The organism is Streptomyces crystallinus, assembly GCF_039521265.1.
Taxonomy (GTDB): Bacteria; Actinomycetota; Actinomycetes; order Streptomycetales; family Streptomycetaceae; genus Streptomyces; species Streptomyces crystallinus.
The window spans coordinates 1-57,095 of sequence record NZ_BAAACA010000037.1 but is presented as its reverse complement, the minus strand read 5'-3'; the positions used below and the strand labels follow the sequence as shown (position 1 = coordinate 57,095).

Here is a 57,095-nt window from a genome sequence, read left to right as displayed (position 1 = left end):
GCGCACCACCGGGTCGACCGCGCCGAACGGCTCGTCCATCAGGAGCACCGGCGGGTCCGCCGCCAGCGCCCGGGCCACGCCCACCCGCTGGCGCTGGCCGCCGGAGAGCTGCTCGGGGTAGCGCGCCCCGTGGACCTTGGGGTCCAGGCCCACCAGGTCGAGCAGCTCGGCCGCGCGCTCACGGGCCTTGGCGCGCTTGACGCCGAGCAGATGCGGGACGGTCGCGGTGTTCTCCAGGACCGTCTTGTGCGGGAAGAGCCCGACCTGCTGGATCACATAGCCGATACGGCGCCGCAGTTGGACCGGATCGACGGTGGATATGTCCTCGCCGTCCAGGAATATCCGGCCTTCACTAGGCTCGATCAGCCGGTTCACCATCTTCATGGTGGTGGTCTTGCCGCAGCCGGACGGCCCGACGAGCGTGACCAGTTCCCCCTCGGCCACCTCGAAGGAGAGGTCGTCGACGGCGGTGGTGCCGTCGGCGTACCGCTTGGTGACGTGCTCGAATCGGATCATGGTTCCCCATTGTGGCCGGTGGTGAGCGTGGCTGTGTGAACCCCATGTTGCCGCCCTGTGTTCGATGCGGGGATCCGCCCACCGGCCCTCGGTGATTGTCAGTGGCGGGGGTTAGGGTCGCCAGACAGACGTTCGGTCGGGGACTTCAAGGGGATCCGGCGGGGGAGGTGGGGACGGTGACCGCGCAGAACTGCCTGGTGCGCAACGACTGGATCTGCTGGGAGTACGTGCGCTCCCGCAGCCAGGAGCTGACCGACGCCACGGTCCAGCACGTCTGGATCACGGCGGTCTCGGTGCTGATCGGGCTGCTGGTCGCCTTCCCGCTCGCGCTGCTCGCGCGCGGCCGCCGGTCGGTGGCGGGCGCGGTCCTCACCCTGACGACCGTGCTCTACACGGTTCCGTCGCTGGCGATGTTCTCGCTGCTGCTGCCGGTGTTCGGGCTCTCCGCCTCACTGGTGGTCACCGGCCTGGTGCTCTATTCGCTGACGATCCTGGTGCGGAACATCCTGGCGGGCCTCGAAGCCGTGCCCGCCGAAGTGCGCGAGGCGGCCCGGGGGATGGGGTACGGACGGATCCGGCTGCTGTTCGAGGTGGAGCTGCCGCTGGCGCTGCCCGCGCTGCTGGCCGGGGTGCGCATCGCGACGGTCTCGACGGTGGCGCTGACCACGGTCGGCTCGGTGGTCGGCAAGGGTGGCCTGGGCAACCTCATAGGCGACGGCGTGCAGTCCACGTTCAAGGCGCAGGTGCTCACCGCCTCGGTGCTGTGCGTGCTGCTCGCGCTCGTGGCGGACCTGCTGCTGCTCGGTCTCCAGCGGCTGCTCACGCCCTGGACACGCATACGGACGACGGCGGGGGCGCGCTGATGGGGGTCATGGCGGACGCCTGGACCTGGCTGACGACGGGGTCCAACTGGTCGGGCGAGGACGGCGCCTGGCACCGGCTGGCCGAGCACGCCTATGTGAGCGGCGTCGCGCTCCTGGTGGCCTGCGCGATCGCGCTGCCGCTCGCGCTGTGGCTCGGCCACATCGGGCGGGGCGGGGCGCTCGCGGTCAACATCTCCAACGTGGGGCGCGCGGTGCCGGTGTTCGCGGTGCTCGCCCTCTTGATGCTCACCCCGCTGCGCAAGGCGGGGTACGCGCCGACGATCATCGCGCTGGTGCTCTTCGCGGTGCCGCCGCTGCTGACCAACGCGTATGTGGGCATGCGCGAGGTGGACCGGTCGGTGGTGGAGGCGGCGCGCGGGATGGGGATGTCGGGCGGCCAGCTGTTCGCCCGGGTGGAGCTGCCGCTCGCGTACCCGCTGATCATGATCGGGGTGCGGTCGGCCGCGGTGCAGGTGGTGGCGACCGCGACGATCGCCTCCATGGTGGGGCTCGGCGGCCTCGGCCGGATCATCACGGCCGGCTTCGCCACGTACGACACACCGCAGGTGGTCGCGGGGGCGATCCTCGCCGCGCTGCTCGCGTTGCTGGTCGAGGGCGTGCTGGTGCTGGCCGACCGGCTGTTCAGCCCGCTGCGCCACCGCCGCGCACTGGGCACGGCCCGGTGACTCCTTTTCGTAATCGCCTTCGTAATCGCCGACTCTCGGATGGTGGACGTTCATGAGCAAGATCCTGCGCACGGCCGGTGCGGTGCTGGGCACGCTGGCGCTGGCGGGCTCGCTGGCCGCGTGCGGCGGCGACAGCCTGGAGAAGGACAAGGACAAGGGCAGTAGTGGCGGGGCGAGCAGCGCCGGGGACGGCAAGAAGGGCTCGCTGACCGTCGGCGCCGCCGGCTTCACCGAGTCCGCCGTCCTCGCCGAGCTCTACTCCCAGATCCTGCGCGACGCCGGATACGGCACCTCGATCACCACGGTGAAGAACCGCGAGCTGTACGAACCCGCGCTGGAGAAGGGCGAGATCGACGTCGTTCCGGAATACGCGGCTACGCTTACCGAATTCCTCAACGCCAAGGTGAACGGCGAGAAGGCGAAGGACAAGCCGCTCGCCTCCAGCGACCCCGCGGCCACGGTCGCCGCGCTCACCGAGCTCGCCGGGCCGCGCGGTCTGAAGGTGCTCCCGGCGGGCGCGGCCGTCGACCAGAACGCGTTCGCGGTGACCAAGGAATTCGCCGCCGAGAACCACCTCAAGACGCTTTCCGATCTGGGGAAGTCGAAGGTCAAGGTCAAGATCGCGGCGGGCGACGAGTGCCGGGTCCGCCCCTTCTGCGCCCCGGGCCTGAAGTCCACGTACGGCATCGAGGTCGGCGGGATCGACCCCAAGGGCGTCGGCACCCCGCAGGCCAAGCAGGCGGTCAAGGACGGTGTGGACCAGCTGGTGCTGACCACCACGACCGACGCCACCCTGGAGCAGTACGGACTGGTGCTCCTGGAGGACGACAAGAAGCTCCAGAACGCGGACAACGTCCTTCCCGTGGTCAATGCGAAGGAAGCGGGCGGCCAGGAGATAGCCGACGCGCTCGCGAAGCTCACCAAGGCGCTGACGACGAGTGATCTCGTCGAACTGAACCGCAAGGTGGACGCGGAGCGGGCGAAGCCGGCCGACGTCGCGAAGGACTATCTCCGGTCGAAGGGACTGATCAAGAAGTAGCGAAAGCGGCGGCCCGCGGAAGGCGGTTGCGAGAAGATTCGGGAGATTGGCGGGCTGGGGCTCCATTGGGCGTCTACGCACGGTAAATTTCAGGCCATGCCACGTGGACGCCACCGCCATTCCCCTCCTCTGCACAGGCTCCTTTCGCCGTCGGCCGTCGCGGGCGCCGCGGTCTTCTGCGCCGGTGGCGCCTGGCTGTTCGACCAGCCCCTGGCCCTGCGCGGCCTTGCCGCCGCCGCGGCGGCGGCCGCCGTCACCGGCTCCGTGCTGATGCGCGGCTGGGACCGGGCCGCCGGGCGCCGGGTCGCCGAGCTGACCCGCTCGCGCGCCGCCGACCAGTGGCGCACCGAGGAGCGGATCGCCGAACTGGAGGCGGATCTGGAGGAGTCGCGCGAGCTGCGCGGCCGACTGGACGCCAAGCTGCGCGCCAAGCGCATGGAGCTGGCCGGGCTGCGCGGCGAACACGCGGCCCTGCTGCGGCGGTACGCGACGGCGGAGACCGAGCGGGCGAGCGCCCTGGAGGGCCGCCGCAAGCTCGCCCTGGAGGCGGGCGCCCCCAAGGCGCTGCCGGCCGCGGCCAGTACGCCGACGCCCGCGGCCTACGCGGCGGCCTCCAAGGCACTGGAGAACCTGCCGTACGCACGCCGCGCCCAGCAGGCGCGCAGCGCCGCGGCCGCGGTGGAACAGGCCCGCGAGGCGGCTCGCGCGGCGACCGCCCCCCAGCAGTCCGCCGAGACGAGGGCACCGGCTCCGCGCCCGGCCGAGGAGGCGCGCGAGCAGCAGGGGAAGCGCTCGGCGGCCGCCGGGAGCGGGGAGCACGTCCGCCCGTCGTCCGCCGCACTTCCCGCGCTTCCCGCCGCGCCGAAGCCGGTCGCGGCGGCGGTGGTTCCGCACGTCGCCCGTCCCGCCGCCCGCCCCGAGGGCAGCTTCGACTTCTTCGGCACCGCCGCGGAGAAGGAGGCCGCGATAGAGGCCGCCGCGGGGGAGGACCTGGCCGACGTGGTCGGCGAGGAGGTGCTGGCCGAGCGCCCGCAGACCGGCCCCGAGCGGGTGGTGGGCAAGGTCATCGACCTGACGGCGCACGACGAGACGGAGCAGCTGGACGTGGTGGTGCTGCGGACGGCGATCTCCTAGAGACCACGAAAAAGGGGCCCCGCGCACACCCGCGGGGCCCCTTTTTCGTACGTCCGGCGGTCCGCCCGCTACTTGTCGATGTCGCCGACGACGAAGAAGAGCGAGCCGAGGATGGCGACCATGTCGGCGACCAGGGTGCCGGGCAGCAGCTCGGTGAGGGCCTGGATGTTGTTGTACGAGGCCGAGCGGAGCTTGAGCCGGTACGGGGTCTTCTCGCCCTTGCTGACGAGGTAGTACCCGTTGATGCCCAGCGGGTTCTCGGTCCAGGCGTAGGTGTGGCCCTCGGGGGCCTTGAGGACCTTCGGCAGCCGCTGGTTGATCGGCCCGGGCGGCAGCTCGGCGAGCCGGTCCAGACAGGCGTCGGCGAGCTCCAGGGCGTTGTGGGTCTGTTCGAGCAGCACCTCGAAGCGGGCCAGGCAGTCGCCCTCGGTGCGGGTGACGACCCGCAGGGTGTCCTGGAGCTCGCCGTACGCGAGGTACGGCTCGTCGCGGCGCAGGTCGAAGTCGACGCCGGAGCCGCGGGCGATGGGGCCGCTGACGCCGTACGCGTGCACGGCCTCCTGGGACAGTACGCCGACGCCGCGGGTGCGGCCGCGGAAGATCTCGTTGCCGAGGACGAGCCGGTCGTACACGTCCATCCGCGAGTTGGCGGCGGCGACGGCCTCGCGGACGCGGCCGAGCCAGCCGAGCGGGAGGTCTTCCTTGAGGCCGCCGACGCGGTTGAACATGTAGTGCATCCGCCCGCCGGAGACCTCCTCCATCACATGCTGGAGCTCTTCGCGCTCGCGGAAGGCGTGGAAGATCGGGGTGATTCCGCCCAGTTCGAGGGGGTACGAGCCGAGGAACATCAGATGGTTGAGCGCGCGGTTCAGCTCGGCGAGGAGCGTACGGGTCCACACCGCGCGCTCGGGGACCTCCATGCCGAGCATGCGCTCCACGGCCATGACGACGCCGAGCTCGTTGGAGAACGCGGAGAGCCAGTCGTGGCGGTTGGCGAGCATGACGATCTGGCGGTAGTCGCGCGCCTCGAAGAGCTTCTCGGCGCCCCGGTGCATATAGCCGACGACCGGTTCGGCGTGCTGGATGCGTTCGCCGTCGAGGACGAGGCGCAGGCGGAGGACGCCGTGGGTGGAGGGGTGCTGGGGGCCGATGTTGAGCACCATGTCGGTGCTCTCCGCCGCGCCGCCGATGCCGACCGTGGTCTCCGTCATGGGCGACAGTATCCCCGGCCGGGGGAGGTTTTCCCCACCCCACCCCACCCCTTCCCGCTGTGACACTTGCGGCACCGCCGCGGGGCCTCCGGGGGGGGTGTGAGGGCGGCTTCACCCGGGGCTTCGCCCCCGGCCCCGCTTTTGCCTGTGCACCGGGCTGGGCTGGCCGCGCAGTTCCCCGCGCCCCTGGGTAGTCATTCGTCTGCGGGCCGTGGCCGCTTCTCGCGCAGTTCCCCGCGCCCCTGAAGGCCTGTGGCTGAGCTGGGTTCTCCGGCTGGGGCGGACTACCTAGGGGCGCGGGGAACTGCGCGAGCAACCACCCACTCACCCGCAGACGAGGACCGGGCATCACACCTGGCGCCGTACCCACCAGAAGTCCCCCAGCCCGCCCCGCCCCACCAGCTCCGCTGCCTCCCCCGCCCGGGCCAGTGCCCTGACGTAGGACGCCGGGTCCGTCGTCGCCAGGGACAGCGGCGGGCGCGCCCCCGAGACGCCGAGCTCGGCCAGGGCGTCCCGCTGGGAGACGACGGACGCGCCCGGACCCGCGCACGCGTCCACCGCCACATGCGAGGTGATGTCGCAGCTGCCGTCCGGTACGGGCGTCACCTCCCGCCCCGCCCGGAACCCCGTCAGCGTGCCGTAGGGGGGACGGTCGGACGCCGTGTGCCCATAGTCCACCGCCACCGCCAGCCCCGCCGACAGCGTCGCCACCGCCGCCGCCCACGCCGCGTCCCGGGGGCGCCCCACCTCCGCCCGCGCCCCCGGCTCGCGCAGCGGCCACCACCGCTCCAGCCAGGCCGCGTCCTCGCCGGAGACGGGCGCGCCCAGGCGCTCGGTGCCGTCGGGGCGGACCAGGACCTCGCGCGGCACGCCGTCCCCGTCGGCCTCGGCCACGTCCACCGGCACGTTGTCCAGCCACTCGTTGGCGAACAGCAGGCCCCGGACGCCGGAGGGCGGCTCCGCGAGCCACGTGACGCGCTCGTCGAGGCCGGGCGGACGCGCCGCGCGCTCCACGGCGTACGCCCGTACGGGGAATCCGGCGGGCAGCGCGGCCAGTACGCCCGTGACGAGCTCCCCGCGCCCCGCCGCCATGTCCACGAAGGCCACCTCGCCGCCCCCGAGCCCCCCGGCCACCTCCTCCAGGAGCCGCGCCGCGGCCCCGGCGAAGAGCGGCGAGGCGTGCACGGAGGTACGGAAGTGACCCGCGGGGCCCTCGGGGCGCAGATAGAAGCCCCCGGGGCCGTACAGGGCCCGCTCGGTGGCCGCCCGCCAGCCCGACCAGCCGCCCCGCGGACCCGTCGCCGAACCGCCGCCGCCCTCGTCGCCCACCTCGTGATTCACAGCAGAAGGCTAGGGCCTGTCCGATGGGTCCGGTCGGCCTCGGCCCCGAGGGCCTTTCGCCGCAGATGGGCGTGCCAGACCCCCGCGTGCCGACCGGACCCATCGGACAGGTCCTAGGCGCCCTCCACCTTGGGGAGTACGCCCCGGCGGCCCGGATCGACCCTCCGGTTGACCCTGGCACCGATCCGGCATCCCTACGCTGGGTTACGTGCAGCGCCTCTACGACTTCATCCGCAGACACCCGACCGCGGTCGACACCCTCTGGGCGGTCTTCCTCCTCGGGATCTCCGGCATGTCGCTCGTTTCCGGCGGCGTCAGCCACGGCTCGACGCCGATGGCCCTGCTGGTCGCCGTGGGCCTGAGCGCCGTCGTGGCGCTGCGCCGCCGCGCACCCGAGAAAATGGTGGTGCTCGCGGCCGGGCTGGGCCTGGCCCAGCTGGCGCTCGACGTCAGTCCGAACGTGTCGGACTTCGCCCTGCTGGTCGCCAGCTACACCGCCGCCGCCATCGGAGAGCGCTGGGCCTCGCGGTTCGCCCTGGTGGGCTCGCTGCTCGCGGCGGTGATCGCGATGGTGCGCTGGCCCGACTACAGCGACGCCGAGGGCAGCAGCCCCGGGCAGACGGTCTTCTTCGTCGTCGTCATGACGGTCCCGTTCCTCCTCGCCTGGGTCCTCGGCGACTCCATGCGCACCCGCCGGGCCTACTTCGCCCAGCTGGAGGAGCGCGCCGCCCGCCTGGAGAAGGAGCGCGAGGCGCAGGCCAAGGTCGCGGTCGCCGCCGAGCGCGCCCGGATCGCCCGCGAGCTGCACGACGTCGTCGCCCACAACGTCTCGGTGATGGTGGTGCAGGCGGACGGCGCCGCGTACGTCATGGAGAGCGCGCCCGACCAGGCGAAGATCGCCCTGGAGACCATCTCGATGACCGGGCGCCAGGCGCTCGCCGAGATGCGCCGCCTGCTGGGCGTCCTGCGCACGGGCGAGCACCGGGAGGCGGGGGAGTATGTGCCGCAGCCCGATGTCGAGCAGATCGAGGAGCTGGTCGAGCAGGTGCGCACGGCCGGGCTCACCGTGGACTTCAAGATCGAGGGAACCCCGCGCCCGCTCCCCAGCGGCGTCGAGCTCACCGCGTACCGGATCGTGCAGGAGGCGCTGACCAACACGCGCAAGCACGGCGGCCCGGAGGCGGGCGCCAGCGTCCGGCTGGTCTACTTCGACGACGGGCTCGGCCTGCTGGTCGAGGACGACGGGCGCGGGGCGGCGCACGAGATGTACGAGGACGGCGGCGCCGACGGCCAGGGGCACGGCCTGATCGGCATGCGCGAGCGCGTCGGCATGGTGGGAGGCACCCTGGACGCGGGGCCGCGGCCGGGCGGCGGCTTCCGCATCAGCGCCCTGCTGCCGCTGAAGCCCGCCCAGTAGGAGCCCGCCGCGTAGTTTCCGTACGCACCAGGTTTTCGCGTACGCCGAAGTCCTCGTACGCCGAGTTCTTGTCGCCGAAGTTCTTGTACGTCGTGATGGAGAGGGACCCGATGACGATCCGCGTGATGCTCGTCGACGACCAGGTGCTGCTGCGCACCGGCTTCCGGATGGTGCTCGCCGCCCAGCCGGACATGGAGGTCGTCGCCGAGGCGGGCGACGGCGCGGAGGCGATCGAGATCCTCCGCGCGACCGCCGTGGACGTGGTGCTGATGGACGTGCGCATGCCGCGGCTGGACGGGGTGGAGGCGACCCGGCGGATCTGCTCGGCCGAGACGCACCCCAAGGTGCTGATCCTGACCACCTTCGACCTGGACGAGTACGCGTTCTCCGGGCTCAAGGCGGGCGCCAGCGGCTTCATGCTCAAGGATGTGCCCCCGGCCGAACTGCTGGGCGCCATCCGCTCGGTGCACAGCGGCGACGCGGTCGTGGCCCCCTCCACCACCCGGCGCCTCCTCGACCGGTTCGCCCCGATGCTGCCGACCACCGGCAAGGACCAGGGCCCCGGCGGCGCCATGGACAAGCTGACCGAGCGCGAGCGCGAGGTCATGCTGCTGGTCGCGCAGGGCCTCTCGAATGGCGAGATCGCGGCGCGTCTGGTCCTCTCCGAGGCCACCGTGAAGACCCATGTCGGCCGGATCCTGACGAAGCTGGGGCTGCGCGACCGGGTCCAGGTGGTCGTCCTCGCGTACGAGTCGGGGCTGGTGCGGGCCGGCGGGCTCTGAGCCGCCGTCCGCCCCGCGCTTCCTCAGTCGCCGCGCAGGACGAGGTCGAGCAGCCCCGGGAAGCGCTCGTCGAACTCCGTGCGGCGCAGCCGGTTGATGCGCTTGGGCCCGTCGTCGCGCTGCTCGACCAGACCGGCCGCGCGCAGCACCGAGAAGTGGTGGCTCAGCGCCGCCTTGCGCACCGGCACGTCGAAGGAGCCGCAGCTGCGCGTCCACTCCTGCGAGGCGGCCAGCTCCCGTACGAGCTGGATGCGGACCGGGTCACCGAGCGCGTCCAGGGCCGTGATCAGCGAGACCTTGTCGGGGTGGGTGTGTTCGGGTGCCGCGCGATGGGTCATCGCTGTCCTTCCTCCTGGCCGGGCCGGCGGTGCGGCGCGTGCGCTCCCTTGTCGAGTGTTCGACGGGCGTCGTACACTTCCGAGTGTTCGACTTTCATTGAACACTTTAGGCGTCGAGGGGGCCCTACGTCATGCGTGCGATTCAGGTCAGCGAGCTGGGCGGTCCGGAAGTGCTGCGGCTGGTGGAGGCCGAGGCCCCCCGCCCCGGTCCCGGTGAGGTCTCCGTCGACGTCCACTACGCCGGGGTCAACTTCGCCGAGGTGAAGGCCCGTTCGGAGGGCTACCGGGTGCGGTCCCTGCCGTTCGTGCCGGGTCTGGAGGTCTCCGGGCGGGTACGGGAGCTGGGCGCGGGGGTCGAGGGGCTCGCGGTCGGGCAGGAGGTCGCCGCGATGGCCGAGGGCGGCGGGTACGCGGAGGTCGCCGTCGTCCCCGCCGCCACCGTCTTCCCGGTGCCCGAGGGCGTCGGCCTGCGCGCCGCCGCCACGCTCCCCACCGTCCTGCCGACCGCGCACGCGCTGGTCCACGAGGTGGGGCGGCTGCGGGCCGGGGAGAGCGTGCTGGTCCAGGGCGCGGCGGGCGGCGTCGGCACGGCCGTCGGCCAACTCGCCCGGCTCGCGGGCGCGGGCGCGGTCTACGGCGTGGTGTCCAGCGAGGCCAAGGCGGCGTACGCGCGCGAGCACGGTTACGACGACGTGTTCCTCACCGGCTCCTTCCCCGAGGACGTGCGCCGGGTGACCGGCGGCCGGGGCGTCGACCTCGTCCTCGACCCGGTCGGCGGCGAGACGCTGCGGCGGGGCCTGGACGTGCTGGCCCTGTTCGGGCGGCTCGTCTCGTACGGGAACGCGGGCGGTGAGGGGCCGTGGCAGGTGGGCCAGCCCGAGCTCTACCCGGGGGCGCGCTCGGTGGCGGGCTTCTCCATCCTGGGCCTGGCCGCCACGGCCCCGGCGGCGCTGCGTGAACTGTCGTCCCGAGCGGTCGCCTTGGCGGCGGGCGGAGCCGTGGAGCTGCCGGTGACGGCCGAGTTCCCCCTGGCCGCGGCCCCGGAGGCGCATCGCCTGATGGAGAGCCGCGAGTCTGTGGGGAAGCTGGTGCTGCGCGTCCGCTGAGGTGGTGCCCGGCCTTCGTCTGCGACCCGGTGACGGGTTGCCCGCGCGCCTGCTTGTGCCCGGCTTTTGTCCGCGGGCCGGTGGTGGGTTGCCCGCGCGCCTGCTTTGGCCCGGCTTTTGTCTGCGGCTCGGTGGCGGGTTGCCCGCGCGCCTGCTTGTGCCCGGCCTCTGTCTGCGGGCCGGTGGTGGGTTGCCCGCGCGCCTGCTTTGGCCCGGCCTTTGTCTGCGGCTCGGTGGTGGGTTGCTCGCGCAGTTCCCCGCGCCCCTAACCCCGTGTTCGTCTGCGGGCCGGTGGCCGCTTCTCGCGCAGTTCCCCGCGCCCCTGGAAACCCTCGTTCGTCTGCGGACCGTGGCCGCTTCTCGCGCAGTTCCCCGCGCCCCTGGAAACCCTCGTTCGTCTGCGGACCGTGGCCGCTTCTCGCGCAGTTCCCCGCGCCCCTGGAAACCCTCGTTCGTCTGCGGGTCGTGGCCGCTTCTCGCGCAGTTCCCCGCGCCCCTAAAAGCCCGGGGCTGAGCCGGTTGCTTCGGTTGGCCGCGCGCCTCTGAAGCCGACGGCGAGCTGCGTTCTTCGGCTGGCCGCGCGCCACCTCTGAAGCCCGTGGCTGGGCTGGGTTCTTCGGCTGACCTCGCGTTCCTGAGAGCTTGTGGCTGAGCAAAGTTTCCCGGCGACGGCGGACTACCCAGGGGCGCGGGGAACTGCGCGAGCAACCGGCCACGGTCCGCAGGCGAAGGGGGTTTTCAGGGGCGCGGGGAACTGCGCGAGAAGAGGCCACCGGCCCGCAGGCGAAGACCGGGCCCATAGAGGGGCGCGGGGAACTGCGCGAGTGGCCCACCACCGGGTCGCAGACAAAGGCCGGGCACCCTCAGCGGAGCACCCCCTCCAAGAAGTCGCTGCCCAGGCGGGCAACCACAGCCACATCCAGCTGATGCAACACATACCGGCCCCGCCGCTGCGTCGTCAGCAGGCCCGCCTTCTTCATCACCGCGAGATGACGGGACACCTCCGGCGCGGAGATCCCGTACGCGTCGGCGAGCTCACCCGTCGTGTACGCCCCCCGCGCCAGACTCCGGCACAACCGCATCCGCATGGGATGCGCCACCGCCTCCAGCCGCGCCTTCACCACGTCCACCGGCTCCGCCCCGCCCAACTCCCCCGTGGGGACCGGGTACTGGACCACCGGCTGCCACCCCGGCGCGTGCAGCGCGAACAGATGCGGCCAGCCGAACGCGGTCGGGATGAACGTCAGCCCGCTGCCCGCCGCGCTCGTACGCCCATGGGTCAGCTTGTCCACCACGACCCGGCAGCCCAGCCCGTCCTCCTCGAGGGCGACGGCGGGGGAGACGGCAGCGACCGCCTCCGCCAGGCCCTTGCGGCGCAGGAGCTCCGTCTTGTGCCGGGCGTCGGCCGCCAGTTGCACCCGTACGCGCTGCCAGGTCTCCCCGAAGAACGCGGCCTCGCAGTCTTCGAGGAGCCGCCGTATCCACGCGCGCGCCCCCGGCGGGTCGAGCAGCATCCGCTTCACGAAGGCGGCCTGGCGCGGCCCGCGCGCGGCGGCGAGGTCCAGGGCGCGCTCCCGCATCCGCGCGTCGACCAGCGGGGACGGCGCCCCCGCGTTGTAGAGGCTCGCGCAGGAGATCTCCAGCGCCGCCGCCACGTACTTCTCGTCGTCCATCCCGTCGAGGTCGTCCAGCTCCTCGGCCAGCGTCTCGCGGGGGCGCGGCGGCAGCAGGATGTCGGAGCGGGTGGCCCGCCACAGGAAGTCCGCCTCGTGCAGCCGGTCGGCCAGCTCCGGCTTGAGCGAGGCCGCCGTGGCGGTGGTCCAGCCGTGCAGCCGGGCGTGGTGCGCGGGCTCGGACAGCGCGTGCAGGGCGGCGCCCAGCTCGGCCAGGGGAGAGGGGCCGAAGACGATCCGCTCCGGCGGCAGGCCCGTGATGTCGATGCACACGCTCATGGGCCCATGGTGCACCTCGCCACTGACAGCGCCCCCGTCATTTGACGCCCCTGGTCAATCGGCGCGACGGACGGCCACGGGCGGCGCAGCCTGGATACATGGACGCCATCCAGCAGCAGATGCTCGACACCTACCGCGCCGCCCGCCTCCAGGAGGCGCCGCCCCCACTGCCGGGCACGTACGACGTACGCACCCTGCGCGAACTGCGGGACTACCGCCGCTTCGAAGCGGTCCTCTCCGGCCACCTGGCCCACGGCCGGCTGCGCGCCGCCCTCGCCCGCCTGCTGCCCTCACCCCGCCACCGCACCCCGGCCTGCCGCTGAGCGGCCACGCGCGGCTCCAGGACCCGCCTAGCCCAGCCTCCGTACGAACTCCGCCACCGCGTCCCGTACGTCCCGCGCCGACCACTCAAGGCCCGGCTCCGTCACCGTCAGCTCGGTGCAGGAGACTCCGGGCGGGCCGGCCGAGGCGGGGAACCAGCGCCGGAAGAGCGTCACGCTCGTCTCCTCCGACTGGCCGAGCCCGGCCTCGTCCAGGGCGTCCGCCCCGTACGGCAGCCACACCTGGAACTGGTGGGTGTGCGGCACCGGCGGGTTGATCCGGAACCACGGCACGCCCGCCTCGGTGAAGCCGTCCGCCAGGGCCTCGGCCACCACGCGCGCGTGGGCGACGTACGAGGGGAGCTTCGGCAGCACCCGGTCCAGGCCCACCAGCGCGGACAGGGCCGCCGGATACTGCTGGAAGAGCTGGCCCCCGTAGCGGTGGCGCCAGGTGCGCGCCTCGTCGACCAGCGACTCCGGCCCGACGAGGGCGGCTCCCGACAGGCCCTCCAAGGTCTTGTAGTACGACACGTAGACGCTGTCCGCGAGCCGTGCGATCTCCTCCAGCGGGCGGTCGAAGTGCACGGCGCACTCCCACAGCCGTGCGCCGTCGAAGTGCACCACCGCGTCCCGCTCGCGGGCCGCCTCGACCACGTCGGTCAGCTCCTGCCAGGTGGGCAGGACGAACCCGGCGTCCCGCAGCGGCAGTTCCAGCATCAGCGCGCCGAACGGCTCCTCGAAGTCCCGTACCTCCTCGGCCGTGGGCAGCCGGGGCGCGGTCGTCGGGTGGACCGTGCGCAGCCCGCTCACCGTGCCGAAGGCGCGCCGCTCGTGCACCTCGGGGTGGGCGAGCGGGTGCAGCGCCACCGTCGCGTTCCCGGTGCGCCCCGCCCAGGCCCGCAGCGCGGCCTGCTGGGCCATGGTGCCGGTCGGGAAGAAGGCCGCCGCCGGGAAGCCCAGCAGGGCGGCGGTGCGCCGCTCCAGCTCGGCGACCGGTCCGTCACCGTAGAAGTCCGGCATCTCGGTGGTGTCGTACACCGCGCGCGCGTCGGCGGCCAGCGTGGTCAGCCGCTCGCCCATGCCGAACTCGCCGGGCATCCGGCACAGCGTGCGCTCCGAGGCGCGCCACGCCGCGATCCTGCGCCGGCGCGCGTCCTGCCCGCCGCCCTCCCCGCCCGGACCGCCCTCCTCCGGACCGACCTCCTCCGGGCCGTTGCCGATCCCGTCCCGCTGGTCTTCCAGAACCTGCTGATCTTCCATGTCCCGATCATCGCCCACAGCCTGTGGACAACCACAGGGGTTTCGATACCTGGGCGTAGCATGACGGGGAAATCGTCCGGTACCCCTCGCGGACTGGAACGGAAGGCCCCGCCGCGTGAACGCACAACCAGAGACCCGCCCAGCCCGCCTCACCGTCGGAGTCGTCGGTGCGGGCCGGGTCGGCCCCGCCCTCGCCGCCTCGCTGAAGCTCGCCGGACACCGCCCGGTGGCCGTCTCCGGCGTCTCGGACGCCTCCGTGCGCCGGGCCGCCGCCCTGCTGCCGGACGTGCCCCTGGTGCCGCCCGCCGAGGTGCTGGCCGCCGCCGACCTGGTGCTGCTCACCGTCCCCGACGACGCCCTGCCGGGCCTGGTGGAGGGCCTCGCCGAGACCGGCGCCGTCCGCCCCGGCCAGCTCCTGGTGCACACCTCCGGGCGGTACGGGACGGACGTGCTCGCGCCCGCCACGCGCGCGGGGGCGCTGCCGCTGGCCCTGCACCCCGCGATGACGTTCACCGGGACCGCGGTCGACGTACAGCGCCTGGCCGGGTGCTCGTTCGGCGTCACCGCGCCCGAGGAGCTGCGGCTCGCCGCGGAGGCGCTGGTCATCGAGATGGGCGGCGAGCCGGAGTGGATCGAGGAGGAGAACCGCCCGCTCTACCACGCGGCCCTCGCCCTGGGCGCCAACCACCTCGTCACCCTGGTGGCCCAGTCCATGGAGCTGCTGCGCAAGGCCGGAGTCGGCTCCCCCGACCGCATGCTGGGCCCGCTCCTGGGGGCGGCGCTCGACAACGCGCTGCGCTCCGGCGACGCGGCCCTGACCGGGCCCGTCGCGCGCGGCGACGCGGGCACGGTCGCGGCGCACGTCGCCGAACTGCGCAAGCACGCCCCCGTCACGGTCGCCGGATACCTCGCCATGGCCCGTACGACCGCCGACCGGGCGCTCGCCCACGGCCTGCTGAAGCCCGAGCTCGCCGAGGACCTGCTGGGTGTGCTCGCGGACGGAGAGAACCGATGACCCTTCTGGTCCGCACCGCCGCCGAACTGGCCGCCCTGGAGCGCACCGGCCGCCGCGCCGTCGTCATGACCATGGGCGCCCTGCACGAGGGACACGCCACGCTGGTGCGCACCGCGCGCGAGAGCGTCGGCCCCGGCGGCCAGGTCGTCGTCACGGTCTTCGTGAACCCTCTGCAGTTCGGCGCGGGCGAAGACCTCGACCGCTATCCGCGCACCCTGGACGCCGACGTCGAACTGGCCGGACAGGCCGGCGCGGACGCGGTGTTCGCGCCCTCCGTGGACGAGGTCTACCCCGGCGGCGAGCCGCAGGTGCGCATCACCGCGGGCCCGATGGGCGAGCGCCTCGAAGGCGCCTCGCGGCCCGGCCACTTCGACGGCATGCTCACCGTCGTCGCCAAGCTCCTCCACCTCACCGCCCCCGACCTGGCGCTGTTCGGCCAGAAGGACGCCCAGCAGCTGGCGCTGATCCGGCGCATGGCCCGGGACCTCAACTTCCCCGTGGAGATCGTCGGCGTGCCCACGGTGCGCGAGGCGGACGGGCTCGCCCTCTCCAGCCGCAACCGCTACCTCTCGCCGCAGGAGCGCACCACCGCGCTCGCGCTGTCGCGCGCGCTGTTCGCGGCCCGCGACCGGCTGACGGCCGAGCACGCGCTCCACGCGCGCGCCGCGGCCACCCACGCCTCCTCCGGGCGCTCGCTGGCGCTCTCCCGGATCGGCGAGGCCCGCGCCGCCGCCGACGCGTACGCGGTGGAGGCGGCCGGGCCGTCCCCCGCGGTCGTGCGCGCCGCCGCCCAGGGCGTCCTGGACGAGGCCGCCAAGGCGGAGCCGCCGCTGGCCCTGGACTATCTGGCCCTCATCGACCCGGCGACGTTCGACGAGGCCGGCGACGGCTTCGCCGGGGAGGCGGTCCTCGCGGTCGCCGCGCGCGTCGGCACCACCCGCCTGATCGACAACATCCCGCTGAACTTCGGAGCCCCCGCATGACCAGGACGACCGACGGCCCGGCCCGGACCGGCATACGGCTGGACGCGCCCGCCCCGGGCTGGGCCATCGACGCGGACGTCGTGGTCGTCGGCTCCGGCGTCGCGGGTCTCACCGCGGCGCTGCGCTGCACCGCCGCCGGGCTCACCACCGTGGTGGTCACCAAGGCGCGGCTCGACGACGGCTCCACGCGCTGGGCGCAGGGCGGCATCGCGGCGGCTCTCGGTGAGGGGGACACTCCTCAGCAGCACCTGGACGACACGCTGGTGGCGGGCGCGGGCCTGTGCGACGAAAGCGCGGTGCGCGCCCTGGTCACCGAGGGGCCGGACGCGGTGCGGCGGTTGATCGCCACCGGTGCCCACTTCGACACCGACGACTCCGGCGCCATCTCGTTGACCCGCGAGGGCGGCCACCACCGCCGCCGCATCGCCCACGCGGGCGGCGACGCCACCGGCGCCGAGATCTCGCGCGCGCTGGTCGAGGCGGTCCGCGAACAGGCCGTACGGACCATCGAGAACGCGCTCGTCCTCGACCTCCTGCGGGACGAGGACGGCCGCACCGCGGGCATCACCCTGCACGTCATGGGCGAGGGCCAGCACGACGGCGTGGGAGCCGTCCACGCCCCCGCCGTGGTGCTCGCCACCGGCGGTATGGGCCAGGTCTTCTCGGCCACCACGAACCCGGCCGTCTCCACGGGCGACGGCGTCGCCCTGGCGCTGCGTGCCGGCGCCGAGATCTCCGACCTGGAGTTCGTCCAGTTCCACCCGACCGTGCTCTTCCTGGGCGCCGACTCCGAGGGCCAGCAGCCGCTGGTCTCCGAGGCGGTACGGGGCGAGGGCGCCCACCTGGTCGACGCCTCGGGCACCCGCTTCATGCTGGGGCAGCACGAGCTGGCCGAGCTCGCCCCCCGCGACATCGTCGCCAAGGCCATCACCCGCCAGATGCAGGCCCACGGCACCGAGCACATGTACCTGGACGCGCGGCACTTCGGCGCCGAGATGTGGGAGCAGCGCTTCCCCACCATCCTGGCCGCCTGCCGCAGTCACGGCATCGACCCGGTCACCGAGCCGATCCCGGTCGCCCCGGCCGCCCACTACGCCTCCGGAGGCGTACGCACCGACCTGCACGGCCGCACCACGGTGCCGGGCCTCTACGCGTGCGGCGAAGTCGCCTGCACCGGCGTCCACGGCGCCAACCGTCTCGCCTCCAACTCCCTGCTCGAAGGCCTGGTGTTCGCCGAACGCATCGCGGCCGACATCGCGACCGGCGGCCACGCGCGCGAGGGCGGCGCCCCCCGGGCGGCCGAGACCCCCGAGGACGCGCCCACCTGCCCGCTGCTCGTGCCCGAGGCCCGGATCCAGATCCAGCGGACCATGACCGGCGGCGCGGGCGTGCTGCGCTCCGCCGACAGCCTCGCCGCGGCCGCCGCCCGCCTGGAGGCGATCCGGGCCGACGCCGACGGACCCGACGAGCGCAAGGCCGCCGAGCCCGGCGTGGACGCGTGGGAGACCACCAACCTGCTGCTCGTCGCGCGCGTCCTGGTCGCCGCGGCCGCCGCCCGCGAGGAGACCCGCGGCTGCCACTGGCGCGAGGACCGGCCCGACCGTGACGACGCGGACTGGCGCCGCCACCTCGTCGTACGGGTGACACCGGACCGTACGCTCGACGTCCGCCGTACCGATTCCGCAGACTTCCCCCCGACAGTCGCCGACGCCCCCAGGGAGCCGTAACCGTGAGCACCCCCGACGAACACCGTCCCGAGCCGGTGGACGTACCGCTGATCCAGATCGGCGTCCCCGCGAGCGGAGGCGGCTGCGGCGACGACTGCGGCTGCGGCGACGAGGACGTGTACGAGTGCGGCCTCGACCCCTCGCTGGCCGCGCTGCTCGCCGAGTCGGGCCTGGACCCGGTCCAGGTCGAGGACATCGCGCACGTCGCCATCGAGGAGGACCTCGACGGCGGCGTGGACGTGACGACCGCGGCGACCGTCCCCGAGGACGCCGTCGCCACCGCCGACTTCACCGCGCGCGAGGCCGGTACGGTCGCGGGCCTGCGGGTCGCCGAGGCGATCCTGTCGATCGTGTGCACCGAGGAGTTCGAGGTCGAGCGACACGTCGCGGACGGCGACCGCGTCGAGGCCGGCCAGAAGCTGCTGAGCGTCACCACGCGCACCCGCGACCTGCTCACCGCCGAGCGCAGCGCGCTCAACATCCTGTGCCGTCTGTCCGGCATCGCGACCGCCACGCGCGCGTGGGCGGACGCCCTGGAGGGCACGCGCGCGAAGGTGCGCGACACCCGCAAGACGACGCCGGGGCTGCGCGCCCTGGAGAAGTACGCGGTGCGCTGCGGCGGCGGCGTCAACCACCGGATGTCGCTCTCCGACGCGGCGCTGGTCAAGGACAACCACGTGGTGGCCGCGGGCGGCGTCGCCGCGGCCTTCAAGGCCGTACGGGAGATGTTCCCGGAGGTGGCGATCGAGGTCGAGGTCGACACGCTCGACCAGGTCGGCGAGGTCCTGGAGGCGGGCGCCGACCTGATCCTGCTGGACAACTTCACCCCGGAGCAGACCGCCCGGGCCGTCGAACTCGTCGCCGGGCGCGCCTTCCTGGAGTCCTCGGGCCGCCTCACCCTGGAGAACGCGGCGGCGTACGCGGCGACCGGCGTCGACTACCTGGCGGTCGGCGCGCTCACGCACTCCTCCCCGATCCTCGACATCGGCCTCGATCTGCGCGAGGCGGCGTAACCGATGCTGCTGACGATCGACGTAGGCAACACGCACACGGTCCTCGGCCTCTTCGACGGCGAGGAGGTCGTCGAGCACTGGCGCATCTCCACCGACTCGCGGCGCACCGCCGACGAGATGGCGGTCCTGCTCAACGGGCTGATGGGCATGCACCCGCTGCTCGGCGCCGAGCTGGGCGACAACATCGAGGGCATTGCGATCTGTTCGACGGTGCCGTCGGTGCTGCACGAGCTGCGCGAGGTGACCCGCCGCTACTACGGCGACGTCCCGGCGGTCCTGGTCGAGCCCGGCATCAAGACCGGCGTCCCGATCCTCATGGACAACCCCAAGGAGGTCGGCGCCGACCGCATCATCAACGCGGTCGCGGCGGTCGAGCTGTACGGGGGCCCGGCGATCGTCGTCGACTTCGGCACGGCGACCACGTTCGACGCGGTGAGCGCGCGCGGGGAGTACGCGGGCGGGGTGATCGCCCCCGGCATCGAGATCTCCGTGGAGGCGCTCGGCGTCAAGGGCGCCCAGCTCCGCAAGATCGAACTGGCCCGGCCGCGGGCGGTGATCGGCAAGAACACGGTCGAGGCGATGCAGGCGGGGATCGTGTACGGGTTCGCCGGGCAGGTCGACGGGGTGGTGACCCGGATGGCCCGCGAGCTGGTCGGTCCCGGGGGCGACCCGTCCGACGTCACGGTGATCGCCACGGGTGGGCTGGCGCCGATGGTGCTGGGGGAGGCGCATGTGATCGACGAGCATGAGCCGTGGTTGACGTTGATCGGGCTGCGGTTGGTGTACGAGCGCAACATCTCCCGCATGTAGGAGGCCCCTCCCCGCCCCTTCCCTAAACCCTCCGGGGGTGGGGGCCTCCCAGGGGGCGAGGCCCCCGGCCCCCGAGCGGGGGCTGCGCCCCCTGCTGCCATTCCCGCTGCGCGCTCGGCTGCCAGCCGGTGGCCTCTTCCCGCGCAGTTCCCCGCGCCCCTTAGGTAGGAGGCCGCGGCCAGAATTCCCAGCTCGGCCACGAGCTTTTAGGGGCGCGGGGAACTGCGCGAGAAGCGGCCACCGGCCCGCAGCCAGCTAGCTGCCCAGGGGCGCGGGGAACTGCGCGATCAGCCCCCCCCACCGTCCGCGGACAAACAGCAGGCCGCCCGCCGGAGGGCTTTCGGGAAGGGGTGGGGTGGGGAAAAAACAACTCGCCCACCAACACCCCATTAAACGGATTTTGTCCCTTTCCGACGTATTGTCGGTTCATGCCCACGCCTTACGGATCCCGCGGCGGAATGGCGTTCGGCGCAGACGAGCTGCGTGTGCTCCGACGCGCCCTCGCCGTCGCCCTCCATCCCACCCCCCTCGCGGACGCGGACGTCCAGGACTGCCTCCGGCTGGCCGGCTCCGTGGACGAGGCCGTGCGCGAGGCGAACCGGCTGCGCGCCTTCCTGCTGGCCGATCTCGCCCGCTACCGCACCGCCCTCCCCGGCTCCGCCCCGGGCTATCTGGAGCTGCTCCAGGACGCCCTGGCGGCCGGCTACGACCCGACCCCGGACGACCTCGCCGCCCTGCGCGCCCTGCGGACGCTCCCGGTGGCGGCGCTGCTGCTGGAGCGGTGCAGACGCCTCGCCGAGCACTCCGTACGGGCCCGGCTCGCCGCCGTGACCCCGGGGCCGCGCACCCGGCTGCTCGCCCTGCCCGGCGGGCGCGCCTCGCAGGACCCGAAACCGGGGGCGAAGCCGCAGCCCAAGCCCACCTCCGAGCCCGCGCCCGCCCGGCCGCAGCCCAAGGCGCCGCGCCCGGACCGGCCCATCCCCACGCCCGGCGAGGTGTTCCCGCCGCGCCGCAAGCCCGTGCCCCCGCCCGCCGCCCGCGCCGCCGGGTAGCTACCCTGGTCGGCATGGACTACGTTTCCGCGCTCCTTCCCCCCGTGGTGATGGCCGTCTTCTTCATCGGGCTCATCGTGACGATCGTCAAGAGCCAGGGCGGCCCCAACAAGGGCAAGGAGGACGCGGCCGTGGACGCCGCGCTCGCCCGCGCCGAGGCCGCCCAGCAGCGGCCGACCACCGGCCAGGCCTGACCGCACGACGGGGCCGCAGACGGGCCCCATGGCAGGCCGCGCGACGGGACCGCGTGACCGGACCCCAGGCCCGGACCCCAGGCCCGGGCCACCAGCCCGGGCCCGCCCGGCCAGGCCCCCCCACGGCGCGTTTCACGCGTGAAGGGCGCGCGCCCCCATATCGGGGCGCGCGCCTTTTTGCTGTTCACCACCGTAAATAACCAGCCATTCAGGACATCTCCCACTATGGTGCAGATGTGCCTCGCCAATTGGGAGAGCTGGAAGACGCCGTCATGACGCGCGTCTGGCAGTGGAACCGTCCGGTGACCGTCCGGGAAGTCCTGGAAGACCTTCAGCAGGAACGGTCCATCGCGTACACGACCGTGATGACCGTAATGGACAATCTCCATCAGAAGGGCTGGGTCCGCCGGGAAGTCGACGGCCGCGCCTATCGATATACCGCGGTCTCCACCCGGGCCGCCTACGCGGCCGCACTGATGAACGAAGCGTGGTCGCAGAGCGACAACCCCGCGGCCGCCCTGGTCGCCTTCTTCGGCATGATGTCGCCCGAGCAGCGCGAGTCCCTGCGCGATGCCGTACGGATGGCCGGACAGCTGGAGGACAACCCGGATCGGGCCGATCACGCGGAGTCCCCGGAACAGGGCGCACAACGTGCCCCGCAAGAGGCGGCGCAAGCCGCAGAACCCGATGAGACCCAAGGCGGCGCGGGACGATAGCGTCCGCTCATGTCTTATGCCCCCGCAAATGCCGTCACCGTCCGCCGGGCCAGGACCAGCGATGTCCCGGCGGTCCGCCGCCTTCTCGACGCGTACGTCGGCGCGGGGATCCTGCTCGACAAAGCGACCGTGACGCTTTACGAGGACATCCAGGAGTTCTGGGTCGCGGAACGCGACTCGGATGCCCGGGTGGTCGGCTGCGGCGCGCTGCACGTGATGTGGGAAGACCTGGCCGAAGTGCGTACTCTCGCGGTGGACCGCGAGTTCAAGGGCGCCGGAGTGGGGCATCTGGTACTGGACAAGCTGCTCGGCACCGCCCGCTGGCTCGGTGTCCGCCGGGTTTTCTGTCTCACCTTCGAAGTGGACTTCTTCGCGAAGCACGGCTTCACCGAGATCGGGGAGACTCCGGTCGACACCGATGTCTACAGCGAGCTGTTGCGCTCGTATGACGAGGGTGTCGCCGAGTTCCTGGGTCTCGAACGAGTGAAGCCGAACACCTTGGGCAACAGCCGGATGCTTCTGCACCTGTGATCGCGGGAAGCCTGTGGAAGCCGGTAGAGCCCTATGTCCGAATCGCGTACGTTTCCCGCTGTGCAAGCTCCCTGAACCTCTGCCGGGGGTTTGTGTTTTCCAGGCAAAAGCGGTTTCCTTTCCGCGTACTGCATTTTCGATGAAAGGAAATCCGGTGGCACAGAAGGTTCAGGTCCTTCTTGTCGATGACCTCGACGGCGGCGAGGCGGACGAGACCGTGACGTTCGCTCTCGACGGCAAGACCTACGAGATCGACCTCACCACCGCCAACGCGGACAAGCTCCGGGGTCTGCTCGACCCGTACACCAAGAGCGGACGCCGTACCGGTGGCCGCGCGGCCGGCGGCCGGGGCAAGGCCCGCGGCGCCGCTCCGGCGGGTCAGGACACCGCCCAGATCCGCAAGTGGGCCAAGGAGCAGGGCTACAGCGTGAACGACCGCGGACGCGTCCCGGCCGATATCCGCGAGGCCTACGAGAAGGCGAACGGCTGAGTTCCCGCGTTACCCGACCTCTTCGCGTCGGCCCTTCGCGGGGTGAGCGCGGAGCCGGTTACCGATTTCGTGGGGAACAGGCGGGCCCGGTGGCATTCGGTCGCCGCCGCGGCCACCAGCCGGACGAGGTCGGGGGTGCCCCCACCGCCCCCGTCGTTCTTCGGTCCGGTGAATCCGGCGAAAGCCGGAAGGGTCGCTTCGACCTCGCATCCCGGCTCGGGAGGCCGCAGCCACACAGCGGTCTCCCGCGAGCCGTCCCGATCGGGCGGCAGGCCCCAGCCGGGCGGTACGGGAGCGGTGACGCGGCCGTCGGCGCCGACGGCCGACAGGTCCAGGCCGACCCCGCCCCACTCCAGCCAGTCGAGCAGCCCCGGCAGCTCCTCCGCGCTGCCCGCGGCCACCAGGAACCGCATCCGCCGCCCCACGAGGGCGACCGGGCCCGTGCGGGCGAACCGCCGCAGCAGGGTGGCGCCGGCGGGCGCCGGAAGGTCGAGCACGTCGAAGCGCAGCCCGGTCACCAGCCGCACCGGCAGCCCCGGCGCGACGGCCCAGCCGAGCTCCCGCTCGTACCACTGGGCGAGCGGGCGGCCGAGCGGGGCGCGCGGTGCGGGCACCTGCACGGGCGGGACCGAGAGCTCGGGGGAGGGCACGGTGAGGGCCATGACCGGAGCAACTCCTGAAACGGCCCGGAGTTACGCAGAGTTTCCGGCCGAATGCGTTCCGTACGCGCGCAGGGGGGCGCGTGGAAGCATTCGGCGGCGCAAGTGTGTTCGCCCGTAGCTGAGGGAACCGGGGCGCGCCGCATGGACTGTCCGTGCTGACGGGTAAGACATTCCTAGTGGGGAGGGGCGTGAAGCTCGCCGGGCCGTCTCGCGTTCGCCATCGGCGTAGTGGAGACAGGGGTATCTGCTTGGCCTGCGGGAACATCGTCTCGCACCATCGAGTTGGAGCAGTTGTCGACTGTTCGGCAGCAAGTTTCCCCGCCTGGGCGGGGGTGATCGGGTCGGATGTCGGCAGTTGGAATGAGCTGTCCCGTCCCACGGGACTAGCATGCGGAAGGACAGGGAGGGGACCGACCCCTAACTGCCCGACCGCTCTGAGGAGCGATTAACGATGTTCGAGAGGTTCACCGACCGCGCGCGGCGGGTTGTCGTCCTGGCTCAGGAAGAAGCCCGGATGCTCAACCACAACTACATCGGCACCGAGCACATTCTCCTGGGCCTGATCCACGAGGGTGAGGGTGTCGCCGCTAAGGCCCTGGAGAGCCTCGGGATTTCTCTTGAGGCGGTCCGCCAGCAGGTGGAGGAGATCATCGGCCAGGGCCAGCAGGCCCCGTCCGGTCACATCCCCTTCACGCCGCGTGCCAAGAAGGTCCTGGAGCTGTCGCTCCGCGAGGCCCTCCAGCTCGGCCACAACTACATCGGCACCGAGCACATCCTGCTCGGCCTGATCCGCGAGGGCGAGGGCGTCGCCGCCCAGGTCCTCGTGAAGCTGGGCGCCGATCTCAACCGGGTGCGGCAGCAGGTCATCCAGCTGCTCTCCGGCTACCAGGGCAAGGAAGCCGCCACCGCGGGCGGCCCGGCCGAGGGCACGCCTTCGACCTCCCTCGTCCTCGACCAGTTCGGCCGGAACCTCACCCAGGCCGCTCGTGAGTCCAAGCTCGACCCGGTCATCGGGCGCGAGAAGGAGATCGAGCGGGTCATGCAGGTGCTGTCCCGCCGTACCAAGAACAACCCGGTGCTCATCGGCGAGCCCGGCGTCGGCAAGACCGCCGTCGTCGAGGGCCTGGCGCAGGCCATCGTCAAGGGCGAGGTGCCCGAGACCCTCAAGGACAAGCACCTCTACACCCTGGACCTGGGCGCGCTGGTCGCCGGCTCGCGCTACCGCGGTGACTTCGAGGAGCGCCTGAAGAAGGTCCTCAAGGAGATCCGCACCCGCGGCGACATCATCCTGTTCATCGACGAGCTGCACACGCTCGTGGGTGCGGGTGCCGCCGAGGGCGCCATCGACGCGGCCTCGATCCTGAAGCCGATGCTGGCCCGCGGTGAGCTCCAGACCATCGGTGCCACCACGCTCGACGAGTACCGCAAGCACCTGGAGAAGGACGCCGCCCTCGAGCGCCGCTTCCAGCCCATCCAGGTCGCCGAGCCGTCGCTGCCGCACACCATCGAGATCCTCAAGGGTCTGCGCGACCGGTACGAGGCCCACCACCGCGTCTCCATCACGGACGAGGCCCTCGTCCAGGCGGCGACGCTGGCGGACCGCTACATCTCGGACCGCTTCCTCCCCGACAAGGCGATCGACCTGATCGACGAGGCGGGCTCCCGGATGCGCATCCGCCGGATGACCGCGCCGCCGGACCTCCGCGAGTTCGACGAGAAGATCGCGGGCGTGCGCCGCGACAAGGAGTCGGCCATCGACTCCCAGGACTTCGAGAAGGCGGCCTCTCTCCGCGACAAGGAGAAGCAGCTGCTCGCCGCGAAGGCCAAGCGCGAGAAGGAGTGGAAGGCCGGCGACATGGACGTCGTCGCCGAGGTCGACGGCGAGCTCATCGCCGAGGTCCTCGCGACCGCGACCGGCATCCCCGTCTTCAAGCTGACCGAGGAGGAGTCCTCGCGTCTGCTGCGCATGGAGGACGAGCTCCACAAGCGCGTCATCGGCCAGAAGGACGCCATCAAGGCGCTCTCCCAGGCGATCCGCCGCACCCGTGCGGGTCTGAAGGACCCGAAGCGCCCCGGTGGCTCGTTCATCTTCGCCGGCCCGTCCGGTGTCGGTAAGACCGAGCTCTCCAAGACGCTCGCCGAATTCCTCTTCGGCGACGAGGACGCGCTGATCTCCCTCGACATGTCGGAGTTCAGCGAGAAGCACACGGTCTCGCGCCTCTTCGGCTCCCCGCCCGGATACGTGGGCTACGAAGAGGGCGGCCAGCTGACCGAGAAGGTCCGCCGGAAGCCGTTCTCCGTCGTCCTCTTCGACGAGGTCGAAAAGGCCCACCCGGACATCTTCAACTCCCTGCTCCAGATCCTGGAGGACGGTCGTCTGACCGACTCCCAGGGCCGGGTCGTCGACTTCAAGAACACGGTCATCATCATGACCACGAACCTCGGCACCCGGGACATCTCCAAGGGCTTCAACCTGGGCTTCGCCGCCCAGGGCGATGTGAAGACCGGCTACGAGCGGATGAAGGCCAAGGTCAACGAGGAGCTGAAGCAGCACTTCCGCCCCGAGTTCCTGAACCGTGTCGACGACACGGTGGTCTTCCACCAGCTCACCGAGGAAGACATCATCCAGATCGTCGACCTCATGGTCGCCAAGGTGGACGAGCGGCTCAAGGACCGCGACATGGGCATCGAGCTGAGCTCCGAGGCCAAGTCGCTCCTGGCGAAGAAGGGCTACGACCCGATCCTGGGTGCCCGCCCGCTGCGCCGCACGATCCAGCGCGAGATCGAGGACATCCTCTCGGAGAAGATCCTCTTCGGCGAGCTGCGCCCCGGCCACATCGTGGTCGTCGACACCGAGGGCGAGGGCGAGGCGAAGAAGTTCACCTTCCGGGGCGAGGAGAAGTCGGCGCTGCCCGACGTCCCCCCGATCGAGCAGGCGGCCGGCGGCGCCGGCCCGAACCTGAGCAAGGAGGCGTAGCCTCCAGGGGCTCGTCTTGAGGGGCTGCCCCGGCTGGTACGGACGCGTTGTCGTCTGTACGGGCCGGGGCAGCCCCTTTTCGTACCTACGGCTAGGCGGGGCTGCGTTTCGTGACTCGGATGGCGGCCGGTGAAAGGGACGTGCGCGTGCCCGCAGGAAACCGACATAGGTGTACGACGGCGGCAATAAAGCCGCGCTACTCCGCTTCACCCTTTCGGTGGTCTGCTCGCCTAACCGTGCCGCATGTCGGGCGCGGAATGCGGCCGGCACTTGGTTCCGTATTTCGTGCGGAACCGCCGGCCCCAGCCCGGCTCCACAACCCGGGAGTTCACAGCGCCGCTCACAGCTCCACCGCCCCCTCCGCGACCACCTCGACCCCGTCCGGAACCCTCGCCCTTCCGGTCAGCGGGAGGCGCGAGCGGATCTGGAGCAGGGTTGGCGGGGCGTCGAGCCGGGTCAGGTCGTACTCCTGCTGGTTCGCCCACAGGTTGAGGACGTGCAGGCGAGGGAACAGGGCCGCGAAGGCGGCGAAGGCCTCGGGTGGCACCTGGTCGGTCAGGAACAGCTGGAACACCGAGGGCAGGGCGAGTCCGGGCGGGGCGCCGGCCAGGGAGGCGCCCGTCACGTGCAGGGTGCGCAGCCCGCCGATACGGGCCAGCTCCGCCCACTCCTCGGGGCCCTCGGGGCTGCTCCACGGGCCGAGGTAGAGGCTGGTCAGGCCCGGGGCGTTCGTCGCCAGGCCGTGCAGACCGGTCGCCGCGACCCCGACGACGTCGAGCGAGTCCAGCGGGGCGGTGGCCGGGAGCGAGGCGGGCGACCAGCTCAGCCGGTCGCCGCTCAGGGAGAGCGAGACGAGCCGGTGGAGCGAGCGCAGCGGGCTGAGGTCCGCGTTGCCGATCCGGGTCAGCGAGAGCCCCGCCAGCGGTTTGTCCCGCAGACCGCTGAGGTCGGTGAGCCGGTCGCAGTCGGTGACGCTCAGCTCGGTGAGCGGGTGCGGGCCCGCGAGGAACGACAGGTCCGTCAGGACGGGGTTCTCGCTGAGCCGCACCCGGCGCAGGGAGGCCTCGGCCGCGTACGCGCCCAGAGCCTCCGGGTCCAGGTCGCCGCGCGCCTCAAGGCCGGGGCGGGTGCCCAGGGCCCGCAGGGCGCGCAGCTGCTCCTCGGAGGTGACCGTGAAGAGGATGTCCTCGGGGTCGATCCCGGCGACGACCTCGTCCGCGTACTGCCGGGTGTCGAACCGGCCCCAGGACCACACCAGCTGGGCCCGCACCCGTCGGGCGGGATGGCCGCCGAAGCGGGCCAGGAACGGGATCGCGCGCTCCGAGTCCACGTGCGAGGCGGCGGTGACGACCAGGTCGGCCGTGTGCTTGTCCAGCCCTTCGGGGCCGGGCAGCAGGTCGAGGATCATCGGGCCCGCCGAGGCGAGGGCGCGGGCGGCGACGAGGTCGCGCGGGGGGATGAGCGCGGCCGTCCGCCGCTCGACCTCGGCCCGCACCCCGGCCGCGAGTTCGGCGGCGTGCTCCAGACAGGTCGCCGCGAGGAGGTGGACCCGGGTGCGCACGGCCGCGTCCGGGTGCTCGTCCCCGTACGCCAGCAGCTCTCCGAACAGCTCCACGCGCTCGCGCGGGCGCGCGTGGGCGACGGCCATGCGGATGACGTCCTCCCACTGGTCGTCGGGGGAGTGGGCGACGAGCAGCCCCAGGTCGCCGGCCTCGACGGCGGCCCGGGCGCCCAGGTAGTCCTGGAAGGTGCGGTGGATGAAGTCGACGGTGCCGGGGGCCGGTTCGCGCAGCAGGCCGCTGCGGTGCAGGAAGTGCTCGAAGACGGCCCGCGCGTCACCGAGCTCGGCCAGCTCCGGTACGGAGGGGAGCAGGTCGGCGATGACGGTCTCGGCGCGGCTGCGGTCCATCTCGGTGCGGCCGTTGCGGATCAGCCAGTACGCGAGCTGCTGGAGCAGCTGGATCTGCGGCTCCTGGCGGCGCTCGGGCACGCGCATGTCGCGTTCGCGGTCACGGCGGATGAGCAGCATGGACAGGGCCGCGTCGTACAGGTCCTTGCGGCCGTACGGCAGGAAGCCGCGCCGGTCGCGGTGCAGGGCGCAGATCAGCCCGCACATCAGCGGGTTGGTGGCGAGGCGCCCGAGGTCCGGTTTGGCGCGCACGGCCTGGAGGAGCTGGCTCTCGTACGCGGGGAGCTCGTCGTCGTCGGCCCCGGTCCGCGCCGCCTCGTGCCAGCGCCGGACGAAGGCCGCCACGTCCGTCGGGCTCATCGGGCAGAGCGCAAGCTCGGTGAAGCCCTCCTCGGCGAGCCAGTCCTCGACGACCGCCGAGGGGCGCGAGGTGACCAGCCAGCGGTTGCCGGGATAGGCCTCGACGAGGTCGCCCAGCCACGCGCGCGTGGCGGCCCGCTCGGAGTCGGGGATCTCGTCGATGCCGTCGACCAGCAGCAGGGCGCGCCCGTCCGCCAGGACCCTGGCCTCCCAGCCGGGCGGCTGCTCGCCCGCCAGCGGGGAGCCGACGGCGGCCAGGAAGTCCCTGGGCGCGGGCAGCCGGGCGCCGTGGCGGGTGAGGGTGCGCAGCGGCAGGACATAGGGGATGCGGTCGTAGAGGTAGGCGGTGGCGTGGTCGAGGTCGTCGCGCGCGGCGGACAGGGCGAGCCACTGCACGAGCGTGGTCTTGCCGGACCCGGCCTCGCCGCGCAGCAGGACGCGCTCGTGGTCGGCGAGGACGCGGTCGGCGGGCCGGGGAGCGAAGTCCTCCCCGGCGCTCAGGGCGCCCCGCGCCGGCGTGCGCTCCTCCTGCGTACGCCACGGCCGGGTCGCCTGCCCCGCCACCTCCAGCCGCATGTACGCGGTGTCCAGCGGCCATTTGCGGGGCGAGTTGGTGAGGTCGATCCCGTAGATCGTCAACTTGCCGTGCTTCGCGGTCAGATGGGCGAGATAACGGGCCTCGAAGTCCACGTCCCCGGCGTCGGCCCGGGGTGTACGGGCGATCAGCTCGTCCACGCGCGCGATGAGCTCGCTCTGCCGCCGGCTCTGCTCGACGAGGGTGGCGGGGACGAAGGCCGACCGCTGGGTGAAGAAGTGCAGGACGTGCAGACAGGTGGTGTCCAGCAGGCGCTCGTAGAGGCAGGTGGCGTCGGCGGAGAGGTGGCGCTCGGGGTGGTCGCCCGCGCGGCGCAGCTCGCGGGCGAGCTCCTGGTGGCCCAGGGCGACCGCTTCGGCGTCGCTGAGGGTGAGCTCACCGAGCGCGTAGAGGGTCCGGGCGAGCGCGTCGGCCACGGCCCGCTCCTCGTCGGCCGGGACCGGCGGCTCACCGGACCGCATGGCGGCCCTGACCAGCTTGGCGGTGAGGGCCCGCAGATCGGCCTGGCCGAGTGTGCGCTTCTCGCCCCGTAAGGAGACGTACGAGGAGATCCGCACGGGCCGGTCGACCAGACCGGCACCGGCCGGTTCGGGGGTGAAGAGGCGACGGATCAGCGGCGCGACGGCGGCGGACGCGACTTTGGCGGTGAGGAGTCCGGGTTCCACGACGCGCCAGCGTAGCCCCGCACACGGGACCTTGGTCCCGAAAGGGACGGACTTAGGTCCTTCCATGCCGGGCCGTCCGGTGACAAGGCGCACAGGCCCCCGGGCACCTACTACGACGGTTAGCACCGCATGCCCCGAGCATGGCGCGAATTCCCCGCCCACCCAATACGGCTTTCGCTAGTAGATGGGCGTTTTGGGCGTCGATGGGGGCCTGGGTTACCAAGGGATGCCGCCCGGCGCGCCACCATGCTCGCCGGGCCCGCTTCTGCCCCAGTCGTCCACTCGGAGGATGTCCCCGCATGTCCCAGCGCCCCGCTTCCCGTACGCCCCGCCCGACCGTCCTCCGTCTGTGCGCCGCCGCCGTGGGCGCCGGCCTGGGAGCGACGGCCCTGCTGGGCGCCGGGACGGCAGCCGCCGCCGACAAGGCGGTGGGCGCGGCCGCGTCCGTGGCGGCGCAGGCCGACGCACAGGCCAAGGCGGCGGCGAAGAAGACCGCCTCCTGGGTGGACCCGGTGGACACGTACAAGCTGAGCGCCACCTTCGGCACCGGCGGCTCGATGTGGGCGCACAAGCACTCCGGCCAGGACTTCGCGGTGCCGATCGGCACCCCGGTCAAGGCGGTGCACTCGGGCACGGTCGTCAAGGCGGGCCCGAACGGCGGCGGCGACGGCCCCGCGTACGGCAACGCCATCGTGATCCGGCACGCCGACAACACGTACTCGCAGTACGCCCACCTGTCGCGGATCGACGTCCGCGTCGGCCAGTCGATCTCCACCGACCAGCGGATCGCGCTGTCGGGCAACACGGGCAACTCCAGCGGCCCGCATCTGCACTTCGAGATCCGCAGGACGGCGAACTACGGCTCGGCGGTGAACCCGGTGGCGTTCCTGCGCACGGCGGGCGTGAAGGTCTGAGGGACTACTGCCCGCCCCCGTGGGCCTGCGTCACCAGATCGATGGCGACTTCGAGGATGGCCTTCCGCTTCTCCTCGGGGTCGCCTTCGAGGTCCTTGAGGGCGTACATGCCCACGTGCATGGAGAAGAGCGCGGTGAAGCAGCGGATCTGGTCGGCCACGGGCGCGCCCGGGTCCTTGAGGAGCTCGACCATCGCGAGGACGCGGTCCTTGAAGTTCTCCCCGATGGAGAGCTCGCGGACGGTGGCCTGGTTCTCCTGCATGAAGCGGAAGAGCGGGGCGGCGCCGGTCAGGGCCTCGCTGTAGAGCCGCAGGATCTCGATCTTCGATTCCAAGGTACGGGGCTGCGTCTTCCCCCATTCCAGCAGCTCGTCCATCGGCCTGGTGAGGTCCTGAAAGAGGCTCACCAGGATGTCTTCCTTGGTTTTGAAGTGGTAGTAGAGCGCCGCCTTGGTGACGTCGAGCCGCTCCGCGATCTCACGCAACGAGGTCTTCTCGTACCCCTGCTCGCCGAAGAGCTCCAGGGCCACATCCTGGATGCGCTGGCGGGTGTTGCCTCTGGCCATCGAGCTCTCCTGAAAACTTACTTGACGCCCGGCTAGTAGGGGGTCTACTTTCCCCAGTGTAGTAACTAGCCGGGCGGCAAGTAAGTGTGGGGCAGGGAGTGGAAGACATGGCACAACAGATTCAGCCGGAGCCAGCGGCGGGACCGAAGCAGCGCAGCGTACGGGTGGTCCTGCTGGCCCTGATGATCGCGATGCTCCTCGCGATGCTCGACAACATGATCGTCGGCACCGCGATGCCCACCATCGTCGGCGACCTCGGCGGCATGGCCCACCTCTCCTGGGTCGTCACCGCGTACACCCTGGCCACCGCCGCCTCCACGCCCATCTGGGGCAAGCTCGGCGACATGTACGGCCGCAAGGGCGCCTTCCTCAGCTCCATAGTGGTCTTCCTCGCGGGCTCCGCGCTCAGCGGCATGGCCCAGGGCATGGGCCAGCTGATCGGTTTCCGGGCGATCCAGGGCCTGGGCGCCGGCGGTCTGATCGTCGGCGTCATGGCGATCATCGGCGAGCTGATCCCGCCCCGCGAGCGCGGCAAGTACCAGGGCATGATGGCCGGTGTCATGGGCATCGCCATGATCGGCGGCCCGCTGGTCGGCGGCTCCATCACCGACCACCTCGGCTGGCGCTGGTCCTTCTACATCAACCTGCCCCTCGGCGCGGTCGCCCTCGCGATGGTCACGGCGGTCCTGCACCTCCCGAAGAAGACGTCCAAGCCGAAGATCGACTACCTCGGTACGGTGCTGCTGACCGTCGGCATCACCGCGATCGTGCTGGTCACCACTTGGGGCGGGACGGAGTACGCCTGGGGCTCGGCCCGGATCATGGAGCTGATCGCCCTCGGCGTGGCGTCCCTGGTCGGCTTCTTCTTCGTCGAGACGAAGGCGGCGGAGCCGATCGTGCCGCTGCACATCTTCCGCAGCCGCAACTTCTCCCTGATGGCGACGATCGCGTTCATCACGGGCTTCGTGATGTTCGGCGCGGTGCTGTTCCTCCCGCTCTACCAGCAGTCGGTACAGGGCGCGTCCGCGACGAACTCGGGTCTGCTCCTGCTGCCCATGCTCCTCTCGATGACCGTCGTGTCCCTCTTCGCGGGACGCGTCACCACCTCGACCGGGCGCTACAAGGCGTTCCCGATCGTCGGCAGCGTCCTGATGGTGGTCGGGCTCTACCTCCTCTCCACCATGGACACCGGCACCACCCGCCTCACCTCCGGCCTCTACATGGCGGTGCTCGGCGCCGGCATGGGCTGTCTGCTCCAGATCACCATGCTGGTGGCGCAGAACAGCGTCGAGATGAAGGACATCGGCGTCGGCTCCTCCACGAGCACGCTGGCGCGTACGCTCGGCTCCTCCTTCGGCGTGGCCATCATGGGGGCGCTCTTCAACAGCCGCGTCCAGGACGAGATGTCCGCCCGGGGCGGGGCCGGGGTCACCCAGCAGTCCGCCCAGCTCGACGCGGCGAGCCTGGCGAAGCTGCCGGAGTCGCTTCGGGAGGCGTATCAGCACGCGGTGTCCTCCGGGACGCACGGGGCGTTCATCCTCGGCGCGGCGGTCGCCCTCGGGGCGCTGCTGGCTTCCTTGTTCGTCAAGGAGGTGCCGTTGCGGGGGGCGGGGCCGCAGGGGGGTGCGGCGGGTGACGGGGGTGCTGCGGAGGCGGTGTCTTCGGCGGTACGCGAGCGGGTCTGACCCGGGGTTTTGCCCCCACCCCGCCCCTTCCCTAAACCCTCCGGGGGTGGGAGGGGGGCGGAGGTGTTTTCCCGGGGGCTACGCCCCCGGACCCCTGAGCGGGGGCTCCGCCCCCTGCGCCCCCGATCGGGGCTGCGCCCCCTGGAAACCCGTTTTCGTCTGCGGGCCGTGGCCGGTTGCTCGCGCAGTTCCCCGCGCCCCTGGAAACCCGTCTTCGTCTGCTGGTCGTGGCCGCTTCTCGCGCAGTTCCCCGCGCCCCTAAACCCGTCTTTGTCTGCGGGCTGTGGTCGGTTGCTCGCGCCGTTCCTCGCGCCCCTAAAAGATTAAAGACGGGGGCTCGGGGGGGGGGTGTCTGCGGCCTTTGTGTGTGCGGTGGGGGGTCGCTGATGACCCGCGTGGGTGGGGGTGTGGAGGGGTGTCCCCGCAAGGAGGAGCGCATCAGTGGCCGGAAGGCTTGTGGAGGCCGTACGCGCGACGAGAGAGGAGACACCCCTCCGCGCCCCCACCCACCCCACCACCGGACCTGCGCCACCCCCACCGGACCTCAGCCCTGCGCCGCAGGCACCCGCCCTAGGCCTGCGGCGGCAAGGTCGGGAAGCTTCCCGTCGCCGTCGGGGCGTGCTCCGGAAGCCACAGCACCGCAATCGCTCCCCCAGCCGAACCAGAACCCGAACCCGAACCCGAGCCAGAACCCGCACCCGCCCCCTCCGGCGCCGCGTTCCGGAACGTCAACCTCGCCCCCAACACCCGCGCCTGCCCCGCCGCAATAGTCAGCCCCAGCCCGTGCCCATGCCCGGCCCGGTCGCTGCTCCCCGTACGGAACCGGCTCGGCCCCTCCCGCAGCAGCGCCTCCGGGAACCCGGGCCCGTGGTCGCGCACCCGTACCACCCGGCCCTCCACCGTGACCTCCACCGGCCCCCGGCCGTGCTTCGCCGCGTTCCCCAGCAGGTTCCCCAGAATCCGCTCCAGCCGCCGAGGATCCGTGTTCACCCACGACTCGTGCACCACCCGGACCACCACCTCCGGATCCAGCAGCGCCACCCGCCGGCTCACGAACTCCCCCAGCGCGATCTCCTGAAGCTCCGCCCGCTCCGACGCGCTGTCCAGCCGCGCCACCTCCAGCACGTCCTCCACCAGCGTCCGCATCGCCTGAGCCCGGTTCCGTACCAGCTCGGTAGGCCGCCCCGGCGGCAACAGCTCAGCCGCCGTCAGCAGCCCCGTAACCGGCGTACGCAACTCATGAGCGATATCGGCGGTCACCCGCCGCTCGGCCTCCAGCCGCTCCTGGAGGGCATCGGTCAGCGCGTCGACAGCCCGGGCCAGCTCGTCCGTCTCATCCCGCACGACCCCGCCGATGGCGTCCCGCACCCGTACGTCCGTATGCCCCTCCGCCACCCGCGTCGCCGCCGCCGCGGCCTTCCGCAGCCGGCGCGAGATCTGCCCCCCGATGAGGATCCCGAGCGCACACCCGCCGAACACCACCGCCACCGAGCCGATCACCAGCGCCCGGTCGAGGTCGGAGATCACATTGGAGCTGCGGTCGGTGAAGGTGCTGTGCAGCGACAGGACGTCACCGTTGCCCACCGGCACGGCCGCCCAGATGTCCGGCACCCCGCTCTTCGGCTCCTGCACGGACGTCGCCTTGCGCCCCCGGTCCGTCTTGGCCTTCAGATCGGCCGGCAGCGCCGGGTCGTTGAGCTTCGCGCCGAACCGGGTCTGCTTGCTCGTCTCATAGATGCGCTGTGCGAACAGCACCCGGTCGAGCTGGAGGTCGCGCGCGTTGTCGAGCATCGAGACCCGTGCCGCGTTGTGCACGACGAGGCTGAGCGCCATCACGGTCAGCGCCCCGACGGCCGTGATGGCGATACTGATCTTCCAGCGGACGCCGGTCCGCAGGGCGGGCCGCCTCACTCGCCCCTCACGCCTTCCGCCCGGCCTTGCGCCCGCCTCACGCCCGCCTCACGCCTTTCGCCCCTCACGCCTTGAGTTTGTAGCCGAAGCCACGCACGGTCTCGATCCGGTCCTGACCGATCTTCGTACGCAGCCGCTGCACATGGACGTCCACCACGCGCGTGTCCCCGCCCCACCCGTAGTCCCACACCCGCTCAAGGAGCTTGTCGCGGGAGAGCACGGTACCGGGAGCCGAGGAGAACTCCAGGAGCAGCCGCATCTCGGTCGGGGTCAGGGCGACGGTCTCGCCGCCCTTGCGGACCTCCATGCCCTCGGTGTCGACCTCCAGGTCCCCGAAGGCGAGGACCCCGCGCTCCGGCTCCCCGTCCGCCTCGGCGGCGCCCGCACCGGTCCCGCCCGCGTGCCCGAAGCGCCGCAGCACGGCACGGATCCGGGCGACGAGCACGGCGCCGTCGAACGGCTTGGTGACGTAGTCGTCGGCGCCCGCCTCAAGGCCCAGCACCACGTCGATCGAGTCGGCCCGCGCGGACAGCATGATCACGGGAACGGTGGACTCGTCACGGATCCGGCGGCACAGGCTCACCCCGTCCAGACCCGGCAGCATCACGTCCAGCAGCGCGATGTCGGGCTGGTCGGCGCGGAAGGCCTCCAGACCGGAGAGTCCGTCGGGCATGGCGGTCACGGTGAAGCCGTCGCGCTCCAACGCGAGCTGGGTGGCTTCACGGATGACGTCGTCGTCCTCGACGAACAGGACATGGGTCTCGGCCATCGTGCTGCTCTCAGTTCCTCGGGTCGTACGTACGGTCAAGCCTGCCAGCTCATAGCCTGCCAGCTCAAAGCAGGCGAACCCGATCCAGGGCGAGGCGGATTCAGAACGAGGCCGGTTCAGGCCAAGCCAGAGCGGGCCAGGGCAGATTCAGGACGGCAGGCAGACCCAGGGCGGCAAGGCAGACCCATGGCGCCAAAACCGATTCACGGCGAAGCCGGAACAGGCGCCTCGGTCCCCTCGTCGTTGCCGACCGCCTTGCTGAAGTCGTTCTCCACCTGATCGTGCTTGGCGAACTTCGTACCCGACCACCGGTAGGTCGTCACGATCTCACTGGAGGCAAAGGCCGGCTTGTCGCCCTTGGCGTACATCTGCCGGGTCACCACCAGGTCGCCCCGGTCGATCTCGGCATAGACGGGCGCCTCCTCGGAGGTGAAGACATTGTCGTACGAGGAGCCGTCCTCGCGGTACACATAGGCGCCGAGCCCCACCGCGTCCCCGCAGGTCATCACGTTGACCACGACGTCCTGGCCGGTGGCGCCGGTGATGTGCCCGTAGCTGACGTCGATCGGGTACTCGTCCTTCACACAGGGCTTGAGATCCGCCTTCACCCGGTCGCTGACCTTGGGGTCGGCCTTGAGCAGCCGTACGGGGTTGATCTTCTTGAAGGGCGCCTCGGTCGTCGCGGTCGGCGTCGGGGAGGCGTGGCTCACCTTGTCGGTGCGCGCCTCGCCCTCGTCGCGCGTCCCGGTACCCCCCGTGGAGCACGCCGTCGTGAGCAGGCCGAAGGCGGCGAGCCCGGCCACCGCCGTAGTCCCCGCCGCCAGCACGCCCCCTCTGCCATGGCCTAGGCCGCGCACCGCTCCCGCCCCTTTTCGTCGCGCTCGTTGCGGCCGACCCGGCGGTCGGCCTGGCGGCCCACGCGGCCGTCACGTCCATCAGCGTTGCCGAGCGCGTGGAAGTCAAGCTCGCGGCTCTCCAGCTCCTGCCGGAGCCGGGCCAGTGCCCGGTGCAGCGTGCTCTTGACCGTACCCGCCGACATGCCGAGGGCCGCGGCGGTCTCCTCCGTGTTCATCTGCTCCCAGTGTCGCAGCACCACGACGCTGCGCTGCTTGGGCGCCAGGACTTTCAGTACGTCCATCAGCAGGGCGCGGTCGGCGCGCTGCTCGGAGCCGTCCTCGATGCGCGCGTCCGGCAGCTGCTCGGTGGGCACCTCCTCCAGCTTGCGGGCGCGCCACCACTCGGTCCGCGTGTTGATCATCACGCGGCGCAGATACGCGTCGGCGAGCGCCTTGTCGGCGATGCCGTCCCAGCGGCCGTACGTACGGGCCAGAGCCGTCTGGAGCAGGTCCTGCGCGTCGACCGGGTCCGGAACGAGCCGCCGGGCGCTGCGCAGCAAAGCCTCCTGCCGAGTGCGTACGTACTCTTCGAACTCGAGCACCTCGCCGTGCGCCATACCCAACCGCCTCCGTCCCCGTGACTTTCCCGCCGGTCCCGCTTACCTGACTGAAGCTACGGAGCCGTTGTCACGGGCCTGTGCGGAGCAGCCGTCGGGGGGCGCACGGAGAGCCATCGGTTGTGTAACAGCGGAGGTTTGGCCTTCGTTTTCCCGGGGTAGGGGCGTGATCCCCCGGTGACACAGAGCGATCCGCCCGAGCCGCCCACCTGGTCAACAGGGCCTGCCCGACCGGGAGTTGCGGCCCCGTGACACTCCGTCGGGACGGGGCCCGCCTCACGTCAGCGGCAGCCGGTACACCCCGCCCGCCAGCGGCTCCACCAGGCCGTCCGCGACCAGCCCGTCCAGCGCCCGGGCCCGCTGCACGGGCTCGTGCCACACGGCGTCGAGCGCGGCCTGCGGTACGGGATCGACCGCCTCCCGCAGCACCGCGAGCAGCTTGCCGCGCACCTGGCGGTCGGTCCCGGCGTAGGTCTGTCCGCGGCGCGGCGGGCCGTCGTGGGCGGGCTTGCCGGCGAGGTGCCAGGCGCAGCTCGCGGCGATCGGGCAGCGCCCGCAGTCCTCGTTGCGGGCCGTGCACACCAGCGCGCCCAGCTCCATCGAGGCCGCCGCCCAGCGGGCCGCGCGGGCCTCGTCGTCGGGCAGCAGGGCGCGGGCCAGGCGCCGCTCGGCGGCGGTGGTGGCGTTCGGCGGGTACTGGACGCCGCTGACGGCCCGCGCGAAGACCCGGCGGACGTTGGTGTCCAGGACCGCGTGCCGCTGCCCGTACGCGAAGGAGGCCACCGCGGCGGCCGTGTACTCGCCGATGCCGGGCAGTGAGAGCAGCTGGGCGTGGTCGCGCGGTACGTCGCCGCCGTGCCGCTCCGTTATCGCCACGGCGGCCCCGTGCAGCCGCAGCGCGCGGCGCGGGTAGCCGAGCCGCCCCCAGGCGCGCACGGCCTCGCCCGGCGCGTCGGCGGCCAGGTCGGCCGGGCGCGGCCAGCGCGCCAGCCACTGCTCGTACACCGGGAGCACCCGGCTCACGGGCGTCTGCTGGAGCATGAACTCGCTGACCATCACCCCCCAGGCACCGGCCTCGGGGCGGCGCCAGGGCAGGTCGCGCGCGTGCTGGTCGAACCACCCGAGGACGGGGGTGTGGAGAGCGTCGGGGGAGACCGTGTCGGGGTCGGTCGTCGGCATCGTCGTCATGGCACCCCCGATCCTGGCACGGAACGGGGGTGCGACGGGTACGGCGGGCCGCTCAGCGGCGGGCGTGCAGCGGCGCGCCCGGCCCGGAGAGCCAGACCGCGGCGCTGTTGCCGCCCGCCCGCATCGACTCGACCAGGGCGCGTACCGGCCGCGTACCGGCCTTGGCGAAGAGGACCGCGACGGCCGTGCCGAGCAGCAGGCCCACCGCCACGTCGTGCGGGTAGTGCACGCCCACGTACACCCGCGAGAACGCCATCGCCAGCGCCATGGGCACGGTCAGCGCCCAGATCCGGGGCCAGGCCAGTGCCAGGGCGACGGCCGCGCCGCCCGCGATGGTGGCGTGGTTGGAGGGGAACGACCAGTCGCCGTTGGCCGGGCAGGTGATCAGCGAGGTGGCGGCGCCCTTGACCGCGCGGCACGGGCGCTCCTCGACGACCAGCGTCTTGATCACCTCGCTGGAGACATAGGCGACGGCGGTCGCCAGCGGGGCCAGCAGGGCCAGCGCCATCGCCGTCGCGTCCGCCCGGCGCGCACGCCACCAGCAGACGACGAACAGCACGCCGAACAGGACCAGCCCCACCTCCGTCCAGAGTTCGACGAAGTGCTGCATCCACGAGGGCGTGTCGTGGGCGAAGTCGGTGATGTCGCGGTAGAGATCGCTATCCATGGTGACGGACAGTATGGAACATCGCCTTCCGGAATGATGATCCGGAAAAGTTGCGGAGGGCGAGCGGCGGGTGGGGCGGGAGTTGGGGCGGAACTCTCGTAGAGTTTCGTCCGTGGGATCTCTGCGCAATCCGGTCGGGCCGCTTCCCTCCTCCATCTACTGGCGACGGAGGGCAGTCGCGCTGTCCTTGCTCGCGCTGCTCGCGGTGGTGATCCTATGGGTCGTCAGTTCCGGTGGCGGAGGCGGCAGTAAGGGCGGCGGCAACGACAAGGGCGCCCACCCGGCCCCCTCGATCACGCCCGGGCCCAGCAGCTCGGGACCCGCGATCAGTACGGCGCCGGGCGGCCGCGACGAGACGCCGGGCGGCTCGGGCTCCTCGTCCGGGGGATCTTCCTCTTCCTCCGGCGGCGGTACGGCGGGGTCGTCGTCCGGCGACACCGGCAACGGGGGCGCGGGCGGCGGGGGTTCGTCGTCCTCGGGCGGCGCGGGCGCCGTCGGCGGCGGCTCCTTCGACGGCGGTACGGCGCAGCAGGTGCCGGCCGGGTCCTCGCTGCCGGTGTGCGCGCCGGGTCAGCTGAAGCTGACGGTCCGGAGCCTGAAGAACGCGTACGCGCCGGGGGAGAAGCCGCGGGTCGAGATCTCCGTGCAGAACACGGCGTCCTCCACCTGCAAGGCGGACCTCGGCCCCAAGGGGGCGGTCCTGGTGGTGACGGACTCCGGCGACAGCAAGGTGTGGGCGTCGGACGACTGCCCGAGCGGGGCGGGGAGCGTGCTGTTCCAGGTGCCGGGGAACGGGACGGTGACGCGGGTGCTGGCGTGGGACCGGTCCCGCAGCGCGGCGCGGTGCGCGACGCCGTCGCCGGGCGCGCCCTCTCCCGGCACGTACCTCTTCGAGGTCCAGACCCCGGGCCTCCCGGTGGCCCGGGCCCCGTTCTCCTTGACGAAGGACTGACGGGCCCCGCGTTTGCCTGGCCCGGCCTTCGTCTGCGGCCCGGTGGCGGGTTGCCCGCGCAGTTCCCCGCGCCCCTGTTGGGCCCGGCCTTCGTCTGCGGGTGTGTGGGTGGCTGGTCGCGCAGTTCCCCGCGCCCCTGGGTGGTTCGTCGTCTGCGGGCTGGTGGCCGCTTCTCGCGCAGTTCCCCGCGCCCCTGAAAGCCTGTGGCTGAGCTGAGTTCTTCGGCCGTCCCCAGTCCCCTAGGGGCGCGGGGAACTGCGCGAGCAACCCGCCACGGTCCGCAGACGACGTAAGGGGGCCCGGGGGCGAAGCCCTCGGCTGGCTGCCCCGAACCCCGCCCGGCCGCCCGCCGGAGGGCTTTCGGGGAGGGGCGGGGTGGGGGAAAAACGACCCCGCCGCGACAGCTACACGTACCGCTCCAAGATCGAAGACTCCGCCAGCCGCGACAGCCCCTCACGAACGCTCCGCGCCCGCGCCTCCCCGACCCCGTCGACGGTCTGAAGATCGTCCACCGAAGCCGCCAACAGCTTCTGGAGCCCCCCGAAGTGCTCCACCAGCCGCTCGATGATGGCCCCCGGCAGCCGGGGAACCTTCGCCAGCAGCCGGTACCCCCGCGGCGACACCGCCGAGTCCAGCGTCTCGGGCGACCCGCTGTACCCCAACGCCCGGGCCACTATGGGCAGTTCCAGCAGCTCCGCATGGGTCAGCTCGTTCAGCTCGTGCAGCGCCTCGGACACCGTCCGCGACCGCTTCGCCGTCGGCTCCGGCACATAGTCCCGGACCACCAGCTCCCGCTCGGGCTCGACGCCCGCGATCAGCTCGTCCAGCTGGAGCGAGAGCAGCCGCCCGTCCGTGCCCAACTCCACCACGTACTCGGCGATCTCCGTGGCGATACGGCGCACCATCTCCAGCCGCTGCGCGACGGCTGTGACGTCCCGGACCGTCACCAGGTCCTCGATCTCCAGCGCGGACAGCGTGCCCGCGACCTCGTCCAGGCGCAGCTTGTAGCGCTCCAGCGTGGCGAGGGCCTGGTTGGCGCGGGAGAGGATCGCCGCCGACTCCTCCAGGACCCGGCGCTCCCCGTTCACGTACAGCGCGATCAGGCGCATGGACTGGGAGACCGAGACCACGGGGAAGTTGCACTGCTTGGAGACGCGGTCCGCCGTGCGGTGGCGGGTGCCCGTCTCCTCGGTGGGGATGTCCGCGTCGGGGACCAGCTGGACCCCGGCCCGGTGGATCTTGGTGATGTCCTTGTCCAGGACCAGCGCGCCGTCCAGCTTGCACAGCTCGCGCAGCCGCGTCGCGGCGAACTCCACGTCCAGGACGAAGCCGCCCGTACACATGGAGTCGACGGTCTTGTCGAGGCCGAGGACGATCAGACCGCCCGTGTTGCCCCGGAGGATGCGCTCCAGGCCGTCACGGAGTGCGGTGCCGGGCGCGACGGCGCTCAGCGCGGCGCGCATCAGCGCTTCGTTGCCGGAGCCTGTGCCGGACTTTCCGGTTCCCGCTGCCCGGTCGTTGGCTGCCACTGCACTCCTCCGGTCGCAGACGTTCGACAGCGAAGTCTACCGGCGCTCCTCCTCCCCCCGTGGGGCCTCCGTGCGACGTCCGCGCGGCAGCACCCGCAGCGCGTCCCCCATGTCGGCGACTTCCGTGACCTTCATACCGGCCGGGACCTTGCCCGGGTCGGACGGCACCAGCGCGTGCGTGAAGCCCAGGCGGTGGGCCTCGGCGAGCCGTCGCTGGACGCCCGTCACCCGTCTGACCTCGCCCGCGAGCCCCACCTCACCGATCGCCACCAGGTTCTTCGGCAGCGGGGTGTCGCTCGCCGCCGACGCCAGCGCCAGCGCGATCGCCAGGTCGGCGGCGGGCTCGGAGAGCTTCACCCCGCCGACCGTCGCGCTGTAGATGTCGCGCTTGCCCAGCGCGCTGATCCGCCCGCGCTGCTCCAGGACCGCCAGCATCATCGAGACCCGGGAGGTCTCCAGGCCGGACGTGGTGCGGCGCGGCGAGGGGATCTGGGAGTCCACGGTGAGCGCCTGGACCTCGGCCACCAGCGGTCGGCGGCCCTCCAGGGTCACCGTCAGACAGGTGCCCGGCACCGGTTCGTCCCGTCGGGTGAGGAAGAGGCCGGACGGGTCGGCCAGGCCCGTGATGCCCTCGTCGTGCAGCTCGAAGCAGCCCACCTCGTCCGTCGCCCCGTACCGGTTCTTCACGCCGCGCACCAGGCGCAGCCGCGCGTGCCGGTCGCCCTCGAAGGACAGCACCACGTCCACCAGGTGCTCCAGGAGGCGGGGGCCCGCGATCGCGCCGTCCTTGGTCACATGGCCCACCAGGAGCGTCGCCATCCCACGCTCCTTGGACGCCCGGATCAGCGCGCCCGCCACCTCGCGCACCTGGGCCATCCCGCCCGGCGCGCCGTCGATCTCAGGAGAGGCCACCGTCTGTACGGAGTCGAGGACCAGCAGGGACGGCTTGACCGCGTCCAGATGGCCCAGCACCGCGGAGAGGTCCGTCTCGGCCGCCAGATACAGATGGTCGTTGAGGGCGTTGATCCGGTCGGCCCGCAGCCGGACCTGGCTCGCGGACTCCTCGCCCGTCACATAGAGCGTGCGGTGCTCCTCCCGGGCCGCCTTGGCGGCGACGTCGAGCAGCAGGGTGGACTTGCCGACGCCCGGCTCGCCCGCGAGCAGCACCACCGCGCCCGGCACCAGACCGCCGCCCAGCACCCGGTCCAGCTCGTCGACCCCGGTCGAGCGGGCGGTCGCCTGGCGGGCGTCCACCTGGCCGATCGGCAGCGCGGCGGCGGAGACCCGGCCCGCGGCCGTCGTGCGGACCGCGGGCGCGCCGTACTCCTCGACCGTCCCCCATGCCTGGCACTCGGGGCAGCGGCCGAGCCACTTGGCGGTCGTCCAGCCGCATTCGGTGCAGCGGTAGGACGGCCGGTCCTTCGCGGATTTCGTACGGGTAGCCATGACGTCACCGTAGCGGCGGCCACTGACAACCCTCGCCGGGCGGCGCCCCGTCCACCGCCGAAGGCCGTTCCCCCGCAGGAGGGAAGGCAACGTTCCGCGCCCGGGAAGGCAAGCTTCCGCGATGGAACAGCGGGTTCCTGTCCCCTTTTGAGGGATACCTTCACCCGTAAGGAGTAAATGTGCTCAAGCGGCGCGAAGGACCCTGGATCCTCCGCCTACCTTCGCCGGGTGAAGAGCAGCGGTCTGGATCACCCCACGCACACCCCCGGCGCACACCGGGCCCAGCGCCGTGCGCCCCGGACGTTGACCCAGCGCCCGCCGGCGCGCTACGAGGCGTATCTCGACGGCCTGTTCACGTACTGCCTGTCCGTGCTCTGCGACCACGAAGAGGCGGTCCACGTCCTCGGGGACGTGCTCGCCGTCTCCGAGCGCCAGCACGCGCGCTGCCCGGACACCGAGGCCGAGCGCAAGGCCTGGCTGTACGCGCTGGCGCGCTGGTCCTGTCTGCGCAAGCTCGCCGAGCGCAAACGCGCCCGCAAGGGCGCCCACACCGGCCGCCCGCAGTCGTGCGAGCAGGGCGCCGCCTCCGGCGTCGCGCCCGAGGAGGCCGAGCGGCGCCGCCGCGAACTGGCGCTGCTCGCCTGGCCCGAGGCCGCCGGCACCACCCCCGAGCAGCGCGAGGCCCTGGAGCTCGCCGTCCGCCACCAGCTGGGCCCGCGCGAGGTCGCCTCCGTGCTCGGCATGAGCTACCCGGCCGCCCGCGAGCTGCTCGCGGCGGGCGCCTGCGAGGTCGAGCGGACCCGGGCCGCGCTCGCCGTCGTGGAGACCGGCGGCTGCCCGTCGGTGGCCCGGCTCACCGGCGACCACCAGGTGCTGCTCTCGGCGGCGCTCCGCCGCGAGCTGGTCCGGCACGTCGACGACTGCCCGCGCTGCCGCCGCGCCGCCGAGCGCGCGGGCGCCGCCGGGCCCTGGCCGGGCTCCTCGGTCACCCCGGCCGCGCTGCCGCTGGCCGAGGCCCCGCGCGCGGCGGCGTACGCGGCGATGCTCCATGTTCCGAGGACCCGCGGCGGCGCCCCCCGCTTCGACCGCTCCGGCTTCCCGATGGACCCCAAGGACCGCGCCGCCCGCCGGGACCGGCTGCGCGCGCGTGCCGTGACGACCACGGTGGTCGCCACGGTCGTGGCCGCGCCCGCCTTCGCGCTCTGGGCCGCCTACCGCGGCGCCCCCGCGACCGGCGAGTCGAACGACGGCGCCAAGATCACCGCCAGCGAGGCCGACAGCGCCGGCGCCGAGGGCCTCCCGTACGAGCGCTACGAGAACGCCGGGAACGCCCGCAACGACCCCGACCCCCGCGTCAGCGCGGGCGGCAGCGCCCCCGCCGACGTCTCCGTGGAGGTCGTCAGCCCCGGCTCCGCCAGCCCCACGAGCCCCGGCGAGCTCACCGTCTCGGCCCGTTCGCAGGGCGGTGTCACGGTCCTCACGCTCACCGCCACGGGCGACGCGCCGGTGCGCTGGTCGCTGTGGACGGACGCGCCCTGGCTCGTCTTCAGCAGTACGGGCGGGACGCTGGACGCGGGCGGAAACGTATCCGTGTACGTCTCGGTCAACCACGCGCGCGAACCGCGCGGCGCGTGGTCGGCCCAGGTGGGCGTGCGGCCCTCCGGCGCGGTCGTCAGGATCACCGGGGTCGGCCAGGGGACGCGGGCCATCCCGCCCGCCTCGCCCGACCCCGGCACGCCCTCCTCGCCGGAGCCGACGCCGCCGACGGCTCCGCCCGCCTCGCCGACGCCGCCCAGCCCGTCGCCCACGCCGACCTCGCCCACGCCGACGCCGAGCCCGACCGCGCCCACCACACCGCCGGACACCCCGAGCGACCCGGCGTCCCCGCCGCAGCCCTCATGAGGCGGCCGCCCGGGGCCCGGCCGTCAGCGGACCGGGTCCGCCGGGTGCGGGGCCACCAGCGGCAGCGAGGACGCCAGACGCGCCTCGCACAGGCCCACGAGCACGTCGTACGCCTCCTTGCCCATCAGCTCGGTCAGCTCCGGCCGATAGGTGACGTAGACCGGCTCGCCCGCGCCGTGCGCCGAGGTCGCCGAGGTGCACCACCAGTGCAGGTCATGGCCGCCCGGGCCCCAGCCGCGCCGGTCGTACTCACCGATCGAGATCTGGAGGACCCGCGTCTCGTCCGGCCGGTCGATCCAGTCGTAGGTGCGCCGCACCGGCAGCTGCCAGCAGACGTCCGGCTTGGTCTCCAGCGGCTCCTTGCCCTCCTTCAGGGCCAGGATGTGCAGCGAGCAGCCCGCGCCGCCCGCGAACCCGGGCCGGTTCTGGAAGATGCAGGAACCTTCCCACCTGCGCGTCTGCCGTTCGCCGTCCTCGTCGAGCTGGACCCAGCCGCCCTCGGCGCCCTCGTCGTGGAACTGCCACAGCTCCGGCGTGAGCCGTGCCACGTGCTCCGCCACGCGCTTCTCGTCGTCCTCGTCCGAGAAGTGCGCGCCGAGCGTGCAGCAGCCGTCGTCGGCGCGGCCCGCCTGGATGCCCTGGCAGCCGCTGCCGAAGACACACGTCCACCGCGAGGTCAGCCAGGTCAGGTCGCAGCGGAAGACCTGTTCGTCGTCCGCGGGGTCCGGGAACTCGACCCACGCGCGCGGGAAGTCGACCCCCTGCTCGTCCGCCCGCTGCCCGGGGGTCTTGGGGGTCTTGGCTTTGCCCGGCTTCGCCTTTTTCGTCTTTGGCACGGGACAAGCGTATGTCCGCGACCGCAGTAGCGTTCAGCTCATGAGACTCGGAGTCCTCGATGTGGGGTCGAATACGGTTCATCTGCTGGTGGTGGACGCGCACGCCGGTGCCGCGCCGCTGCCCGCGTACTCGCACAAGGCCGAGCTGAGGCTCGCCGAACTCCTCGACGGGGACGGTGCGATCGGACCGGAAGGCGTCGACCGGCTGGTGGCCACGGTCAGCGGTGCGCTGATCGCGGCCGAGGACAAGGGCGTCGAGGAAATGCTCCCGTTCGCCACCTCGGCGGTGCGCGAGGCCAGCAACGCCGACCTGGTCATCGCCCGGGTCAAGGAGGAGACCGGCGTCGACCTCGGCGTCCTCTCCGGCGAGGAGGAGGCCCGCCTGACCTTCCTCGCGGCCCGCCGCTGGTACGGCTGGTCCGCCGGGAAGCTGCTGCTCCTGGACATCGGCGGCGGCTCCCTGGAGATCGCGTACGGGATCGACGAGGAGCCCGACGCGGCCGTCTCGCTGCCGCTGGGCGCCGGCCGGCTCACCGCCGCCTGGCTGCCGGGCGACCCGCCGGACCCCTCCGACGTACGGGCGCTGCGCCGCCACGTACGCGCGCAGATCGCCCGGACGGTCGGCGAGTTCACCCGCTCCGGCTCCCCGGACCACGTGGTCGCCACCTCCAAGACCTTCAAGCAGCTCGCCAGGATCGCGGGCGCGGCCCGCTCCACCGAGGGCGTGTACGTTCAGCGCACCCTGAGCCGCAAGGCGCTGGAGGAGTGGGTGCCCAAGCTGGCCGCGATGACCACCGAGCAGCGCACCACGCTGCCGGGCGTCTCCGAGGGCCGCGCGCCGCAGCTCCTCGCCGGGGCGCTGGTGGCCGAGGGCGCGATGGACCTGTTCGGGGTGGAGGAGCTGGAGATCTGCCCGTGGGCGCTGCGCGAGGGCGTGATCCTGCGCCACCTCGACCAGCTCCCGGTGGGATGAGGGGGGCAATGGGTTCCGGCCACCTGGACGGTCCCCTCGCGGCCCCTCTTGTGGGTGCCCGTACGCTGTCTCCGTGGCAGAACCAGTAGTGCGCATCCCGGATGCGAAGGTCGCCCTGTCGACGGCTTCGGTCTATCCGGAGTCGACGGCGACGGCCTTCGAGATCGCCGCACGCCTGGGGTACGACGGCGTCGAGGTCATGGTGTGGACCGATCCGGTCAGCCAGGACATCGACGCCCTGCGACGGCTCTCGGACTACCACCAGGTGCCGATCCTGGCCGTTCACGCCCCCTGTCTGCTGATCACCCAGCGGGTCTGGTCGACCGACCCGTGGGTGAAGCTCCAGCGGGCCAGAGCGGCGGCCGAGAAGCTGGGCGCCTCCACCGTGGTGGTGCACCCGCCCTTCCGCTGGCAGCGCCAGTACGCCCGCGACTTCGTCACCGGCATCTGGCGGATGGCGGACGAGACGGACGTACGGTTCGCCGTCGAGAACATGTACCCGTGGCGCTACCGCGACCGGGAGATGCTCGCGTACGCCCCCGACTGGGACGTCACCAAGGACGACTACCGCCACTTCACGGTCGACCTCTCGCACGCCGCGACCGCCCGCACCGACGCGCTGGCCCTCGTCGACCGCATGGGCGACCGGCTCGCCCATGTCCATCTCGCCGACGGCAAGGGCTCGGCCAAGGACGAGCACCTGGTGCCCGGCCGGGGCGGCCAGCCGTGCGCCGAGCTGCTCGAGGGGCTCGCCCGCACCGGCTTCGACGGGCATGTGGTCATCGAGGTCAACACCCGCCGGGCGATGTCCGCGGCCGAGCGCGAGGCCGACCTCGCGGAGGCGCTCGCCTTCACCCGGCTGCACCTGGCGTCGAAGGTGCGCCGGTGACCGGAACCGCCCCGCCGTCCGCGTCCGCCCCGCGCCGCCGGGGCCGGGGCCGCCCCTCGCGCGCGGAGGCCGACAGCGGCCCCGGCGCGCGCCAGCGGATCCTGGAGGCGGCCCGCGCGGAGTTCGCCGCGCGCGGCTACGACAAGACGTCGGTGCGCGGCATCGCCAAGGCGGCCGAGGTGGACGCGGCCCTCGTCCACCACTACTTCGGCACCAAGGACGAGGTGTTCGAGGCGGCCGTCGAGATGACCCTGGAGCCGGTCCAGCTGGTCCCCGCGGTAATCGGTGGCGGCGCCTCCCTCGACGGCGTCGGCGAACGCATGGCCCGCTTCTTCCTCGGCATCTGGGAGAACCCCGCCACGCGCGCGCAGATCCTCGCCCTCTTCCGCTCGGCCGTCACCCACGAGGCGGCGGCGAAGGTGCTGCGCTCGTTCGTGCTGCGCCGCGTCCTGGAGCGGGTGGCCGCGGACCTGGACGTACCCGACGCCCACTTCCGCGCGGAGCTGGCGGCGTCGCACATGGTGGGCATCGCGGTCCTGCGCTATGTGATCAAGGTGGAGCCGCTGGCGTCGGCGGAGCCGGAGGAGATCATCACGATGGTGGCGCCGACGTTGCAGAGGTATCTGACGGATCCGGGGTGACGGATCCGGGGTGACGGGAGTCGCGGCGACGGGGGCCGCGGCGACGGGGCGAGGGCGACCGGATGGCGAGTCGGCCGTCCCGCCATCCGGACAACCTGTCCAGATCTTGGAGCCGAGGCGTAGGCTCGAAGCAGCCCGATATGGCTCTCTGGATGCTGAGGAGCGACCGCAATGCCCGAGCTGAGGTCCCGCACCGTCACCCACGGCCGCAACATGGCCGGCGCCCGCGCCCTGATGCGCGCCTCGGGCGTAGCCGGCGCGGACATCGGCAAGCCGATCATCGCGGTGGCCAACAGCTTCACCGAGTTCGTGCCCGGGCACACCCACCTCGCCCCCGTCGGCCGCATCGTCTCCGACGCGATCCTGGCCGCCGGCGCCGTCCCCCGCGAGTTCAACACCATCGCGGTCGACGACGGCATCGCCATGGGTCACGGCGGCATGCTCTACAGCCTCCCCTCCCGCGACCTGATCGCGGACAGCGTGGAGTACATGGTCGAGGCGCACTGCGCGGACGCGCTGATCTGCATCTCCAACTGCGACAAGATCACCCCGGGCATGCTGATGGCCGCGATGCGCCTCAACATCCCCACCGTCTTCGTCTCCGGCGGCCCCATGGAGGCCGGCCAGGCCACCCTCGTCGACGGCACCGTCCGCAAGCTCGACCTGATCGACGCGATGGTCGACGCGGCGAACGAGAAGATCTCGGACGAGGACGTCCTGCGCATCGAGGAGAACGCCTGCCCCACCTGCGGCAGCTGTTCCGGCATGTTCACCGCCAACTCGATGAACTGCCTCACCGAGGCGATCGGCCTGAGCCTGCCCGGCAACGGCTCGGTCCTCGCCACCCACACCGCCCGCCGCGCGCTGTACGAGAACGCGGCCCGCACGGTCGTCGACATCACCAAGCGGTACTACGAGGACGACGACGCCTCCGTGCTGCCCCGCTCCATCGCCACGCGCGCGGCGTTCGAGAACGCCATGGCCCTCGACATCGCCATGGGCGGCTCCACCAACACGATCCTGCACCTGCTCGCCGCCGCGCAGGAGGCCGAGCTCGACTACGACCTCAGGGACATCGACGCGGTCTCGCGCCGCGTCCCGTGTCTGGCCAAGGTCGCGCCCAACGTGGCGCCCACGACCACGTACTACATGGAGGACGTGCACCGCGCGGGCGGCATCCCCGCGATCCTCGGCGAGCTCTACCGCGCCGGTCTGCTCAACGAGGACGTCCACACCGTGCACTCCCGCTCCATCAAGGAGTGGCTGGACGCGTGGGACGTGCGCGGCGGCTCGGCGACGCCGGAGGCGGTCGAGCTGTGGCACGCGGCGCCCGGCTGCGAGCGCTCCGCGACGGCGTTCTCCCAGTCCGAGCGCTGGGAGACGCTCGACACGGACGCGGCGGGCGGCTGCATCCGCGACGCCGCCCACGCGTACTCGAAGGACGGCGGCCTCGCGGTCCTGCGCGGCAACCTCGCCGAGGACGGCTGCGTCGTGAAGACGGCCGGCGTCGACGAGTCCATCTGGACGTTCGAGGGACCGGCGGTCGTCTGCGAGTCGCAGGACGAGGCGGTCGACAAGATCCTCCGCAAGGAGGTGAAGGAGGGCGACGTCGTCGTCATCCGCTACGAGGGCCCCAAGGGTGGCCCCGGCATGCAGGAGATGCTCTACCCGACGTCGTTCCTCAAGGGCCGGGGCCTGGGCAAGTCCTGCGCGCTCGTCACCGACGGCCGCTTCTCCGGCGGTACGTCGGGCCTGTCCATCGGCCACGCCTCGCCCGAGGCGGCGTCCGGCGGCGCGATCGCCCTGGTCGAGGACGGCGACCGCATCCGCATCGACATCCCCGCCCGTACGATCGAACTCCTCGTCCCCGAGGAGGAGCTGACGGCCCGCCGGGCGGCGCTGGGCGGCGTCTACGCCCCCCGCTCCCGCGAGCGGAAGGTGTCGGCGGCGCTGCGGGCGTACGCGGCGATGGCGACGAGCGCGGACCGGGGCGCGGTCCGCGACGTCTCCAACTTGGGCTAGCCCACCGCCCCCGTCTGTGCCCGGCCTTTGTCAGCGGGCCGGTGGCGGGCTGGTCGCGCAGTTCCCCGCGCCCCTGCTTGTGCCCGGCCTTTGTCTGCGGGTGAGTGGGTGGTTGCTCGCGCAGTTCCCCGCGCCCCTGAAAGGACGGGGCCTGCGGCCCCTGTCCCCGCTCCCGGCCGCGCGCTTCCGCCCGCCGCCCGCTGTCCCCGGCCGTCCGTCTCCCGCCCGCCGCGCGCTCCCCCCCCCGCCGCCGCTGTGGGCATGCGTGCCGCTAGGGGCGGCACGGGTGGGCACAGCGGCACCCCGGCCCCGCCGGACCCCGCAACCTCCCTGGCCCCGGCCCCGCCGCAGGCACCCCCACCTCAGCCCAACCCCCGCACCCCCACCCCGAACACCACCCCGTCCGGCGCACCCCCGTACACAACCGCCCCCGCCACCACCGGCGACGACAGGCTCGGTGTGAACGTGTCGCGGCCGGAGGCCATCCGGGGCGGCGTCTGGCCGGTCAGTACGCCTCGCGCCGCGTCGACCGCCAGGAGACGGCCGTCGGAAGCCGTCACGTACACCCGGCCCCCACCCACCACCGGCCGGGACGCCCGCGCCGCCCCCGTCTCCAGCCGCCACAGCTGCGCCCCCCGCCGCGCGTCCACCGCGAGCAGCGCCCCGCCCGCCCCGAACACGTACACCGCGTCCCCGTCGACCGTCGCCTGTGCCTGGTCGACGGGCGCGGGCAGCGGCGTACGGCGTACGGCCCGGGTCGCCGCGTCCAGCCGTACGACCGCCGTCGTGAAGCTGTCGGCGTCCGCCGCCAGCAGGACGAGCGCCCCGCCGGAGACCCCCACCGGCCCCAGCCCACCCGGCAGCCGCTTCGTCCACAGCACCTTGCCGGTGTCCGCGGCGACGGCGGTGACCAGCGAGGTCGCCCCGTCCGCGGCCACCGACACGGCATACAGCGCGCCCCCGCCGGGGACCGCCACCCATTGGGCGCCCGCCGCGGCCGGCCGGCCTCGCCAGCGCTCCTTGCCGGTGGCGCTGTCGAGGCAGCGGACCTCACCGCTGTCCGTGGTGAACACGACGGACGCGTCACCGTAGGCGAGCGCGCCGCGCGTCGGCACCGGCCGCGTCCAGCGCGTCGCACCGGTCGCCGGATCGAGTGCGTCCAGCCGCCCCGCGCCCGGCGGCGTGACCAGGACGAGCCCGCCGGACACCCGCGGCTGCCCGTCGTCGGCCACCCGCCCGCCCGCGCCCCTGGCCTTCACCGACCACAGGACGCGCCCGTCCACCGGATCGAGCCGGGCGGCCGTGACGCCGGGAGCGGCGCAGTACAGCGCCTTGCCCGCCGCGTCGACCGAGCAGGCGGGCGTACGGTTCCCGCTCCCGCCGGCCGCGAGCGGCACGGCCCACGGAGCGAACGGGCGCCCGACCTCACCGGCCGGAGCCGTGGGAGCCGCCGCGGGGGAGTCACCCCCGGCCATCCGTACGCCCAGGACCGTGCCCCCCGCCACCGCCACCAGCGCGGCAGCGGCGGCGGCCCACCGCAGCGGCCGCCGCGCCCGCGGGGCCACCGAAGCCGCCTCCCGCCGGTGCGTGGGCACGTCCGCGCCCCCGCCGCCCGCCTCCCCACCCGGCCACGGCCGCCCCGGCACCTTCTCCACCGGGTTGCGGAACCGCTGGGTCGGGATGAACGCCTCGGTCCCGTACGCCGCCGACCGGAGCTCCGCCATCAGCTCGTCGGGCGTGGGCCGGTCCTCGGGCTTCTTGGCGAGACAGCTCCGCAGCACCGGCACCAGGTCGTCCGGAACCCCCGTCAGATCGGGCTCGTTGTGGACGACCTGATACGCGACGATGTAGTGGCTGTCGGAGTCGAACGGCCCGTTCCCGGTCGCCGCGTGCACGAGCACCGCGCCCATCGCGAACACGTCGGCGGCCGGCCCGACCTCGCGCGGCGCCTGGAACTGCTCGGGCGCCATGAACGGCGGCGTGCCGATGAGCTTCCCGGTCTCGGTGCGCAGATCGCTGTCGTACGGGCGCGAGATGCCGAAGTCGATCACCTTGGGCCCGTCGGCGGCGAGCAGCACGTTGCTCGGCTTGAGGTCGCGGTGGACGACCCCGGCCCGGTGGATGTCCCGCAGCGCCTCGGCGAGCCCGGCGCCGAGCCGGCGCACCTGGGCGGCGTCGAGCGGCCCGTTCCGCTTCACTTCCTCGGCGAGGGTGGGCCCGGGGATGTAGAGGGTGGCCATCCAGGGCCGCGCGGCCGCCGGATCGGCGTCGACGACGGACGCGGTGAACGCCCCGCTCACCCGCCGCGCGGCCGACACCTCCTGCCGGAACCGCGCCCTGAACTCGGGGTCCTTGGCGTGCTCGGCGTGCACGACCTTGACGGCCAGACGCAGGCCGGAGGCGGACGCGGCCAGATGGACCACACCCATGCCGCCGGTGCCGAGCGTCGACTCCAGCAGATACTGCCCGGCGTACTCCGGCTGCTCCGCTTCTGGGCCCGGCCCCGTGCTGCGCAGCGGCGGCATCGCCCACCCCCGTGTGTTCGTCCCCGAGCGCGACGCTCGGAGCCTAGTCGATGATGCGTGCGAGACCCGAGGGGCTTGCTAGCCTGCGGGTCGCGTGCGTGGCGTACGCAGAGTGACGGTGATGGGGGAGGACCGGAGATGAGCACGGAAGAGCTCGCGGGTGTGGTGGCGGAGGCCGCCGAGTCGACGGCGAAGCGGTACCCGGTGGCGCCGGACGTACGGCTCAACGTCCGCAGCGGCCCCGGCACCGGGTACCCGGTGGTCAAGGTGCTCCCCGCCGGGGTGAGCGTCCCGATCAACTGCCAGTGCCCCGGCACGACGGTCTCCGGCCCGTACGGCACGAGCAACATCTGGGACAACATCGCCAACGGCCAGTACGTGGCGGACGCGTACGTGAAGACGGGCAGCGACGGCTACGTGGCGGTCCGCTGCGGCTAGCGTCCCTCACTTGCTCAGCAGGGATAATCGCTTCATGAGTGACCAGACAGGCGGAGGCGGCGGCCCCGAGCCGGAGCCCATCCGCTTCTTCGGCACGACATGGGTCGACCACGACCGCGGCTACGGCCTGCGCCGCGCCGGGGTGGCGGTCGGCGCCCTGGCGGCGGCGGTGGCGGCGGCCTTCGTGCTGCGCTTCGCGTACGAGGGCCTCCAGATCGCGGACACCGGCTCCTTCGTGACGGTGCTGGTCGTGGTGATGTTCGCGCTGTGCAGCGCGATGGCGTTCCGCAAGACGTGGGAGGGCTTCTCGGCCCGCCCCACGGACCCGGAGCGCGAGCGCTCCCTCCAGGGCCTGAAGGCGATCGGCTTCATCGGCTCCCTCCTGGCGTACGCGTTCCGAGCCCTCCACGAGGCCCCCGGCGAGTCCCTGCACCGCAGGGAGTACGAGGAGGCGCTGAAGCGCCACGAACGCCGCAAGCCGAACCCCCACTCCCGCAAGAAGCCAAGGCGCAAGCAGTAACCCGTTACCCGGCTTGCCATTGGGCCCGGCCTTCGTCTGCGGCTGAGCGGTGGGTTGCTCGCGCAGTTCCCCGCGCCCCTTAGGTAGACGGCCTCCTCCGGCATGCGCCGGGGAGCCCCGCCAGGGGCGAGGGGCAGGGGCCGCAGGCCCCGTCCTCGCAGGGGCGCGGGGAACTGCGCGAGCAACCATCCACTCACCCGCAGACAGAGGCCGGGCCCTAAAGGGGCGCGGGGAACTGCGCGAGTAACCCGCCCCTCACCCGCAGACAGCCCCGCCCCAGCGCCACCCCCCGGCCGCCCGCCCAGGGCTTTCGGGAAGGGGCGGGGTGGGGAAAAACCACCCCCGCACACCCACACCCACCCTTGACGCCCACCCCACCCCCGCGCAATATTCATCACATGATGAATTACACCCACGACAACGGCCCCCCCGCCCTCACCGCCCACGCCCTATCCGTCACCCGAGGCCCCCACCAGGTCCTGAAAGACCTCCACTTCACCGTCCCCAGGGCCCGCATCACCGGCCTCCTAGGCCCCTCCGGCTGCGGAAAGTCCACCCTGATGCGCTCAGTCGTCGGCACCCAGGCCAAGGCCACCGGCACTCTCACCGTCCTCGGCCACCCAGCCGGCGCCCCGGCCCTACGCCCCCTGATCGGATACGTGACCCAGTCACCGTCCGTCTACGACGACCTGACGGTACGTCAGAACCTCGACTACTTCGCCGCCGTACAACAGCCCGGCCGCAAACACCGCAACACCCGCGCCGCCGCAGTCGACCGAGCCCTCACGGACGTCGCCCTCACCACCCACGCCGACGCCCTCGCGGGCCGCCTCTCCGGCGGCCAGCGCAGCCGCGTCTCGCTCGCGGTCGCCCTGCTCGGCACCCCCGAGCTCCTGGTGCTCGACGAGCCGACCGTCGGCCTCGACCCGGTACTGCGTCGCGACCTGTGGAACCTCTTCCACGCCATCGCCGCCGACCGGGGCACCACGATCCTCGTCTCCTCGCACGTCATGGACGAGGCCGAGCGCTGCCACAGCCTGCTCCTGATGCGCGACGGCCGGATCCTCGCCGAGGACACCCCCGAGGCCCTGCGCACCCGTACCGGCACGGCCACCGTCGAGGAGGCCTTCCTGACCCTCGTCGACGAGGCAGACCTCGACCACCCCACCCCGCGCCAAGAGCAAGAAAAGAAGGCAGTGCGATGAACACGACGCCCCCCACCCGCACGCCCGCCCTGACCCCACCCCGCACCCTCGCCACCGCCGCCCGCGTCCTGCGTCAGCTCCGTCACGAACCCCGCACCATCGCGCTGATGGTCCTCGTCCCGGTCCTGATGATCACCCTGCTGCGGTACGTGTTCGACGCCTCGCCCCGCACCTTCGACAACATCGGCGCGTCCCTGCTCGGCATCTTCCCGCTGATCACGATGTTCCTGGTGACCTCGATCGCCACCCTGCGCGAACGCACCTCGGGCACCCTCGAACGCCTGCTGGCGATGCCGCTCGGCAAGGGCGACCTCATCGCGGGCTACGCCCTCGCCTTCGGCGCGCTCGCCATCGTCCAGTCGGCCCTGGCCACCGGCCTCTCGTTGTGGTTCCTGGGCCTGGACGTCCTCGGCTCCCCGTGGCTGCTGCTCCTGGTCGCCCTGCTCGACGCGCTCCTCGGCACGGCCCTCGGCCTCTTCGTCTCGGCCTTCGCGGCCTCCGAGTACCAGGCGGTGCAGTTCATGCCGGCCGTGATCTTCCCCCAGCTGCTGCTCTGCGGCCTGTTCACCCCGCGCGAGTCCATGCAGCCCGCCCTGCGCGCCGTCTCCGACGCCCTGCCCATGTCATACGCGGTCGACGCGATGGACCAGATCCTCCACCACCCCGACCCGACCGGCACGTTCGTACGCGACATCCTCATCGTCGCCGCCTGCGCGCTCCTGGTCCTGGCCCTCGGCGCGGCCACCCTCCGCCGCCGCACGCCGTGAACTCGCACGCCCTGAACCCGTACGCACTCAACCCGCACCCACACGACCCGTACCGCTCCTCGGACACCCCACCCCCCACGCCCCGCACGGTGCGAGGATGACGACGTCAGGCCCCGCACCACGGAGAGACCCCGCACCACCCGGAGGGTGACCGCATGACCCACACCGTCGCAGTCCTCGGCACCGGCAAGATCGGTGAAGCCCTCCTGAGCGGGATGATCCGCGCCGGCTGGAACCCCGCGAACCTCCTGGTCACCGCCCGCCGCCCGGAGCGCGCCGAGGAGCTCCGCACCCGTTACGGCGTCGACCCGGTCAGCAACGCCGACGCGGCCAAGCGCGCCGACACCCTGATCCTCGCCGTGAAGCCCCAGGACATGGGCCGCCTCCTCGACGAGCTCAGCCCGCACGTGACCTCCGACCGCCTGGTCATCAGCGCCGCCGCCGGCATCCCGACCGCGTTCATCGAGGAGCGGCTCGCGGCGAACACCCCGGTCGTACGGGTCATGCCGAACACCCCCGTCCTCGTCGACGAGGGCATGTCCGTCATCAGCGCCGGCAGCCACGCGACCCCGACCCACCTCGCCCACGCCGAGGAGATCTTCGGCGGCGTCGGCAAGACCCTGCGCGTCCCCGAGTCCCAGCAGGACGCCGCCACCGCCCTCTCCGGCTCGGGCCCGGCGTACTTCTACTACCTGGTCGAGGCGATGACCGACGCGGGCATCCTGCTCGGCCTGCCGCGCGCCCAGGCCCACGACCTGATCGTGCAGGCCGCCATCGGCGCCGCCGTGATGCTCCGCGACAGCGGCGAGCACCCGGTCAAGCTCCGCGAGGCGGTCACCTCCCCGGCGGGCACCACCATCAGCGCGATCCGCGAGCTGGAGAACCACGGCGTACGGGCCGCACTCATCGCCGCCCTGGAAGCCGCCCGCGACCGCAGCCGCGAGCTGGCGTCGGGCAACGGCTGACCCGCCCTGCTGACCCGCCCTCAGAACCAGCCGGACGGCCCAGGGGCCGGGGTTGACACGCACTTGACCCGTACGTAGTGTTCTCCGAGTTGTCCGACGTGAGCGCCGACTCCGGTCGGTCCCCGGACAGCCATTCCGCACCAACCACTTGATCCGAACGACGATCTCCGTCGTTTCGTTTTTCGTGCGCTTTTGCGAAATGAGGAATCCGCGTTCGACAGGACGCAACCCCGATTGGCATCGGGAGCCAGGATTCCGCTAAAGTCTCACTCGTCGGAACGGCCCAACAGCCGGGAAGACAAACCGACTTGACCCGGGAGACCGGAAATCAGGCCCGAAAGGATCTGATAGAGTCGGAACCGCCGGAAGGCCGAAAGGCCGGAAAGCACCGAGGAAATCGGATCGGAAAACGATCTGATAGAGTCGGAAACGAAGGAAGCGCCCGGAGGGCCCGGAAACGGGAACAAAGGAAGCGTCCGTACCTTGAGAACTCAACAGCGTGCCAAAAGTCAACGCCAGATTGACAACCCCGGCCCACCGCTTGCCGGTTGGGTTGGAGGTTCCTTTGAAAAGTCCTGCTGATTCTTGTGATCGGTAGGCAATAACACAGCGAGGACGCTGAGGACGACTGGTCATATTCCGACCTGGTCGTCCCGCTCTTTCGTGGTG

The 57,095-nt window shown here is 72.5% G+C and carries 51 protein-coding genes (1 of these 51 running past the window's edge); 32 read left to right on the top strand and 19 right to left on the bottom strand.

The genetic code is table 11. The features are described from left to right. Positions 1-516, bottom strand: partial view of an ABC transporter ATP-binding protein gene (locus ABD236_RS25535; RefSeq protein ID WP_344077272.1) — the 5' end (the start) only. It extends 648 nt beyond the left edge of the window; the window shows 516 of its 1,164 coding nt (coding positions 1-516); its start codon is at positions 514-516; the stop codon falls past the left edge of the window. 176 nt (positions 517-692) lie between these two features. Between ABD236_RS25535 and ABD236_RS25530 the strand changes: the two genes are divergently transcribed. The 4 genes from ABD236_RS25530 (at position 693) to ABD236_RS25515 (ending at position 4,238) form a co-directional block, all read left to right on the top strand. After that, the gene (locus tag ABD236_RS25530; protein WP_344077270.1) at positions 693-1,379 is read left to right on the top strand and encodes an ABC transporter permease; all 687 of its coding nucleotides are present in this window, start codon (positions 693-695) and stop codon (positions 1,377-1,379) included. Next, complete coding sequence (locus ABD236_RS25525; RefSeq protein ID WP_344077268.1) at positions 1,379-2,065, top strand: ABC transporter permease; 687 nt, start codon at positions 1,379-1,381, stop codon at positions 2,063-2,065. Before ABD236_RS25530 ends, ABD236_RS25525 begins: the two co-directional genes overlap by 1 nt. 52 nt (positions 2,066-2,117) lie before the next feature. Beyond that, entirely contained in the window at positions 2,118-3,104 is a 987-nt protein-coding gene (locus ABD236_RS25520) for an ABC transporter substrate-binding protein (RefSeq protein ID WP_344077266.1), read from the top strand. Between the two features lie 96 nt (positions 3,105-3,200). Beyond that, a complete protein-coding gene (locus ABD236_RS25515; protein ID WP_344077264.1) occupies positions 3,201-4,238 on the top strand; it encodes a hypothetical protein in 1,038 nt (345 codons plus the stop codon). A gap of 68 nt (positions 4,239-4,306) precedes the next feature. On the opposite strand, the gene ABD236_RS25510 is transcribed toward ABD236_RS25515, so the two are convergent. Further along, complete coding sequence (locus ABD236_RS25510; RefSeq protein ID WP_101389417.1) at positions 4,307-5,449, bottom strand: NADH-quinone oxidoreductase subunit D; 1,143 nt, start codon at positions 5,447-5,449, stop codon at positions 4,307-4,309. A 348-nt stretch (positions 5,450-5,797) separates the two neighbouring features. Continuing rightward, positions 5,798-6,790 carry an SAM-dependent methyltransferase gene (locus ABD236_RS25505; RefSeq protein ID WP_425543949.1) on the bottom strand — a complete coding sequence of 331 codons (993 nt, stop codon included), beginning with the start codon at positions 6,788-6,790 and terminating at the stop codon, positions 5,798-5,800. Positions 6,791-6,998: 208 nt separating this feature from the next. Between ABD236_RS25505 and ABD236_RS25500 the strand changes: the two genes are divergently transcribed. Together ABD236_RS25500 and ABD236_RS25495 are read left to right on the top strand one after the other, a co-directional pair. Next, positions 6,999-8,207: a sensor histidine kinase gene (locus tag ABD236_RS25500; RefSeq protein WP_344077261.1), complete on the top strand. Its 1,209-nt coding sequence runs from the start codon at positions 6,999-7,001 to the stop codon at positions 8,205-8,207. A 110-nt stretch (positions 8,208-8,317) separates the two neighbouring features. Then, entirely contained in the window at positions 8,318-8,989 is a 672-nt protein-coding gene (locus ABD236_RS25495) for a response regulator transcription factor (RefSeq protein WP_344077259.1), read from the top strand. A gap of 23 nt (positions 8,990-9,012) precedes the next feature. On the opposite strand, the gene ABD236_RS25490 is transcribed toward ABD236_RS25495, so the two are convergent. Beyond that, positions 9,013-9,327, bottom strand: coding sequence for an ArsR/SmtB family transcription factor (locus tag ABD236_RS25490; RefSeq protein WP_344077257.1), 315 nt, complete (start codon positions 9,325-9,327; stop codon positions 9,013-9,015). 131 nt (positions 9,328-9,458) lie between these two features. On the opposite strand from ABD236_RS25490, the gene ABD236_RS25485 reads away from it, so the two are divergent. Then, on the top strand, positions 9,459-10,433 hold the full coding sequence (locus ABD236_RS25485; RefSeq protein WP_344077254.1) for a quinone oxidoreductase family protein: 975 nt from the start codon (positions 9,459-9,461) through the stop codon (positions 10,431-10,433). A gap of 863 nt (positions 10,434-11,296) precedes the next feature. Here ABD236_RS25485 and ABD236_RS25480 read toward each other — a convergent pair. Next, positions 11,297-12,385, bottom strand: a complete 1,089-nt coding sequence (locus ABD236_RS25480; protein ID WP_344077252.1) for a DUF5937 family protein — start codon at positions 12,383-12,385, stop codon at positions 11,297-11,299. Positions 12,386-12,483: 98 nt separating this feature from the next. Between ABD236_RS25480 and ABD236_RS25475 the strand changes: the two genes are divergently transcribed. Next, positions 12,484-12,708 (top strand): hypothetical protein, encoded by a 225-nt coding sequence (locus ABD236_RS25475; RefSeq protein WP_344077250.1) that lies wholly within the window; start codon positions 12,484-12,486, stop codon positions 12,706-12,708. A 27-nt stretch (positions 12,709-12,735) separates the two neighbouring features. Here ABD236_RS25475 and ABD236_RS25470 read toward each other — a convergent pair whose 3' ends face one another. Continuing rightward, on the bottom strand, positions 12,736-13,965 hold the full coding sequence (locus tag ABD236_RS25470) for a threonine aldolase family protein (RefSeq protein WP_344077248.1): 1,230 nt from the start codon (positions 13,963-13,965) through the stop codon (positions 12,736-12,738). A 115-nt stretch (positions 13,966-14,080) separates the two neighbouring features. Between ABD236_RS25470 and ABD236_RS25465 the strand changes: the two genes are divergently transcribed. The 10 genes from ABD236_RS25465 (at position 14,081) to ABD236_RS25420 (ending at position 22,496) form a co-directional block, all read left to right on the top strand. Beyond that, entirely contained in the window at positions 14,081-14,980 is a 900-nt protein-coding gene (locus ABD236_RS25465) for a Rossmann-like and DUF2520 domain-containing protein (RefSeq protein ID WP_344077245.1), read from the top strand. Beyond that, positions 14,977-15,963, top strand: coding sequence for a pantoate--beta-alanine ligase (gene panC / locus ABD236_RS25460; protein WP_344077243.1), 987 nt, complete (start codon positions 14,977-14,979; stop codon positions 15,961-15,963). The genes ABD236_RS25465 and panC overlap by 4 nt, the downstream gene beginning before the upstream one ends. Next, on the top strand, positions 15,960-17,690 hold the full coding sequence (locus ABD236_RS25455) for an L-aspartate oxidase (protein WP_344077241.1): 1,731 nt from the start codon (positions 15,960-15,962) through the stop codon (positions 17,688-17,690). Before panC ends, ABD236_RS25455 begins: the two co-directional genes overlap by 4 nt. Before the next feature lie 2 nt (positions 17,691-17,692). Beyond that, a complete protein-coding gene (nadC, locus tag ABD236_RS25450; protein WP_344077239.1) occupies positions 17,693-18,703 on the top strand; it encodes a carboxylating nicotinate-nucleotide diphosphorylase in 1,011 nt (336 codons plus the stop codon). A 3-nt stretch (positions 18,704-18,706) separates the two neighbouring features. Next, positions 18,707-19,513 (top strand): type III pantothenate kinase, encoded by an 807-nt coding sequence (locus tag ABD236_RS25445; protein ID WP_344077237.1) that lies wholly within the window; start codon positions 18,707-18,709, stop codon positions 19,511-19,513. 458 nt (positions 19,514-19,971) lie between these two features. Continuing rightward, positions 19,972-20,565, top strand: coding sequence for a hypothetical protein (locus ABD236_RS25440; protein ID WP_344077235.1), 594 nt, complete (start codon positions 19,972-19,974; stop codon positions 20,563-20,565). A gap of 14 nt (positions 20,566-20,579) precedes the next feature. After that, positions 20,580-20,759 (top strand): hypothetical protein, encoded by a 180-nt coding sequence (locus tag ABD236_RS25435; RefSeq protein WP_344077233.1) that lies wholly within the window; start codon positions 20,580-20,582, stop codon positions 20,757-20,759. A gap of 236 nt (positions 20,760-20,995) precedes the next feature. Then, positions 20,996-21,475, top strand: a complete 480-nt coding sequence (locus ABD236_RS25430; RefSeq protein ID WP_344077231.1) for a BlaI/MecI/CopY family transcriptional regulator — start codon at positions 20,996-20,998, stop codon at positions 21,473-21,475. Between the two features lie 9 nt (positions 21,476-21,484). Further along, on the top strand, positions 21,485-22,006 hold the full coding sequence (locus ABD236_RS25425) for an amino-acid N-acetyltransferase (RefSeq protein ID WP_190092558.1): 522 nt from the start codon (positions 21,485-21,487) through the stop codon (positions 22,004-22,006). A 154-nt stretch (positions 22,007-22,160) separates the two neighbouring features. Next, positions 22,161-22,496, top strand: coding sequence for a histone-like nucleoid-structuring protein Lsr2 (locus tag ABD236_RS25420; protein WP_344077228.1), 336 nt, complete (start codon positions 22,161-22,163; stop codon positions 22,494-22,496). Here the strand turns inward: ABD236_RS25420 and ABD236_RS25415 are convergent. Continuing rightward, the gene (locus tag ABD236_RS25415; RefSeq protein ID WP_344077226.1) at positions 22,475-23,158 is read right to left on the bottom strand and encodes an SCO3374 family protein; all 684 of its coding nucleotides are present in this window, start codon (positions 23,156-23,158) and stop codon (positions 22,475-22,477) included. The genes ABD236_RS25420 and ABD236_RS25415 overlap by 22 nt on opposite strands. Positions 23,159-23,609: 451 nt before the next feature. On the opposite strand from ABD236_RS25415, the gene ABD236_RS25410 reads away from it, so the two are divergent. Continuing rightward, positions 23,610-26,135 (top strand): ATP-dependent Clp protease ATP-binding subunit, encoded by a 2,526-nt coding sequence (locus ABD236_RS25410; protein ID WP_344077224.1) that lies wholly within the window; start codon positions 23,610-23,612, stop codon positions 26,133-26,135. A gap of 340 nt (positions 26,136-26,475) precedes the next feature. On the opposite strand, the gene ABD236_RS25405 is transcribed toward ABD236_RS25410, so the two are convergent. Next, a complete protein-coding gene (locus ABD236_RS25405) occupies positions 26,476-29,664 on the bottom strand; it encodes an NACHT domain-containing protein (RefSeq protein ID WP_344077222.1) in 3,189 nt (1,062 codons plus the stop codon). A 299-nt stretch (positions 29,665-29,963) separates the two neighbouring features. Between ABD236_RS25405 and ABD236_RS25400 the strand changes: the two genes are divergently transcribed. Beyond that, positions 29,964-30,578, top strand: coding sequence for a M23 family metallopeptidase (locus ABD236_RS25400; protein WP_344077219.1), 615 nt, complete (start codon positions 29,964-29,966; stop codon positions 30,576-30,578). A gap of 4 nt (positions 30,579-30,582) precedes the next feature. Here ABD236_RS25400 and ABD236_RS25395 read toward each other — a convergent pair whose 3' ends face one another. Continuing rightward, positions 30,583-31,143: a TetR/AcrR family transcriptional regulator gene (locus ABD236_RS25395; RefSeq protein ID WP_344077217.1), complete on the bottom strand. Its 561-nt coding sequence runs from the start codon at positions 31,141-31,143 to the stop codon at positions 30,583-30,585. Positions 31,144-31,250: 107 nt separating this feature from the next. On the opposite strand from ABD236_RS25395, the gene ABD236_RS25390 reads away from it, so the two are divergent. Further along, on the top strand, positions 31,251-32,828 hold the full coding sequence (locus ABD236_RS25390) for an MDR family MFS transporter (protein ID WP_344077215.1): 1,578 nt from the start codon (positions 31,251-31,253) through the stop codon (positions 32,826-32,828). A gap of 570 nt (positions 32,829-33,398) precedes the next feature. Here ABD236_RS25390 and cseC read toward each other — a convergent pair. The 6 genes from cseC to ABD236_RS25360 all read right to left on the bottom strand — a co-directional run bounded on the left by cseC (position 33,399) and on the right by ABD236_RS25360 (position 38,816). Beyond that, complete coding sequence (gene cseC / locus ABD236_RS25385) at positions 33,399-34,739, bottom strand: two-component system sensor histidine kinase CseC (protein ID WP_344077212.1); 1,341 nt, start codon at positions 34,737-34,739, stop codon at positions 33,399-33,401. Positions 34,740-34,803: 64 nt separating this feature from the next. Next, positions 34,804-35,508: a two-component system response regulator CseB gene (cseB, locus tag ABD236_RS25380; protein WP_344077210.1), complete on the bottom strand. Its 705-nt coding sequence runs from the start codon at positions 35,506-35,508 to the stop codon at positions 34,804-34,806. Positions 35,509-35,711: 203 nt separating this feature from the next. Then, a complete protein-coding gene (locus ABD236_RS25375) occupies positions 35,712-36,335 on the bottom strand; it encodes a hypothetical protein (RefSeq protein ID WP_344077208.1) in 624 nt (207 codons plus the stop codon). A gap of 17 nt (positions 36,336-36,352) precedes the next feature. Further along, on the bottom strand, positions 36,353-36,961 hold the full coding sequence (locus ABD236_RS25370; RefSeq protein ID WP_344077206.1) for a SigE family RNA polymerase sigma factor: 609 nt from the start codon (positions 36,959-36,961) through the stop codon (positions 36,353-36,355). Positions 36,962-37,237: 276 nt separating this feature from the next. Beyond that, a complete protein-coding gene (locus tag ABD236_RS25365) occupies positions 37,238-38,149 on the bottom strand; it encodes an HhH-GPD family protein (RefSeq protein WP_425543948.1) in 912 nt (303 codons plus the stop codon). 52 nt (positions 38,150-38,201) lie between these two features. Continuing rightward, positions 38,202-38,816: a phosphatase PAP2 family protein gene (locus ABD236_RS25360; protein ID WP_344077204.1), complete on the bottom strand. Its 615-nt coding sequence runs from the start codon at positions 38,814-38,816 to the stop codon at positions 38,202-38,204. A gap of 112 nt (positions 38,817-38,928) precedes the next feature. Here ABD236_RS25360 and ABD236_RS25355 point away from each other — a divergent pair, with 112 nt between their 5' ends. Beyond that, complete coding sequence (locus tag ABD236_RS25355; RefSeq protein ID WP_344077202.1) at positions 38,929-39,768, top strand: hypothetical protein; 840 nt, start codon at positions 38,929-38,931, stop codon at positions 39,766-39,768. Positions 39,769-40,172: 404 nt separating this feature from the next. Here ABD236_RS25355 and disA read toward each other — a convergent pair whose 3' ends face one another. Together disA and radA are read right to left on the bottom strand one after the other, a co-directional pair. Further along, positions 40,173-41,297: a DNA integrity scanning diadenylate cyclase DisA gene (disA, locus tag ABD236_RS25350; protein WP_344077200.1), complete on the bottom strand. Its 1,125-nt coding sequence runs from the start codon at positions 41,295-41,297 to the stop codon at positions 40,173-40,175. Positions 41,298-41,333: 36 nt separating this feature from the next. Then, a complete protein-coding gene (radA, locus tag ABD236_RS25345; protein ID WP_344077198.1) occupies positions 41,334-42,743 on the bottom strand; it encodes a DNA repair protein RadA in 1,410 nt (469 codons plus the stop codon). 228 nt (positions 42,744-42,971) lie between these two features. Here radA and ABD236_RS25340 point away from each other — a divergent pair, with 228 nt between their 5' ends. After that, positions 42,972-44,645 (top strand): BACON domain-containing protein, encoded by a 1,674-nt coding sequence (locus ABD236_RS25340; protein ID WP_425543947.1) that lies wholly within the window; start codon positions 42,972-42,974, stop codon positions 44,643-44,645. Positions 44,646-44,668: 23 nt separating this feature from the next. On the opposite strand, the gene ABD236_RS25335 is transcribed toward ABD236_RS25340, so the two are convergent. Next, a complete protein-coding gene (locus ABD236_RS25335) occupies positions 44,669-45,481 on the bottom strand; it encodes a DUF3109 family protein (protein WP_344077194.1) in 813 nt (270 codons plus the stop codon). A gap of 40 nt (positions 45,482-45,521) precedes the next feature. On the opposite strand from ABD236_RS25335, the gene ABD236_RS25330 reads away from it, so the two are divergent. The 4 genes from ABD236_RS25330 to ilvD all read left to right on the top strand — a co-directional run bounded on the left by ABD236_RS25330 (position 45,522) and on the right by ilvD (position 50,006). Next, on the top strand, positions 45,522-46,454 hold the full coding sequence (locus ABD236_RS25330) for a Ppx/GppA family phosphatase (protein WP_344077191.1): 933 nt from the start codon (positions 45,522-45,524) through the stop codon (positions 46,452-46,454). Between the two features lie 73 nt (positions 46,455-46,527). After that, positions 46,528-47,343 carry a sugar phosphate isomerase/epimerase family protein gene (locus ABD236_RS25325; RefSeq protein ID WP_344077189.1) on the top strand — a complete coding sequence of 272 codons (816 nt, stop codon included), beginning with the start codon at positions 46,528-46,530 and terminating at the stop codon, positions 47,341-47,343. After that, positions 47,340-47,984 (top strand): TetR/AcrR family transcriptional regulator, encoded by a 645-nt coding sequence (locus tag ABD236_RS25320; protein WP_344077187.1) that lies wholly within the window; start codon positions 47,340-47,342, stop codon positions 47,982-47,984. Before ABD236_RS25325 ends, ABD236_RS25320 begins: the two co-directional genes overlap by 4 nt. 171 nt (positions 47,985-48,155) lie before the next feature. After that, on the top strand, positions 48,156-50,006 hold the full coding sequence (gene ilvD / locus ABD236_RS25315; RefSeq protein WP_344077185.1) for a dihydroxy-acid dehydratase: 1,851 nt from the start codon (positions 48,156-48,158) through the stop codon (positions 50,004-50,006). Positions 50,007-50,368: 362 nt separating this feature from the next. Here the strand turns inward: ilvD and ABD236_RS25310 are convergent, their stop codons facing one another. Continuing rightward, the gene (locus ABD236_RS25310) at positions 50,369-52,531 is read right to left on the bottom strand and encodes a serine/threonine-protein kinase (RefSeq protein ID WP_344077183.1); all 2,163 of its coding nucleotides are present in this window, start codon (positions 52,529-52,531) and stop codon (positions 50,369-50,371) included. 138 nt (positions 52,532-52,669) lie between these two features. Between ABD236_RS25310 and ABD236_RS25305 the strand changes: the two genes are divergently transcribed. The 5 genes from ABD236_RS25305 (at position 52,670) to proC (ending at position 56,426) form a co-directional block, all read left to right on the top strand. After that, a complete protein-coding gene (locus ABD236_RS25305) occupies positions 52,670-52,969 on the top strand; it encodes a peptidase (RefSeq protein WP_344077181.1) in 300 nt (99 codons plus the stop codon). 34 nt (positions 52,970-53,003) lie between these two features. Then, a complete protein-coding gene (locus tag ABD236_RS25300) occupies positions 53,004-53,489 on the top strand; it encodes a hypothetical protein (protein ID WP_344077179.1) in 486 nt (161 codons plus the stop codon). Positions 53,490-53,887: 398 nt separating this feature from the next. After that, a complete protein-coding gene (locus ABD236_RS25295) occupies positions 53,888-54,694 on the top strand; it encodes an ABC transporter ATP-binding protein (RefSeq protein ID WP_344077175.1) in 807 nt (268 codons plus the stop codon). Then, positions 54,691-55,461 carry an ABC transporter permease gene (locus tag ABD236_RS25290; RefSeq protein ID WP_344077172.1) on the top strand — a complete coding sequence of 257 codons (771 nt, stop codon included), beginning with the start codon at positions 54,691-54,693 and terminating at the stop codon, positions 55,459-55,461. The genes ABD236_RS25295 and ABD236_RS25290 overlap by 4 nt, the downstream gene beginning before the upstream one ends. 155 nt (positions 55,462-55,616) lie before the next feature. Next, positions 55,617-56,426: a pyrroline-5-carboxylate reductase gene (proC, locus tag ABD236_RS25285; RefSeq protein WP_344077168.1), complete on the top strand. Its 810-nt coding sequence runs from the start codon at positions 55,617-55,619 to the stop codon at positions 56,424-56,426. Positions 56,427-57,095 lie beyond the last annotated feature (669 nt).

Bases quoted from the DNA above. Each gene is read 5' to 3' on its own strand.
- ABD236_RS25470 (WP_344077248.1), bottom strand. From the start codon at position 13,965: ATGGAAGATCAGCAGGTTCTGGAAGACCAGCGGGACGGGATCGGCAAC.
- ABD236_RS25400 (WP_344077219.1), top strand. From the start codon at position 29,964: ATGTCCCAGCGCCCCGCTTCCCGTACGCCCCGCCCGACCGTCCTCCGT.
- ABD236_RS25330 (WP_344077191.1), top strand. From the start codon at position 45,522: ATGAGACTCGGAGTCCTCGATGTGGGGTCGAATACGGTTCATCTGCTG.
- ABD236_RS25445 (WP_344077237.1), top strand. From the start codon at position 18,707: ATGCTGCTGACGATCGACGTAGGCAACACGCACACGGTCCTCGGCCTC.
- ABD236_RS25365 (WP_425543948.1), bottom strand. From the start codon at position 38,149: ATGACGACGATGCCGACGACCGACCCCGACACGGTCTCCCCCGACGCT.
- radA (WP_344077198.1), bottom strand. From the start codon at position 42,743: ATGGCTACCCGTACGAAATCCGCGAAGGACCGGCCGTCCTACCGCTGC.
- ABD236_RS25295 (WP_344077175.1), top strand. From the start codon at position 53,888: ATGATGAATTACACCCACGACAACGGCCCCCCCGCCCTCACCGCCCAC.
- ABD236_RS25410 (WP_344077224.1), top strand. From the start codon at position 23,610: ATGTTCGAGAGGTTCACCGACCGCGCGCGGCGGGTTGTCGTCCTGGCT.
- ABD236_RS25300 (WP_344077179.1), top strand. From the start codon at position 53,004: ATGAGTGACCAGACAGGCGGAGGCGGCGGCCCCGAGCCGGAGCCCATC.
- ilvD (WP_344077185.1), top strand. From the start codon at position 48,156: ATGCCCGAGCTGAGGTCCCGCACCGTCACCCACGGCCGCAACATGGCC.
- ABD236_RS25520 (WP_344077266.1), top strand. From the start codon at position 2,118: ATGAGCAAGATCCTGCGCACGGCCGGTGCGGTGCTGGGCACGCTGGCG.
- ABD236_RS25390 (WP_344077215.1), top strand. From the start codon at position 31,251: ATGGCACAACAGATTCAGCCGGAGCCAGCGGCGGGACCGAAGCAGCGC.
- ABD236_RS25310 (WP_344077183.1), bottom strand. From the start codon at position 52,531: ATGCCGCCGCTGCGCAGCACGGGGCCGGGCCCAGAAGCGGAGCAGCCG.
- cseB (WP_344077210.1), bottom strand. From the start codon at position 35,508: ATGGCCGAGACCCATGTCCTGTTCGTCGAGGACGACGACGTCATCCGT.
- ABD236_RS25490 (WP_344077257.1), bottom strand. From the start codon at position 9,327: ATGACCCATCGCGCGGCACCCGAACACACCCACCCCGACAAGGTCTCG.
- ABD236_RS25395 (WP_344077217.1), bottom strand. From the start codon at position 31,143: ATGGCCAGAGGCAACACCCGCCAGCGCATCCAGGATGTGGCCCTGGAG.
- ABD236_RS25515 (WP_344077264.1), top strand. From the start codon at position 3,201: ATGCCACGTGGACGCCACCGCCATTCCCCTCCTCTGCACAGGCTCCTT.
- ABD236_RS25480 (WP_344077252.1), bottom strand. From the start codon at position 12,385: ATGAGCGTGTGCATCGACATCACGGGCCTGCCGCCGGAGCGGATCGTC.
- ABD236_RS25525 (WP_344077268.1), top strand. From the start codon at position 1,379: ATGGGGGTCATGGCGGACGCCTGGACCTGGCTGACGACGGGGTCCAAC.
- ABD236_RS25475 (WP_344077250.1), top strand. From the start codon at position 12,484: ATGGACGCCATCCAGCAGCAGATGCTCGACACCTACCGCGCCGCCCGC.
- ABD236_RS25455 (WP_344077241.1), top strand. From the start codon at position 15,960: ATGACCAGGACGACCGACGGCCCGGCCCGGACCGGCATACGGCTGGAC.
- panC (WP_344077243.1), top strand. From the start codon at position 14,977: ATGACCCTTCTGGTCCGCACCGCCGCCGAACTGGCCGCCCTGGAGCGC.
- ABD236_RS25370 (WP_344077206.1), bottom strand. From the start codon at position 36,961: ATGGCGCACGGCGAGGTGCTCGAGTTCGAAGAGTACGTACGCACTCGG.
- ABD236_RS25425 (WP_190092558.1), top strand. From the start codon at position 21,485: ATGTCTTATGCCCCCGCAAATGCCGTCACCGTCCGCCGGGCCAGGACC.
- ABD236_RS25495 (WP_344077259.1), top strand. From the start codon at position 8,318: ATGACGATCCGCGTGATGCTCGTCGACGACCAGGTGCTGCTGCGCACC.
- ABD236_RS25510 (WP_101389417.1), bottom strand. From the start codon at position 5,449: ATGACGGAGACCACGGTCGGCATCGGCGGCGCGGCGGAGAGCACCGAC.
- ABD236_RS25360 (WP_344077204.1), bottom strand. From the start codon at position 38,816: ATGGATAGCGATCTCTACCGCGACATCACCGACTTCGCCCACGACACG.
- ABD236_RS25485 (WP_344077254.1), top strand. From the start codon at position 9,459: ATGCGTGCGATTCAGGTCAGCGAGCTGGGCGGTCCGGAAGTGCTGCGG.
- proC (WP_344077168.1), top strand. From the start codon at position 55,617: ATGACCCACACCGTCGCAGTCCTCGGCACCGGCAAGATCGGTGAAGCC.
- ABD236_RS25440 (WP_344077235.1), top strand. From the start codon at position 19,972: ATGGCGTTCGGCGCAGACGAGCTGCGTGTGCTCCGACGCGCCCTCGCC.
- ABD236_RS25290 (WP_344077172.1), top strand. From the start codon at position 54,691: ATGAACACGACGCCCCCCACCCGCACGCCCGCCCTGACCCCACCCCGC.
- ABD236_RS25305 (WP_344077181.1), top strand. From the start codon at position 52,670: ATGAGCACGGAAGAGCTCGCGGGTGTGGTGGCGGAGGCCGCCGAGTCG.
- ABD236_RS25435 (WP_344077233.1), top strand. From the start codon at position 20,580: ATGGACTACGTTTCCGCGCTCCTTCCCCCCGTGGTGATGGCCGTCTTC.
- ABD236_RS25415 (WP_344077226.1), bottom strand. From the start codon at position 23,158: ATGGCCCTCACCGTGCCCTCCCCCGAGCTCTCGGTCCCGCCCGTGCAG.